This window comes from Corallococcus sp. 4LFB, assembly GCF_046520365.1.
Lineage (GTDB): Bacteria > Myxococcota > Myxococcia > Myxococcales > Myxococcaceae > Corallococcus > Corallococcus caeni.
Genome location: NZ_JBKGHJ010000008.1, coordinates 1 through 46602, shown reverse-complemented (window position 1 = coordinate 46602; position 46602 = coordinate 1). Strand labels below are relative to the sequence as shown.

The 46602-nt window shown below is 70.0% G+C and carries 26 protein-coding genes, 2 tRNA genes and 8 pseudogenes; 24 read left to right on the top strand and 12 right to left on the bottom strand.

Features of this window, described 5'->3' with window-relative positions:
• A partial coding sequence (locus ACLEQD_RS01995) for a DHH family phosphoesterase (protein WP_410381272.1) occupies positions 1 to 670 on the bottom strand: 670 nt, incomplete at its 3' end.
• Positions 671 to 786: 116 nt separating this feature from the next.
• Here ACLEQD_RS01995 and uvsE point away from each other — a divergent pair.
• From uvsE to ACLEQD_RS01960, 7 genes and pseudogenes are all read left to right on the top strand, one after another.
• On the top strand, positions 787 to 1722 hold the full coding sequence (uvsE, locus tag ACLEQD_RS01990) for a UV DNA damage repair endonuclease UvsE (RefSeq protein WP_410381270.1): 936 nt from the start codon (positions 787 to 789) through the stop codon (positions 1720 to 1722).
• A 45-nt stretch (positions 1723 to 1767) separates the two neighbouring features.
• Positions 1768 to 3627 (top strand): M2 family metallopeptidase, encoded by a 1860-nt coding sequence (locus ACLEQD_RS01985; protein WP_410381268.1) that lies wholly within the window; start codon positions 1768 to 1770, stop codon positions 3625 to 3627.
• A 133-nt stretch (positions 3628 to 3760) separates the two neighbouring features.
• A complete protein-coding gene (locus ACLEQD_RS01980) occupies positions 3761 to 3964 on the top strand; it encodes a cold-shock protein (RefSeq protein ID WP_014397260.1) in 204 nt (67 codons plus the stop codon).
• A 75-nt stretch (positions 3965 to 4039) separates the two neighbouring features.
• Positions 4040 to 4168 carry a hypothetical protein gene (locus ACLEQD_RS01975; protein WP_410381265.1) on the top strand — a complete coding sequence of 43 codons (129 nt, stop codon included), beginning with the start codon at positions 4040 to 4042 and terminating at the stop codon, positions 4166 to 4168.
• A 14-nt stretch (positions 4169 to 4182) separates the two neighbouring features.
• A pseudogene (locus tag ACLEQD_RS01970) lies at positions 4183 to 6135 on the top strand (hypothetical protein); the annotation flags it as partial.
• 41 nt (positions 6136 to 6176) lie between these two features.
• A complete protein-coding gene (locus ACLEQD_RS01965; RefSeq protein ID WP_410381263.1) occupies positions 6177 to 6824 on the top strand; it encodes a hypothetical protein in 648 nt (215 codons plus the stop codon).
• Complete coding sequence (locus ACLEQD_RS01960) at positions 6821 to 7066, top strand: hypothetical protein (RefSeq protein ID WP_410381261.1); 246 nt, start codon at positions 6821 to 6823, stop codon at positions 7064 to 7066. The genes ACLEQD_RS01965 and ACLEQD_RS01960 overlap by 4 nt, the downstream gene beginning before the upstream one ends.
• A gap of 46 nt (positions 7067 to 7112) precedes the next feature.
• On the opposite strand, the gene ACLEQD_RS01955 is transcribed toward ACLEQD_RS01960, so the two are convergent.
• Positions 7113 to 7856, bottom strand: a complete 744-nt coding sequence (locus ACLEQD_RS01955) for an FKBP-type peptidyl-prolyl cis-trans isomerase (RefSeq protein ID WP_410381259.1) — start codon at positions 7854 to 7856, stop codon at positions 7113 to 7115.
• Between the two features lie 236 nt (positions 7857 to 8092).
• Here ACLEQD_RS01955 and ACLEQD_RS01950 point away from each other — a divergent pair, with 236 nt between their 5' ends.
• From ACLEQD_RS01950 to ACLEQD_RS01875, 16 genes and pseudogenes are all read left to right on the top strand, one after another.
• Complete coding sequence (locus tag ACLEQD_RS01950) at positions 8093 to 8425, top strand: PilZ domain-containing protein (protein WP_410381257.1); 333 nt, start codon at positions 8093 to 8095, stop codon at positions 8423 to 8425.
• A gap of 201 nt (positions 8426 to 8626) precedes the next feature.
• On the top strand, positions 8627 to 9313 hold the full coding sequence (locus ACLEQD_RS01945; RefSeq protein WP_410381255.1) for an LPP20 family lipoprotein: 687 nt from the start codon (positions 8627 to 8629) through the stop codon (positions 9311 to 9313).
• Complete coding sequence (locus ACLEQD_RS01940) at positions 9289 to 9429, top strand: hypothetical protein (protein ID WP_410381253.1); 141 nt, start codon at positions 9289 to 9291, stop codon at positions 9427 to 9429. Before ACLEQD_RS01945 ends, ACLEQD_RS01940 begins: the two co-directional genes overlap by 25 nt.
• A gap of 5 nt (positions 9430 to 9434) precedes the next feature.
• Entirely contained in the window at positions 9435 to 9824 is a 390-nt protein-coding gene (locus ACLEQD_RS01935) for a hypothetical protein (protein ID WP_410381251.1), read from the top strand.
• Between the two features lie 151 nt (positions 9825 to 9975).
• Entirely contained in the window at positions 9976 to 11160 is a 1185-nt protein-coding gene (locus ACLEQD_RS01930) for an AI-2E family transporter (RefSeq protein ID WP_410381250.1), read from the top strand.
• Positions 11157 to 11837, top strand: a complete 681-nt coding sequence (locus ACLEQD_RS01925; protein WP_410381248.1) for a uracil-DNA glycosylase — start codon at positions 11157 to 11159, stop codon at positions 11835 to 11837. Before ACLEQD_RS01930 ends, ACLEQD_RS01925 begins: the two co-directional genes overlap by 4 nt.
• Before the next feature lie 83 nt (positions 11838 to 11920).
• A tRNA-Val gene (locus tag ACLEQD_RS01920) sits at positions 11921 to 11992 on the top strand.
• A gap of 88 nt (positions 11993 to 12080) precedes the next feature.
• Positions 12081 to 14007, top strand: a pseudogene (thrS, locus tag ACLEQD_RS01915) (threonine--tRNA ligase).
• A gap of 104 nt (positions 14008 to 14111) precedes the next feature.
• Positions 14112 to 14621 (top strand): annotated as a pseudogene (gene infC / locus ACLEQD_RS01910) (translation initiation factor IF-3); the annotation flags it as partial.
• Between the two features lie 238 nt (positions 14622 to 14859).
• Entirely contained in the window at positions 14860 to 15066 is a 207-nt protein-coding gene (rpmI, locus tag ACLEQD_RS01905) for a 50S ribosomal protein L35 (RefSeq protein WP_014397248.1), read from the top strand.
• A gap of 92 nt (positions 15067 to 15158) precedes the next feature.
• Entirely contained in the window at positions 15159 to 15506 is a 348-nt protein-coding gene (rplT, locus tag ACLEQD_RS01900) for a 50S ribosomal protein L20 (RefSeq protein ID WP_120524871.1), read from the top strand.
• A gap of 123 nt (positions 15507 to 15629) precedes the next feature.
• Positions 15630 to 16679, top strand: a complete 1050-nt coding sequence (gene pheS / locus ACLEQD_RS01895) for a phenylalanine--tRNA ligase subunit alpha (protein ID WP_410381246.1) — start codon at positions 15630 to 15632, stop codon at positions 16677 to 16679.
• Positions 16680 to 16709: 30 nt separating this feature from the next.
• Positions 16710 to 19123 (top strand): annotated as a pseudogene (pheT, locus tag ACLEQD_RS01890) (phenylalanine--tRNA ligase subunit beta).
• Between the two features lie 94 nt (positions 19124 to 19217).
• Positions 19218 to 19496 (top strand): annotated as a pseudogene (locus ACLEQD_RS01885) (integration host factor subunit alpha); the annotation flags it as partial.
• 195 nt (positions 19497 to 19691) lie between these two features.
• Positions 19692 to 19768: transfer RNA gene (locus ACLEQD_RS01880), tRNA-Pro, on the top strand.
• A gap of 207 nt (positions 19769 to 19975) precedes the next feature.
• Positions 19976 to 21640, top strand: a complete 1665-nt coding sequence (locus ACLEQD_RS01875; protein WP_410381244.1) for a cyclic peptide export ABC transporter — start codon at positions 19976 to 19978, stop codon at positions 21638 to 21640.
• Here ACLEQD_RS01875 and ACLEQD_RS01870 read toward each other — a convergent pair.
• The 4 genes and pseudogenes from ACLEQD_RS01870 to ACLEQD_RS01855 form a co-directional block, all read right to left on the bottom strand.
• Positions 21622 to 22956 carry a glycosyltransferase gene (locus ACLEQD_RS01870; protein ID WP_410381242.1) on the bottom strand — a complete coding sequence of 445 codons (1335 nt, stop codon included), beginning with the start codon at positions 22954 to 22956 and terminating at the stop codon, positions 21622 to 21624. The genes ACLEQD_RS01875 and ACLEQD_RS01870 overlap by 19 nt on opposite strands.
• Before the next feature lie 11 nt (positions 22957 to 22967).
• Entirely contained in the window at positions 22968 to 23528 is a 561-nt protein-coding gene (locus ACLEQD_RS01865) for a hypothetical protein (protein WP_410381273.1), read from the bottom strand.
• A gap of 23 nt (positions 23529 to 23551) precedes the next feature.
• Positions 23552 to 23767 (bottom strand): annotated as a pseudogene (locus ACLEQD_RS01860) (glycosyltransferase family 2 protein); the annotation flags it as partial.
• 49 nt (positions 23768 to 23816) lie between these two features.
• Positions 23817 to 24575, bottom strand: a complete 759-nt coding sequence (locus ACLEQD_RS01855) for a galactosyltransferase-related protein (RefSeq protein WP_410381240.1) — start codon at positions 24573 to 24575, stop codon at positions 23817 to 23819.
• Between the two features lie 217 nt (positions 24576 to 24792).
• Between ACLEQD_RS01855 and ACLEQD_RS01850 the strand changes: the two genes are divergently transcribed.
• On the top strand, positions 24793 to 26031 hold the full coding sequence (locus ACLEQD_RS01850; protein WP_410381238.1) for a UDP-N-acetylmuramoyl-tripeptide--D-alanyl-D-alanine ligase: 1239 nt from the start codon (positions 24793 to 24795) through the stop codon (positions 26029 to 26031).
• A gap of 51 nt (positions 26032 to 26082) precedes the next feature.
• Here the strand turns inward: ACLEQD_RS01850 and ACLEQD_RS01845 are convergent, their stop codons facing one another.
• The 6 genes and pseudogenes from ACLEQD_RS01845 to ACLEQD_RS01820 all read right to left on the bottom strand — a co-directional run.
• The gene (locus tag ACLEQD_RS01845; RefSeq protein ID WP_410381236.1) at positions 26083 to 35484 is read right to left on the bottom strand and encodes an amino acid adenylation domain-containing protein; all 9402 of its coding nucleotides are present in this window, start codon (positions 35482 to 35484) and stop codon (positions 26083 to 26085) included.
• Positions 35485 to 35500: 16 nt separating this feature from the next.
• Positions 35501 to 38083: pseudogene (locus tag ACLEQD_RS01840) on the bottom strand (condensation domain-containing protein); the annotation flags it as partial.
• Positions 38084 to 38151: 68 nt separating this feature from the next.
• A pseudogene (locus tag ACLEQD_RS01835) lies at positions 38152 to 40152 on the bottom strand (amino acid adenylation domain-containing protein); the annotation flags it as partial.
• Between the two features lie 137 nt (positions 40153 to 40289).
• The gene (locus tag ACLEQD_RS01830; protein ID WP_410381234.1) at positions 40290 to 41699 is read right to left on the bottom strand and encodes a condensation domain-containing protein; all 1410 of its coding nucleotides are present in this window, start codon (positions 41697 to 41699) and stop codon (positions 40290 to 40292) included.
• Between the two features lie 50 nt (positions 41700 to 41749).
• Positions 41750 to 43123, bottom strand: a complete 1374-nt coding sequence (locus ACLEQD_RS01825) for a cytochrome P450 (protein WP_410381232.1) — start codon at positions 43121 to 43123, stop codon at positions 41750 to 41752.
• A gap of 48 nt (positions 43124 to 43171) precedes the next feature.
• Positions 43172 to 46602 (bottom strand): amino acid adenylation domain-containing protein (locus ACLEQD_RS01820; RefSeq protein WP_410381230.1); only part of this gene is annotated, 3431 nt, incomplete at its 5' end.

Sequence of the window (46602 nt, the reverse complement as noted above, 5' to 3'; positions counted from 1 at the left end):
CGCGCCCTCCGCGATGTCGCCGCGCTGCCGCGCGCAGCAGCACCTGCATGGCCAGCGGCGCCGCGAACCGGCTGGAGCGGCGCGCCGCGTTGAGCAGCGCCACCGCCTCCGTGACGGACGAACGCTTCGCCCGCCGCAGCGCGTCCTTGAGGAACGGCATCGGCGCGTCCACGCCCAGGTCCGCCACCGTCCCCAGCACCGCCAGCCACTCCAGCGGACCGGGCACGACGAACGACGACGTCAGCACGTACGTGAGCAGGCTGGTGCTCGCCACGGGCTCATGGCCGTGGGCGGTGAGCACCTGCGCGCCGGGTGGAAAGGACTCCGACACATGGTGGTCCACCACCAGCGTGGGCACCCCGGGCAGCAGCGGCTCCGCGCGGCTGCCCATGTCCAGCACCACCAGCGCCTCCGTGGACGAGGCGCCCAGCCGCTCCAGGAACCCCGGATGGTGCACGTCCTCTCCCTTGCCCGGCAGGCGCGCCGTCGGCCGGGCGCCCAGGGACTGGAGGGCCCGGACCATCAGCACCCCGGACGTGAGCCCGTCCACGTCCGTGTGCGGCGCGACGAGCACGTGCCTGTCCCGGCAGGCCTCCAGGAACTCGCGCGCCTGGTCCATCGCCGCCTCTGGCGCGGGCCAGTGCGCATCCTTCGTGTGTCCCAGGAGCATGAGGCAAAGCTGTCACTGCCTGTAGCGGCACGGCAGGGCGCGCCCGTCACGGCTGGCTGCCCTCCGGACGACCCCGGGGCCAGTCACGCGGCGCGAGCGTGCCGACCTTTCCAGGCATGGAAGGCCTCTCGACCTACCGGCTGGGCTACGTGGCCCAATCCCTGACGCTGGGCGTGAGCGCCAGCCACACGTGCCGGCTCGCCACCGCGACGCCGCAGCGCCTGGAGGCGCTCGCCGCGCGGAACCTGGAGGAGCTGGAGCAGTTGCTGCGCTTCAACGAGGCGCACGGCATCCAGGTGTTCCGCATCGGCTCGTCGCTCATCCCGTTCGGTTCGCACCCGGTGAACACGCTGCCGTGGTGGAAGACCTTCGCGCGCGAGTTCGCCTCGCTGGCCCGCATCGCGCGCCACTCCCAGCAGCGGCTGTCCCTGCATCCGTCCCCGGCCGGCGCGTCGCTGTCCTCCCGCCACGAGCGCGTGCGCGACGCCGCCCTCGCGGAGCTGCGCTACAGCGCGCGCGTGCTGGACCTGCTGGAGGCGGGCCCCGAGTGCCGCGTCGTCATCCACGTGGGAGGCGCCGCCCCCAGCCGCCCCGAGGCGCTGGAGGCCGCGCACCGGATGCTGGACACGATGCCGGAGGAGCTGCGCCAGCGGCTCACCCTCGAGCACGACGACAAGGTCTGGAGCGCACGCGAGGTGCTGCCGCTGGCCCGCGAGCACGGCGTGCCCATGGTGGGCGACAACCTGCACAACGCGGTGCTTCCCTCGGATCCGCCCATGTCCGTGGAGGAGCTGGTGCGCGAGGCCTCCTCCTCCTGGCGTGCGTTGGACCTGCGGCCCAAATTCCACCTGGCGTCACAGAAGGCGGACGGGCGGCCCGGCGCGCACTCGGACCTCATCGTCCCGGCGGACTTCCAGGCCCTGGTGTCCGCGCTCGACGGCCCGGCGGACTTCATGCTGGAGGCGAAGGAGAAGGACCGCGCGGTTTTCGCACTGCGTCGGGAGGCGGGGGCGCGACGTTCACCTCGTGGACAGGGCGCGCGGGCCCCGTGACTTCGCGGGTGCGAGGGCAGGGCACTTCCCATAGTGTCCGCGCCCATGACCCGCTCCCCCCAGTCCTTGATTCGCGCGGCCCTGGCCGCCCTGTCGCTCGCGACGCCAATCGCCTGCGCGCAGAAGACGCCCGCTCCGGCCGAGAAGGCCACGCCCGTGGAGGCCGAGAAGGCCACGCCCGCGGAGGCGAAGCAGTTCGTCGAGAAGCTCAACGCGGACCTGAAGCAGCTCTGGACCCGCCAGGCCACCGCAGAGTGGATCAAGAGCACGTACATCACCGACGACACGGAGCGGAACGCCGCGTCCGTCAACGAAGAGGTGATGGCCTACGTCAACAACGCCATCAAGGACTCGCGCCGCTTCGACGGGCTGGAGCTGGACGCGGACACCGCGCGCATGCTGCACCTCTTGCGCGTGTCCCAGACGCTGCCCGCCCCGGCGAACCCCACGCAGCGCGCGGAGCTGGCCGCCACCGCCGCGAAGCTGGAGGGCCTCTACGGCAAGGGCAAGTACTGCGGCAAGGACGGCAAGGGGAAGTGCCGCGACCTGGAGGAGCTGTCCGACGTGATGGCGGAGAGCCGCAACGCGGACGAGCTGCTGGACGCGTGGACCGGCTGGCACGCCATCAGCCGCCCCATGCGCCCGCTCTACACGCAGCTGGTGGACCTCTCCAACGCGGGCGCGAAGGACATCGGCTTCAACGACCTGGGCACGCTGTGGCGGTCGTCCTACGACATGCCGCCCGAGGACTTCGAGAAGGAGGCGCAGCGGCTCTGGGGCCAGGTGAAGCCCATGTACGACGAGCTGCACTGCTACGTGCGCGGCCGGCTGGCGAAGCAGTACGGCGAGGCGAAGGTCCCCGCCGGCAAGCCCATCCCCGCGCACCTGCTGGGCAACATGTGGGCGCAGGAGTGGAACAACATCTACCCGCTGGTGGAGCCGTTCCCCGGCCAGGCCAGCCTGGATGTCAGCAGCGCCCTGGTGAAGCAGGGCTACGACGCGCGGAAGATGGTGAAGCTGGGTGAGAAGTTCTTCACCTCGCTGGGCTTGAAGCAGCTGCCGGAGACCTTCTGGGAGCGCTCGCAGTTCACCAAGCCCCAGGACCGCGACGTCGTCTGCCACGCGTCCGCGTGGGACGTGACGTACGACAACGACCTGCGCATCAAGATGTGCATCAAGCCCACCGAGGAGGACCTGGTCACCATCCACCACGAGCTGGGCCACGACTACTACTACACGTACTACTACAAGCTCCCCGTCCTCTTTCAGGCGGGCGCCAACGACGGCTTCCACGAGGCCATTGGCGACGCGCTCACGCTCTCCATCACCCCGGCCTACCTCCAGCAGGCGGGCCTGCTCCCGGCGGTGGAGAAGAACGACAAGAACGTCATCAACCTCCAGCTGAAGGACGCGCTGGAGAAGGTGGCCTTCCTGCCCTTCGGCCTGCTGGTGGACCAGTGGCGCTGGGACGTGTTCAGCGGGAAGGTGACGCCGGCGGACTACAACAAGAGCTGGTGGGCGCTGCGCACGAAGTACCAGGGCGTGGCCGCGCCGGTGGCGCGCACGGAGCAGGACTTCGACGCGGGCGCCAAGTACCACGTGCCGGCCAACGTGCCGTACACGCGCTACTTCCTCGCGCGGATCCTCCAGTTCCAGTTCCACAAGGCGCTGTGCGAGGCCGCGGGCCACAAGGGCGCGCTCAACGAGTGCTCCATCTACGGCAACAAGGCCGCGGGCCAGCGCCTGCAGGCCATGCTGGAGATGGGCGCGAGCAAGCCGTGGCCGGACGCGCTCGCCGCGATGACGGGCTCCCGCCAGATGGATGCCACGCCGATGCTGGAGTACTTCGCCCCGCTGCGTCGCTGGCTCCAGGAGCAGAACAAGGGCCAGCAGTGCGGCTGGTGACGTTTCTCGGCTGACGTATCCAGGGAGTGGACTTCCCCCGGGACGGCGCTTAGGCTTGCGCCCGTCTTGTAGGGTTGAACTCTGTAGGACCGGACGGCGACTCTTCCTGTCCGCGATGAAAGAAGAACAGCAAATGGCGACTGGTACCGTGAAGTGGTTCAACGACGCGAAGGGCTTCGGCTTCATCACGCAGGACGGCGGTGGTGAGGACGTGTTCTGCCACCACACCGCCATCAACATGGATGGCTTCCGCACCCTGGCCGAGGGCCAGAAGGTGGAGTTCGAAGTGACCAAGGGCCCCAAGGGCCTGCAGGCGCAGAACGTTCGCGCCGCCTGAGCCTGACCGTTTCCTGATTCACCCAAGAAGGTCCGGCTCTCACGGGTCGGGCCTTCTGTATTTTCCGGAGCCCGCATGTCCGCCCCCACCTTCCGCCTGCGCTTCCTCCCCCTCGTCGCCGCCCTCGGCTGCGCCACGTCCTCCCCCTCCACGGTCCCCACGCCGCCCGCCGCCGCGTCCACCTCCACGCCGCCGCCCCCATGACGAAGGAGGCGCTGAGCGCGCTCAAGCAGGAGCTGGTGAAGCTGCACGGCGAGGCCCAGCGCGCGCGCATCGAGCGCGGCGTGGAGCAGGTGGCCACGCTGTGGCGGCCGGAGGACGGGGACCTGGCGGCCTTCGCGCGCGAGCAGTTCCTGCCCACGGGCCCCCAGCTGGACGCGACGTTCACGCGCTTTGAAGGGCTGTTCGAACAGTTCGACGGCCACATGAACGAGCTGGGGCGGGAGCTCCAGTGGTTCACGGACCTGGACCTGGGGCCGCTGTTGCCGGTGGAGCCGCTGCTGGCGGCGTATGACCCGTCCTCCAACGTCACGTCGGATCTGTTCCAGGCGAAGCCGGGCTTCGTCGTGCTGCTCAACTTCCCGCTCACCACGCTGGCCGAGCGCGTGAAGCAGGGGCCGTCCTGGACGCGCCGGCAGTGGGCGGAGGCGAAGCTCGCGTCGCGCTTCAACCGGCGCGTGCCCGCGGCGGTGGAGCAGAAGGTGTCGCAGGCCATCGCGGACGCGAACCTCTACATCGCCGAGTACAACGTCTGGATGCACCACCTGGTGGACGCGAAGGGGCAGCGCCTCTTCCCCCAGGGCCTGCGGCTCATCAGCCACTGGAACCTGCGCGACGAGCTGAAGGCGGACTACACGGACCCGAAGGGACTGGCGAAGCAGCGGATGATCGTCCAGGTGATGGAGCGCATCGTCACGCAGACCATCCCCGCCGCCGTCATCGACAACCCGCGCGTGGACTGGGACCCCTTCACCAACAAGGTCACCGTGGCGCCGCCGGAGTCGGTGGAGGCGAACGCGCCCCAGCGCGCCGCGAAGGCGGACCCCGCGCCGGAGCCGGACACGCGCTACGCGCGGCTGCTGGCCACGTTCCAGGCGTCGCGGAGGGTGGATCCGTACTCGCCGGTGGCGCCCACGCGCATCGCGCGCGCCTTCGAGCTGGACCGCGGCCTGCCGGAGGAGCGCGTGCGCGCGCTGCTCACGCAGCTCTTGGAGTCGCCGCTGGTGCCGCGCGTGGCGAAGCTGATCCAGACCCGCCTGGGCCGCCCGCTGGAGCCGCAGGACCTCTGGTATCCGGGCTTCCGTCCGGGCTCGAAGGTGCCGGAGGCGCAGCTGGACGCGCTGACGCGCCAGCGCTACCCCACGGCGGACGCCTTCGCGCGCGACATCCCGCGCATCCTCCAGGGGCTGGGCTTCACGCGGGAGAAGGCGGACGTGCTCGCGTCGTACATCCGCGTGGACGCGTCCCGCGGCGCGGGCCATGCCCAGCAGGCGCTGCGCCGGGGCGACTTCCCCCGCCTGCGCACGCGCGTGGAGAAGGGGGGCATGGACTACAAGGGCTACAACATCGCGGTGCACGAGCTGGGGCACAACGTGGAGCAGGTCTTCAGCCTGTACCAGGTGGACCACACGCTCCTGTCCGGCGTCCCCAACAACGCCTTCACGGAGGCCCTGGCCTTCGTCTTCCAGGCGCGCGACCTGGAGCTCCTGGGCCTGGGCCAGCCGGACGCGGCCAGCGAGCGCGAGCGCGTGCTCAACGACTTCTGGCAGGCGTGGGAGATCGCCGGCGTGGCGCTGGTGGACATGGCCACGTGGCACTGGATGTACGAACACCCGGACGCCACGCCCGCCCAGCTGCGCGACGCGGTGGCCGGCCTGTCGCGCGACGTGTGGAACCGCTACTACGCGCCGGTGCTGGGGCGGAAGGACAGCCCGGTGCTGGGCATCTACAGCCACATGATCAGCTACCCGCTCTACCTGCCGGACTACCCGCTGGGGCACCTCATCGCCTTCCAGATTGAAGAGCACCTCAAGCAGCACGGCCCGCTGGGCGCGGAGTTCGAGCGCATGGCCACCTTCGGCTCCGTCACCCCCGACGAATGGATGCGGCACGCCACCGGCGCCCCCGTCAGCGCGGAGGCGTTGTTGCGGGCCACCGAAGCGGCGCTGTGATATCCGGCCATTCCCCATTTAAATCATCTGGAGGATTGACCTTGAATTTCATCTCTCGTGCGCTGGTGCTGGGCTCCCTGTCGACCGTGGTGGGCTGTGCGTCGATGAAGGGCGGCACCAAGCCCCCGGAGACGACGCCTCCGCCCGCGACGGCGTCGCTGGTGGACAACTGCGACGACACGCAGAAGGCCATCTCCAAGGAAGCGGACGCGATGGCGGCGCCCTACGGGATTGATCAGCACATCGACAAGAACTTCCCGGACCGCAAGGTGTCGTGGCTGATGACGGACAGCGCGTACCAGAAGTTCGTGGTGCAGACGGGCGCGAAGAACTTCGGCCGCTGCAACGACGTGGGCTGCTACCTGTTCGCGGCGCCGTCGGCGGCCATCCATGGCGCGGTGGAGAAGGCGAAGACGGCGGACGGCAAGCACGACCCCGCGGTGCTGGGCCAGGCGCTGGGCCTGCCGGCGAAGAACTTCGAGGGGCCCCTGCGGATGATGACGCTGGACCTGGCGGCGCAGAAGGTCTGCACGCGGCTGCCGGTGGAGGCGGATCCCGGCGTGTGGAAGTGCCAGACGCCCGAGGACACCGACTGCTTCAAGTTCGGCGGCTACACGTCCGGCGGCGCGCCGGAGGTGATGGTCATCAACGCGCCGGTGGCGGACACGCAGGTGGCGGAGATCCCGTGAGCGACGAGGAGGTGCTCCTCCAGAGCCCGCTCCTGTACCGCGTGCTGCGCGGGAGGGACGGGGCGCTGTCCATCGAGGTCGTGGTGGGCGGCATCGTCCAGTTCGAGGTGCGCGTGCGCCTGAACGCGGAGGAGACCGAGTCCTTCCAGCGGGAGGGACGCGCCTTCGCGGACCGGCTGGCCCAGGCCATCATGGCCAACCCGCCCTTCGGCGGCAGGTCCGTGAAGTCGCCCGTGCAGTGAGGCCTTCGCGGGGGCCCGGTCGCAGGCGGGCCCCCGATGGAGCGGACTACGGCCTGGCGGCGGTGTTGCCCGGGATGTCCACCAGCTCCACCTCGAAGGTGAGCACGGCGTTGGGCGGGATGCGCGAGCCCGTGGGCGGGCGCTCTCCGTAGGCGGTGCTCCCGGGGCAGGTGAGCTTCGCCTTGCCGCCGACCTTCATCTTCTGCACGCCCTGGGTCCAGCAGGGGATGACGCCGTTGAGCGGGAACTCCACCGCCATGCCGCGCTTGTAGGAGCTGTCGAACTCCGTGCCGTCCACCAGCGTGCCCTGGTAGTGCACCTTCACGGTGTCGATGGCGCGGGGCGACTTGCCGGTGCCGGCCTTGAGCTCCCGGTAGATGACGCCGGAGGGCAGCCGCGTGGCCCCGGGCTCCTTGGAGGCGCGGTCCAGCGTGGCGATGTTGACCTGCGACTGCCGCGCCTTGGCGAGCGACTGGATCTTCGGGGTGAACTCCTTCGGATCCACGGCGGGCGCGGTGCCGCTGAGCGAGTCCTGGAGGCCGCGCTGGAGCACCTGCACCTCCTCCGGGGTGAGCGCGAGCGCCGTCACGCTCTGGCCCAGCGAGATGCCGAGCGCATAGATGGTCTTCTGCTCCTCCGTCTTGAGCTCCAGGGGCGCCTGGGCAGGGGCGGCCTTCGTGGCGGCCTCCGGCGCGGCGGCCGGCTTGGAGGTCTTCGTCGGGGCCTGGGCCAGGGCGAGGCCCGGAGCACCGAGCATCACGACCAGGGCCGCCTTCCACTGCATACGCATGCTTCCGCCTTTCACGAGAACAGGGGGGACTATAGGGCCGCGCATGCGCCGCCGGTCATCCGCGCGCACAGGCCAATGCGAAGAATCCAGCGAGCGGAAAAACACGGCGCACGGTGGCCCGCCTGGCGTGCTGGAAGGGGGCCGTTTTCTTGCGCGCATGACGGCTGAACGTACTGTGCCTCCAGGTCGCTGCACCCCCGCAGCAGCCTGTTGCACCAGCCGGAGGTCGTGAGCCAATGAGCGAGAAGCGGAAGGCCAATCGGGCGCCCCTGGACATCTACCTCAACAAGTACATGGGTGGCGTGCCGTACATGACCCGCGCCGCGGACATCAGCCAGGAAGGCGTCAGCCTCTCGCGTCTCATCGAGCCCCAGCACGACGCGCGCCGCGTGGGCCTCCAGTTCCAGCTCCCCGGCTCCGAGGAGATCATCTACGCCGAGGGTGAAGTCGTACGCGAGTGGAAGGAATTGGGCCGCAAGGAGCAGTCCGGCGTGCGCTTCACGCTGCTCACCGAGCGGCACCGCAAGATGATCGACGCCTACGTCGACCGTCACGCCCAGGGCAACTGACGCAAGGCATTACCCTCCAGGTGTGCCACCGCGATTGCGCGGTGCCACCGGCGGTTCGCGGTACGAAGCGCGGAGGTCGTCAGGTGGATCCGCCCGTCCTCCGGGTCGCCTTGACTTCGCGCGAAGTGACCCCCTTGAATGACCGGAGAGGTTCCCTGTGCGCTCGCCGACCTTTCGCGGCGACAACGGGAGGAGTGCTCCGTGAGGCGTTCGCTGTGGGGATTGTTGCTGGTCGTGCCGCTGGCGGCGCTGGGCCAGGGCAAGGACGCGAAGGTCGCCGCACCCGCCGCTGGAGCCGTGCGCGGCGTGGGCACTCCGGGCATCAACTGGGAGGGCCAGGTCCTGCGCGCCACGGGCGCCGGGGCCCCGGACCTCAAGGCCGCCAACCCCGGGCAGGCACGGCTGGGCGCCGAGCGCGCCGCGAAGCAGGACGCGTTCCGCAACCTGATGGAGCAGGCCAGGGGCATCCAGGTGAGCGCGGGCCGCACCGTGGGCGACGAGCTGGCGCGCGACGAGGTGAAGGGCCGCGTCGAGGGCGCCATCCGCGGCTACAAGGTCCTGGCCACGCGCTACTTCTCCGACAGCGGCGTGGAGATGGACGTGGAGGTCCCGCTCGCGGCGCTCGCCGCGGCGCTGACGCCCGCACAGGAGCCGGCCATCGTGCTCAACGACGGCGCCGCGAAGTACACGGGCCTCGTGGTGGACGCGCGCGGGCTGGGCGTGACGCCGGTGCTCGCGCCCGGTTGGTGGACGCGACGGGCAAGGCGCTCTACGGCGCGACGGTGCTCACGGAAGCGGCGCGCGGCACGGCGGGCGTCGCGGCCTGGTTCGACAGCCTGGACGCCGCCCGGAAGGCCTCGCGCGTGGGCGACAAGCCCCTGGTGGTGAAGGCCGCGCAGCTCCAGGGCTCCGACCTGGTGCTGAGCGCGGAGGGCGCCCGCGCGCTCGCCGAGGCGAACACGCGCTTCCTGGCCGAGGGCCGGGTCGCCATCGTCACGCAGTAGCGCTCATGGCTCGCGTGTGGAACGGCGCGGTGTTCGCGGTGCTCGCGGTGGCGCTGACGGGCGGCTGCGCGACCCCTTCGGAGCAGCCCGCGACGGTGGCCCGCGCGGAGGCGCTGATGGCCTCCAACGCGGCCAAGCGCGGCGACCTGGTGCTCCGCTGTGAGCCCGCGGACGCCCAGGTGCTGCTGGACGGCGTGGAGCAGGGCACGTGCACCGACTTCGCCGGGGTGTCCCGGAGCCTGCGGCTGGGGGACCCGGGCTTCCACCAGGTGGAGGTCAAGAAGCGCGGGTTCTACCCGTACACGACCTACTACGAGCCCAGCGGGGCGCGGGTGACGTTGAAGGTCAAGCTCCGGCCCCTGGCGCCCGAGGGCGGCAGCGGCTCCCCCCGCTGAGCGCCGCGCCGGGGCTGGCGCCCTGGAGCGCAAGGTGGCGGGCAAGGCCTCTGGCCGGTTCGTGGACCGCAATCCGGGGGCGAAGACGCCGTAGGATGGGCGGGGACAGGAGGCGGTCATCGGACGTCGCAAGAGAGGCAGTGAGCGCGCGGTGAAGGTTCCCCGGCCCGCGGCGGCCCTGGAGGTCTCCCCGGTGCTGCACGTCGTGCACCCGGAGCCCGTGCCCCCGGCCGGCGACCCCTCGGCCCTGGACGAGGCGGAGGCCCGCCGGGTCGACTTCGTCTGGTCCGGCGTGATGGTGGGCTCGCTGGCGCTGGTGTTCGCGCTGCTGTCCGTGTTCGGCGGGGTGGCGGTGCCGGTGCTGCTGGCGGTGACGGGCGCGTACGCGTTCAACCCGCTCGTCACCCTCCTGGAGAAGCGCGGCGTGGACCGCACCTGGGGCACGTCCATCCTCTTCTTCGCGGGCACGCTCCTGATGGTGGGCGCGGGCCTGTACCTGGTGCCGGTGTTCCGCGACGAGGCGGCGAAGCTGCCCGGCTTCTTCCAGCGCGCCAGCACCCAGGTGGTGCCGCAGGTGGAGTCGCTCCTGGGCGTGTCGCTGCCGGACCTGGTGAGCCAGCGCACCGCGGAGCTGGGGGCGCAGGCCTCCGAGCTGATTCAAAGCGCGGGCCCCACGGCGGCGCGGCTGGTGGCGAGCTTCGCCGGCAACACCGCGCGCTTCGCGGCCACGCTGCTGGGCCTGTCGGTGGTGCCGGTGCTGGCGTTCTTCTTCCTCCAGGACTACCCGCGCCTCATGGGGCGCATCCAGGACCTGCTGCCGCGCCGCTCCGTGACGCTGGTGAGCCAGCGCTTCCGCGAGGTGGACGAGGTGCTGTCCGCCTTCGTGCAGGGCCAGCTCACCGTGGGCGCCATCCTGTCGGTGCTCTACGCGGTGGGGCTGTCCGCGGCGCGCATCGACCTGGCCATCGCCATTGGCCTCATCGCGGGCTTCGGCAACATGGTGCCCTACCTGGGCACGGGCATCGGCGTGGTGCTGGCCCTGCTGGGCGTGCTCCTGTCGTGGCAGGGGCCGTGGCAGCTGGCCGTGGTGGCCGCGACCTTCATCGTCGGACAGTTGGCCGAGGGCTTCGTCATCACCCCGCGCGTCGTGGGGGAGAAGGTGGGCCTGGCCCCCGTGGCGGTCATCATCGCCGTGCTCGCCTTCGGGGAGCTGTTCGGCTTCGTGGGCATCCTCCTGGCCGTGCCCGCCAGCGCCATCCTCAAGGTCGTCCTCAGCGTCGTCATCCAGCGCTACCGCCGCACGCAGCTCTACAAGGGGAGCGTGCAGGGGCCGTGACGAAGCTGGAGAAGCTGCACCAGGAGATGGTCGCGTGCCGGGCCTGCCCCCGGCTGGTGGCCTGGCGCGAAGAGGTGGCCCGCGTGAAGCGGCGCGCCTACCGCGACTGGGACTACTGGGGGAAGCCCGTCCCCGGCTTCGGAGACCCCAGGGCCCGGCTGATCATCGTGGGGCTGGCGCCCGCCGCGCACGGGGCCAACCGGACGGGGCGGATGTTCACCGGGGACCGCTCCGGCGACTTCCTCTTCGCGGGCCTGCACCGGGCGGGCTTCGCGAACCAGTCCCACAGCGAGCGCCGGGACGACGGGCTGAAGCTGACGGACGCCTTCATCGTCGCCGCCGGCCGGTGCGCGCCGCCGGACAACAAGCCCCTGCCGGAGGAGCTGGCCCGGTGCGCGCCGTTCCTGGACCGGGAGATGGCGCTGTTGCCCGGCCGGGTGCTGCTCGCCCTGGGGGCCATCGGGTGGAACGCCGCGCTGGCCTCGGTGGCCCGCACCGGTGGGGCGTTGCCCACGCCCCGGCCCGCCTTCGGCCATGGCGCCGAGTTCCGGCTGCCGGACGGCCGGTGGCTCGTGGGCAGCTACCACGTCAGCCAGCAGAACACCCAGACGGGGAGGCTCACCCCCGCCATGTTCGACGCGGTGATGAAACGCATCCGCGCGTTGTTGGAGACGTGAACGCGGGGAAGAGATGGCCCCGCGCTCATGTTCCTTGACAGGTGCGGGAGCCCGCTGTTATTCCCCGCGCCCATCCGCACGACGGGTCGTTAGCTCAGCGGTAGAGCACTACCTTGACACGGTAGGGGTCAGTGGTTCGATCCCACTACGACCCATCATCAGTAAGTGTTCCATCTCGCGGGCGGCCGGCTTTCTCAAAAGCCTGCCGCCCGTACTTTTTTCCAGCGCAGGGGTTTTTCCGCCATGTCCGAATCCATCACGGTGACGCTCCCCGACGGCAGCCAGAAGCAGACCGCCCGGGGCACGACCATCGCGGACTTCGTGAAGGGCAGCATCGGTGTGGGGCTCGCGAAGGCGGCCCTGTTCGCCCGGGTCAACGGTCAGGACATGGACCTGGCCCGCACGCTCGACGAGGACGCGAAGCTGCAGATCTTCACGTCCAAGAGCCCGGAAGGCCTGGACCTCATCCGCCACGACGCCGCGCACGTGGTGGCCAGCGCCGTGCAGCGCCTGTTCCCCGGCACGCAGGTGACCATCGGTCCCGCGACGGAGGAGGGCTTCTACTACGACTTCTTCCGCGAGAAGCCCTTCACGCCGGAGGAGCTGGAGAAGATTGAAGCGGCCGCCAACGCGGAGCTCAAGCAGGACATGCCGTTCGTCCGCACGGAGATCTCCATGGAGGACGCCATCAAGCTCTTCGAGGAGAAGGGCGAGAAGTTCAAGGTGGAGATCGTCAAGGACATCGCCGCCAAGGGCGCCAAGACGCTCACGCTCTACACCCACGGCGACTGGGTGGACTTCTGCCTGGGGCCCACGCGCCCAGCACCGGGAAGATCGGCGTCATCAAGATCCTCTCCTCCAGCGGCGCGTACTGGCGCGGCGACCACCGCAACCCGATGCTCCAGCGCGTCTACGGCACGGCCTTCTTCGACAAGAAGGCGCTGGACGCGTACCTCACGCGCATCGAGGAGGCGAGGAAGCGCGACCACCGCAAGCTGGGCAAGGAGCTGGACCTCTTCCACTTCCACCCGTACTCGCCGGGCGCCGCCTTCTGGACGCCCAAGGGCACCACGCTCTACCAGACGCTCTCCAACTGGATGCGCTCGCTCACGGCCGGTGACGGCTACGTGGAGATCAAGACGCCCCTGATGTTCAACAAGGGCCTCTGGGAGACGAGCGGCCACTGGGGCAAGTACAAGGAGAACATGTTCCTGGTGCTCGACAGCGAGTCCGGCGAGCACGACTTCTCCCTCAAGCCGATGAACTGCCCGTCGCACCACCTGTTCTACGGCTTCAAGAAGCACAGCTACCGCGACCTGCCCCTGCGCCTGCACACCCAGGACGTGCTCCACCGCAACGAGGCCGCGGGCTCGCTGGGCGGCCTCACCCGCGTGCGCCAGTTCGCGCAGGACGACGCGCACATCTACTGCATGGAGAGCCAGATCACCGACGAGGTGCGGCGCTTCGTGCAGCTCCTGGACCGCGTCTACAAGGCGGTGGGCCTCACCTACGCGGTAAAGCTGTCCACGCGCCCCGAGCAGCGCCTGGGCGACGACTCGCTCTGGGACCGCGCGGAAGGCGGCCTCAAGGCGGCGCTGGAGTCGCTGGGCCTCCCGTACGAGCTGGCCCCCGGCGACGGCGCCTTCTACGGCCCGAAGATCGACTTCGCCGTCTCCGACAGCATCGGCCGCAGGTGGCAGCTGGGCACCATGCAGCTGGACTACCTGGCCCCGGAGCGCTTCGACCTCACCTACGTGGGCGAGGACAACGCCGAGCACCGCCCGGTGGTCCTCCACCGCGCCATCTTCGGCTCCTTCGAGCGCTTCACCGCCATCCTCATCGAGCACTTCGCCGGCGCGTTCCCCGCGTGGCTCGCCCCGGTGCAGGCCACCCTCGTCACCGTGGCGACCGGCAGCTGGACTACGCCCGCAAGGTGCGCGACGACCTGCGCGCCAGGGGCTTCCGGGTGGAGCTGGACGAGCGCGGCATGACGCTCAACGCGAAGATCCGCGAAGCCCAGATGCAGAAGGTCCCCTTCACCCTGGTGGTGGGCGACAACGAGGTGGAGGCTGGCGCCGTGGCCCCGCGCCGCTACGGCGGCGAGGACCTGAAGACGATGAAGTACGCCGACTTCGAGGCCCTCCTGGCCAAGGAAGCCGCGCTGCCCTGAACGGCAGTGTGGGGGACTTGACTCCCCGTCTGGGCTGGACTACTTGCGCGACTTCCGGGGATTGAGGCACGCCCTCAGTCCCCGAGCCGTCGGAGGGTCCTCCCATCGTCCGCGATCAGAGAACCAATCGCCGTATCCGAGCCCGGGAGGTCCGCGTCGTCGGACCGAACGCCGAGCAGCTCGGGGTCATGTCCCTGGAAGCAGCCCTGACGCGCGCCCAGGCGGACGGTCTCGACCTCGTCGAGATCTCCCCCATGGCGAAGCCGCCGGTCTGTAAGATCATGGACTACGGCAAGTTCAAGTACGAGGAGAAGAAGAAGGCCTCGGACGCGAAGCGCACGCAGGTGGTCATCCAGCTCAAGGAAGTGAAGCTCCGTCCCAAGACGGAGGAGCACGACTACGAGTTCAAGGTCCGCAACGTCCGCCGGTTCCTGGAGGAGGGGAACAAGGCGAAGATCACCATCCAGTTCCGGGGTCGTGAAATCACCCACAAGGAGCTGGGGAGCGCGATCCTGGACGACGTGACGAAGGACCTGAAGGAAATCGCGGTGGTGGAGCAGCACCCCCGGATGGAGGGGCGCCAGATGTTCATGATCCTGGCTCCCAACCCGAAGGTGGCCCAGCGCGCCCGGGAGCTCGCCCGCCAGGCGGTGGAGGCGGCCGCCCGGAAGCAGGAAGGCAGGCCGGCGGTCGCCGCGGCGGTCGTTTCCGCGTCGGCTGTAGGAAATCCTGCCCCCGTCGCGGCAAAAGAGTGATAGAGGCTTGCGCCCAAAGCGTCCGGGGACCGTGTGCCCCGGTCCGCCGTCAGTCACGAAGACTGCCGGCCGACAGGCAGAAGGAAGGTTTGGGATCATGCCCAAGTTGAAGACCCGCAGCGCCGCGAAGAAGCGCTTCCACGTGAAGAAGAGCGGCCAGGTGAAGTTCGGCAAGGCGTTCAGCAAGCACCTGTTCACCTTCTCCAAGACGCCCAAGCAGAAGCGCGGCAACCGTGGCACGGGCCACCTGCGCGACATGGACGCCAAGAAGGTCATCAAGGAGCTGTTCCCCTACGGCGCCTGAGTCGTTCCTCGGGTTTGAACCAATCGTGAGTCCTGGCGGAGCGGCGTGAAGCCAGCGCCCCGGGGCCCCCTTCCAGAAGTCAGGAGTGTGTCATGCGCGTCAAAAAGGGATTCAAGGCTCGTCGTCGTCGTAATCGCATTCTCAAGCTTGCCAAGGGCTTCCGCGGCCGCCGCAAGAACTGCTACCGCCGTGCGAACCAGGCCGTCGAGCGCGCCCTGGACTACGCCACCCGCGACCGCGCGGTGCGCAAGCGCAACTTCCGCTCGCTGTGGATCGTCCGCATCAACGCGGCCGCCCGCACCGTGGGCCTGTCCTACTCGAAGCTGATCGCCGGCCTGGCGAAGGCGAAGATCAACCTGGACCGCAAGGTCCTGTCCGATCTGGCCATCGCGGACCCCGCGGGCTTTGCCGCCATCGCCAACATCGCGAAGGCAGCCTGAGACACGGCCGGCGGTGACGCCGGCCCCCGAAGCTGAAACGGGCTGCCTCCACCAGGGGGCGGCCCTTTTTTTTGCCCGGCGCTTGAGGCGTCCGGGGCGTGAATGGAAGGCGGGAAGAGGACCATGCGAGACCGGTTGCAGGCGTTGGCGGACGCGGCGCGCCAGGAGATCTCCGGCGTGTCGGAGCCCTCGCAGGTGGAGGCCCTGCGCATCCGCTACCTGGGCAAGAAGGGCGAGCTGTCCGCGGTGCTGGGGGGCATGGGCAAGCTGCCCCCGGACGAGCGGAGAGCGCTGGGAGAGGTTGCCAACACCGTCAAGGCGGAGCTGGAGCAGCTCCTGGCGGACGCCACGCGGCGCGCGGAGGAGGCCGCGCTGGAGGCCCAGCTGAAGGGCCCGAAGCTGGACGTGACGCTGCCCGGGCGCGCGGTGCCGCCGGGTGGACGGCACCCGGTGTCGCGCACGCTGGAGGACATCGTCCGCACGTTCGCGCGGCTCGGGTTCGAGGTCGCGGTCGGGCCGGAGATCGAGCTCGACTACTTCAACTTCGAGGCGCTGAACCTGCCCAAGGACCACCCCGCGCGGGACATGCAGGACACGTTCTACGTGGACGAGCCCAGCCTGGGCCACGCGAAGAAGGCGGACAGCCCGTCGCTGCTGCGCACGCACACGTCGCCGGTGCAGGTGCGGCACATGCTGTCGCGCAAGCCGCCCATCCGCGCGGTGATGCCGGGCCGGGTGTACCGGCGCGACTCGGACATCACGCACACGCCCATGTTCCACCAGGTGGAGGGCCTGCTGGTGGACAAGGACGTGAGCTTCGCGGAGCTGAAGGGGACGCTGGACGCGTTCGTGAAGGCGTTCTTCGGCTCGGAGACGCGCACGCGCTTCCGCCCGTCGTTCTTCCCCTTCACGGAGCCCTCCGCGGAGGTGGACGTCACCTGTGCGTCGTGCGGCGGCAAGGGCTGCCGCGTGTGCAAGCAGACCGGGTGGCTGGAGGTGCTGGGCAGCGGCATGGTGCACCCGAACGTCTTCACCGCCGCGGGCTACGACCCGAAGGAGGTGACGGGCTACGCGTTCGGCATGGGCGTGGAGCGCCTGGCCATGCTGCGCTACGGCATCGACGACCTGCGGATGATGTTCGAGAACGACGCGCGCTTCCTCGCGCAGTTCTGATTCCGGCCCACCACTCGAGAGGACAACCCTGTGAAGATTTCAGTGAAGTGGCTGGGTGATTACGTGGCGCTGCCGCCGTCCGTGGACGAGCTGGCGCGCAAGCTGACCGCGGCGGGCCTGGAGATTGAAGGGGTGGAGCGCCCCGGCGAGGGCCTGCGCGGCGTGGTGGTGGCGCAGATCCGCGAGTCGGTGCAGCACCCCAACGCGGACAAGCTGTCCGTCACGCAGGTGGACATCGGCGGCTCCGCGCTGTTCCAGGTGGTGTGCGGCGCGAAGAACTTCAAGGTCGGCGACAAGGTGCCGCTGGCCACCGTGGGCGCGAAGCTGCCCAACGGCATGGAGATCAAGCAGGCCGCGCTGAGGGGCGTGGACAGCTTCGGCATGCTCTGCTCCGCGAAGGAGCTGGGCATCACCGAGGACTCGTCCGGCCTGCTCATCCTGTCCCCGGACACGAAGCTGGGCGTCCCGGTGGCGGAGGCCATCGGGCTGGATGACTCCGTGCTGGAGGTGAACGTCACGCCGAACCGGCCGGACGCGCTCAGCCACCTGGGCATCGCGCGCGAGGTGGGCGTGGTGACGGGCGCGCAGCTGAAGGTGCCGCAGCCGAAGCCCGCCGAGTCCGGCAAGCCGGTGGCGGAGCTGGTGAAGGTGCGCATCGACGCGAAGGAGCGCTGCTCGCGCTACGCGGCGCGCGTGGTGGAGGGCGTCACCATCCAGCCGTCGCCGCAGTGGATGCAGGACCGGCTGAAGGCGTGCGGCGTGCGCGCCATCAACAACGTGGTGGACGTCACCAACTACGTCCTCCTGGAGTACGGCCAGCCGCTGCACGCGTTCGACCTGGACAAGGTGGCGGGCCAGGAGATCGTCGTCCGCACCGCGAAGCCAGGCGAGAAGCTGCGCACGCTGGACGACAAGGAGCGCACGCTGGACGCGGACGACCTGGTCATCGCGGACCGGGACCGGGCGCAGGCGCTGGCGGGCGTGATGGGCGGCGGCGACAGTGAGGTCACGCAGGGCACGAAGCGCATCGTCATCGAGTCCGCGCACTTCCACGGCTCCGGCGTGCGCCGGTCCGCCAAGCGCTACGCGCTGCACACGGAGGCGTCGCACCGCTTCGAGCGCGGGGCGGACCTGGACGCGGTGCTGCCGGCGCTGGACCGGGCCGCGCAGCTCATCGCGGAGCTGTCGGGTGGCACGGTGGTGCCGGGCCGGGTGGACGTGCAGCCGGAGCCCCTGGCGCCGCGCCGGGCGATGCTGCGCTACGCGCGGGTGGAGAAGGTGCTGGGCGTGGCGGTGCCGGAGGCGGAGGTCCGGCGCATCCTGACGGCGCTGGGCTTCAAGTCCGTGGAGGAGGCGCAGGGCCAGACGACGTTCGAGGTGCCGCGGGCGCGCGTGGACGTGGAGCGCGAGGAGGACCTGATGGAGGAGGTCGCCCGCGTGTACGGCTACGACAACATCCCGGCCCGGCTGCCGCGAGGCCTGGAGACGCTGGCGCCGGAGCCCTGTCCATGGAGGCCGAGCGCCGGCTGCGCCACGCGCTGGGCGGCGTGGGGCTGTCCGAGGTGGTGAACTACTCGTTCGTGGCGCCGAAGTCGCTGGAGGTGCTGGGTGGGAAGGAAGCGCCCATCGCGCTGATGAACCCGCTGAGCGTCGAGCAGTCGGTGATGCGCACGAGCCTGCTGCCGGGCCTGCTGGAGAACCTGTCGCGCAGCGTGCGCCACCAGGTGGAGTCGGTGGGCCTCTACGAGACGGGCCGGGCGTACTTCCGGGACGCGCAGGGCGGGCAGGGGATGCGCCCGGCCGCGCGCGAGGTGCCCCGCGTGGCGGGCCTGGTGTGGGGCCTGCGCGGCGGCGGCCGGAGCTGGACGCAGAAGGACTCGCGCGTGGACTTCTACGACGCGAAGGGCGCGGTGGAGGCGCTGCTGCACGCGCTGCACGTGGAGGGCGTGGCGTTCACCCCGGCGGAGGCCCCCGCGTACCACCCGCGCAGCTGCGCCCAGGTGGCGCTGAAGGACGGGACGGTGCTGGGCCTGGTGGGCGAGGTGCACCCGCGCGTGACGAAGGCGCTGGGCCTGCCGGAGGGCGTGTTCGTGTTCGAGCTGGACACGGAGCCGCTGTACGCGGCGGCGCGGCTGGTGCCGCAGGCGGCGGGGCTGCCCAAGTACCCGGCGGTGCTGCGCGACCTGGCGGTGGTGGTGCCGCTGGAGCTGCGCAACGAGGAGGTGCGCCGGGTCATCCTGGAGGTGGGAGCCCCCCTGGTGGAGGACGCGCTGGTGTTCGACGTCTACACGGGCAAGCCCATCCCCGAGGGGAAGAAGAACCTGGCGTACGCCCTGAGGTACCGCTCGCCCGAGCGGACGCTGACCGACGCGGAGGTCACGGCGGCCCACCAGCGCATCATCACGGAGGTGAACCAGCGCCTGGGGGCGGCCCTGCGCGCCTGAATTCCTGAATGAAGTCAGGACGTTGACACGGTTCGGGGAAGGCTGACACCATGCCCCGCGTTCACCGGCCATTCACGGGTGCCAGAGGACTCGCATGACGAAAGCGGACATCATCGAGGGGGTCTACGAGAAGGTCGGCTTCTCCAAGAAGGAGTCGGCGGAGATCGTCGAGCTCGTCTTCGACACCGTGAAGGAGACGTTGGAGCGCGGGGACAAGATCAAGATCTCCGGGTTCGGAAACTTCCAGGTGCGCCAGAAGAAGGCGCGCGTGGGGCGCAACCCGCAGACGGGCAAGGAGATTGAAATCAGCGCCCGCCGGGTCCTGACCTTCCGGCCGAGCCAGGTGTTGAAGAGCGCCCTGAACGGCGAGGCGCCGCCGGAGAATCACGCCGAAATCGACGCGCAGGAAGAGGCGGCGGCGGACGCGGCGGAGGCCCGGGGCGAGGACTTCGACGAGGGAATGGAAGAGGGCGACGAGTAGGTTTTTTTCACCAGCGCCCGTCACCTCGCGCTTGACCCAGGAAAGCGGCGGGGGCATAAGGGCGCACCGTTTCACGACGGCGGTTCACGGGGCGTAGCGCAGCCTGGTAGCGCACTTGCTTGGGGTGCAAGTGGTCGCAGGTTCAAATCCTGTCGCCCCGACCAAATAGAGGCCCTGGAGTTCCCGGTGCAAGCCGGTGACTCCAGGGCCTTTGTTTTTTCCGGGCCCGGACGCGACGGGGGCCCTCGGATGTTCGGAAGTCGAATTTCCTTCTTTCCGCGAACTCTCCGAGAACAAGCTCCTACGCTGGGACGGCACCGGCTCGAAGTCCTGAGCCCGCCGTAGCCCCCGCGCTCTCGGAAGACTCGTCCATGAAACTCATCGCCTTCCTGCTGAGCCGCTCGCGAGGTCTCCTGCTGCTGGCGACGTTCGTTGGGATCGTCAGCGGCGCGAGCAGCAGCGCGCTCGTGTCCGTCATCAACACTGCGCTGAGCCAAGACACCTTCCGGGCCGGGAAGACCCTCGCCACGTTCAGCGGGCTCCTGCTGCTCTGCGTGCTGTCGCGCCTGGCCTCGCAGTACATCCTCAACCACCTCAACCAGGGAGCGCTCCTCGAGCTGCGGATGCGTCTGAGCCGCCGGGTCCTCACTTCCACGCTGCGCCAGCTGGAGGAGACGGGCATGCACCGCCTCCAGACCCTGCTCTCGGAAGACATCCCCACCGTCAGCAACAGCCTGTCGCTGCTGCCCTCCATCGCCATCAGCGCAGCCACGTTGCTCGGCTGCCTCGCCTACCTAGCCACGCTCTCGCCCACCATCTGCTTGTTCATGCTCGTCTTCGTCATCCTGGGCGGGCTCATCTACCGGCTGCCGGTGCGGCTGAGCCTGAAATACTTCCAGCAGTCCCGCGCCAAGAGCGACGTCCTCAACAAGGCGTTCCGCTCCCTGATGGAGGGCATCAAGGAGCTGAAGCTGCACGCTCCCCGGCGCGCGGCGTTCCTCTCCCGCGGAGTGGAGGCTCCCGCGCAGGAGCTGCGCCGACTGATGCGCGTCAGCTCCAACATCCTCAGCACCAACGCGAGCTGGACCACGTTCCTCTTCTTCGCCTTCCTCGGGCTGTTGCTCTTCAGCATGCCGCGCATCACGGACGTGAGCGCAGCCACGCTGACCAGCTGTACGTTGATCATCCTCTACCTCCAGCAGCCGTTGGACATCCTGCTGGGCAGTCTCAACGTCCTGGGACGCGGCAACGTCGCGCTGGAGAGGCTCCAGCAGCTGGATCCCCAGGGCTGGAATGCGAAGGAAGACGACAGCCCGCCCTATGCAGGGTCACCTCCCTCCTTCGAGCGGCTGGAGCTCAGGGGGGTCACCCACACCTATTTCCGGGAAAATGACGACACCCGCTTCGTGCTGGGCCCCCTCAACCTGACCTTTGAGCGAGGGGAGCTGGTGTTCCTCGTCGGAGGCAACGGCAGCGGAAAGACGACCTTCGGCAAGCTGCTTACCGGCCTCTACGTGCCGGATGCCGGCGAGGTCTGGCTCAACGGCGAGCGCGTGACGGACGCCAACCGCGAGCAGTACCGCCAGCTCTTCACTGCGGTGTTCTCGGACTTCCACCTCTTCGACAACCTCTTTGGACTGGACCCCTCCGACCGGGGCGTCCGGGCGCGGGAGTACCTCTCCCGGCTCCAGCTCGACCACAAGGTCCGCATCAGTGAGGAGGGCAGCCTGTCCACCACGAGCCTGTCCCAGGGACAGCGCAAGCGGCTGGCGCTGCTGACGGCCTACCTGGAGGAGCGGCCCTTCTACCTCTTCGACGAGTGGGCCGCGGACCAGGACCCCGCCTTCAAGGACATCTTCTACAACCAGCTCCTGCCGGACCTGAGGGCGCAGGGAAAGACGGTGCTGGTCATCAGTCACGACAACCGTTACTTCCACGTGGCGGACCGGCTGCTCGTGCTCGAGTCCGGGCGGCTGGTGGACACGCCCCCGCAGGCCAGACTCGAATTGCCGGAGCGTCAGCGGCCCGCGTCGTGAGCGCGGACACGCCTCGCCTCCACGAGGATCCGCTCGATTGTGCGCGCCACCTCCAGGGGTGACTCCGCCTCGCGGAATCGCGCGCTCAGGGCCTGGACCGCCTGCCGGTACTCGGGCTTTGTAATGACCTCGTCCAGCAGGGCCACCAGGCTCTTGGCTGTCACGTCGAACGGAGAGCCCTGCACGCCAAGGCCATGATGCGTCACGAGCCGGGCCACCCGGGGCTGATCGTGCTGGAAGGGTAACGCCACCATGGGAACGCCGAAGTAGATGGCTTCCTTGGTGCTGTTGAAGCCGCAGTGGGTGACCATGGCGGTCGCACGCTGCAACAGCTTGAGTTGTGGAACCTCGCTGGCGGCGATGATGTTGGGCGCCCCGCGCTCGAGCCTTTCCAGGTCGGTCAGCGGCCCCGCTGAGACGACGAACTGCCAGTCCGGCCGCATGGCGGCCGTGTCACCCAGGATGCGCAGGAAGTCCTGTTGCCGTTTCAAGAGGAAGGGCACGGAGCCCAGCGCGACGAAGACGAGCGGCCGGCCCTCCTGGAGCCGCGACCAGTCGAAGTCCGGCTCCTGGCGGTCCAGCGCGATGCATGGACCCAGGAAATGGAGGGTCTCTGGGTGCGGCGTGGTCCCGGTCTCGACGAACTCACCGGGGCAGAGCACCACCGTGGGCGTGGGCGGATGAGAGAACCGCCCGGGCCCGTCTCCTTTTTCCAGGGGGTAGCCGTACTTGCGCGCCAACTGCGTCAGGAACCACGCCGAGGGACGCATGAAGCCAAGCACCACACCTGCCTGCTCCATCGTCCGCCGCAGGCCCGCGCGAACCGCGCCCCAGGCCCGGTCCACCGGGGCTCGCCAGGAAGGCTTGGGCCGGCGCGGCGGCGGCGCCACCGGCACCGTGGTGTTCACGAGGACAGTGGGCACCCCGTTGCCATGGGCAACGGGATGCAGGGACCGCTCAATCACGTCGCACAGGAAGAGGTCGGGACGCAGCCGCTGGAAGAGCCCATCGAGCTCTCCCGCGAGCATCGCATCCATCATGCGTCTGACCCTGCTTACGTGCCTGCGGAGGTGGCGCAGCTGCCCCCAGCGGTCGCGGCGGGCGCTCAGTGCGGCGACTTCCCGCAGGCCGCCCGCAGGAAAGATCTCCGGGAAGAGCGGCACGAAGTCAAAGCCCTCCGCGCGGATGCGCTCCTGGGCATCCAGAAAGCCACAGAAGTGGATGTGGTGTCCCTGCGACTGCAGGGCCTGGGCGAGCTTCAGCGCTGGGTTGATGTGTCCAGGGGTCAAGCCCGCGGCGATGAGGATGGTGGCCATGTCCAGTGCCCCTATGAGAACCAGCCGCGGAGAAGCCGGCGCAGGCCTCCCGTGCTGCCCGAGCCGTGGGCTTCCACGGGGTAGCGCGCGCGAAGGTCGGCCGGAAGTGTGTCAAAGGCATACTCTTCGCCCCCGGCGAGGGACGTGAGCTTCAAGCCCCTCGCGTCGGTGAGGTAGTCGTAGCCGAGGCGCTGGTACTGCGAGCCGGGATCGAGCTGCTCGTAGCGCTCCCGCCGCGCCTGGCGGTCCTCCGGCTTCACCATTCGCAGGTGATAGAGATTGTGCGGCAGCAGCAGGTGCCTGGCCCCCTCGAGCTGCTGGGGGTACCACACGCCGTGGAACTTCGTGTGGCGCCTGCCCTGGAAGGTCATCGTGTCCGGCAGGGGGAAGGCGCAGCAACGCGTCTTCTTTCCCCAGAGGCCATCGGACCGGTACTGCGCCACGCCGTCCCACAGCTCGCGGTAGCGCACCGTGACCAGGGGCCGGTCGCGCTTCTCCGCCTTGCGCAGGAGGTCCGGCAGTCGGACGAGGAAATCCTGCTCGAAGCGCTCGTCGGCGTCGCAGCACAGCACCCAGCGGGCGCCCAGCGCCTTGGCGCGCTCCAGCAGGCGGCTGCGGTTGCCCAGTTCGTCCCAGCCTCCATCTCCGCGCGGGGCGGGTTGGTGAGGACGTCCGCCACCTTCGGCTCGGCGGCGAGCACGGCGCGCGTGCCGTCGGTGGACCCGTCATCCAGCGCGACGATGGCGTCCACGTGGTCGCGCAGGTGCGCCAGGCAGCCCGCCAGGTGGTACTCCTCGTTTCGAAGCTGCATCACGGCGACGAGCACGGGCGGGTGTCCTTTGCGCGAAGGGCTTCGGGGCTCAAGGCCGGCGCCAGTCGAAGGCCACCCGCTGGAAGCTCTGGCCCCAGCCGTCGGGGTTGGCCTGGGGGGAGGCGGGGTTGAAGATGCGCTCCGCGTACTCGGGCGTGGGGGGCTCCGCCGCCTGACGCACCTTTCGCGCCTCGAAGGACAGGTGGACGATGCGCATGTCGTCCAGCGAGTGCTGGTAGGTCTCCGTCTGCATCAGCCGGATGCGGAGGTTGTCGTCGTCCCCGCCCCAGCGATCAAAGCCCTCGTCGTACCCGTGGATGAGGACCAGGCGCTCCCGTGGCACGCAGATGGAGCCGTAGAAGTGCCAGGGCGGCGCGCTGGCCTTCTCCAGCGAGCCTTCGTGGGCCTCCAGGGAGTCGAACGTCGCGAAGCACACGCGGCCCAGTGCGGCGGTCCCAGGGTTCGCCGCGATGTGTTCAAGCCCCAGCGCCGGCACGTCCGTGATGAAGGCGGACTCGGGCGAGACGACGAGCACGTTCTCACCCAGCGCGTGCCGCACGCCCACGTTGATGGCTCGGCACGGCGGGCGCCACGGATGGTCGAAGTCGTTCACCAGCACGCGCCACCGGATGGAGGGGAAGTCCCGGATGACGCGCAGCAACTCTGCCTCTTCACTCGGCTCATCCAGCGAGAGGACGACTTCATACTCCGGCCGGCTGAAGTAGCGCGCGTTCAGCGGTAGCACCCGTTGGAACTCCCGGATGCGCTTGTAGTAGGGCATGACGACGCTGAGCTTGATCTCGTTCACCCGGGGGGCCTCTTCGTTCCGGGGGACTCCCGGCTTCGTGAAATCTATGCTTTTCGGACCTCTCTTGGCTAGCATGCCAAGCACGGAAGGCCGTTGGATCCGGTGTTTGTTACCAAGGTCTGAAGGCCTGTGCACGGGCCATGAAGGCATACAGATGATACGCATTGTGTGGAATGGTGCATCGCGCATCGTTGGCTGGGTCTTGAAGATCCAGCTCATGCGCTACCTGAAGAAGAATCCCCAGGTGATGATCGTGGGAGTCACCGGGAGCGTGGGCAAGACAACCACGAAGCTTGCCATCGCGAAAGTCCTGGAGCAGCGGTTCAAGGTGCTGGCCCATCCAGGGAACTACAACAGCGAGACGGGCGTTCCGCTGGCCATCTTCGAGCTGGAGTCGCCCGGTAGTTTCTTCAATCTGAAGGGCTGGATGGGTGTGGTGCGGGAGATGAATCGCCGTCTCAAGAAACCGCTTCGGTATGACGTGATCGTCCAGGAGCTGGGGGCGGGCCGCAGAGGGGATATCGGCTATTTTTCATTTCTCAAGCCCAGGATTGGCGTGGTCACCGCCGCCAAGCCCGCGCACCTCAAGGGCTTTGGGAGCATCGAGGCAATCGTAGACGAGAAGTTTTCGTTGGGGGAGCTCAGCCAGATCGCGCTGGTGAACGCCGAGGAGGAGCGGTTTGCCTCCAAGTTGGCCACGATGGCTGCGAGCAAGCTGCACACCTATGGCACCTCGAAAGGAGACTATCGCTACAGCATCCGGAGTTACTCCGCCGCGGACGGCTTTGAAGGGACCCTGGTCCTGGGAAAAAGGGAGGTGGACGCGTCCGTTCGAATGTTGGGAAGACACTTGGCTGAAGCGGTCGCCGCGGCCGCCGCCGTTGGCGAGCTGCTGGGCATGACGCCAGACGAGATCAAGGCCGGCGTCGAGCGAATCCAGCCAGTGCCTGGCCGGATGAATTCGCTGGAAGGCCAGAACGGCAGCCTGATTCTCGATGATTCGTACAATGCGAGCCCGGAGGCCATGATCGCGGCCCTCGACACCCTTCATGAGCTGCCCGGTCGGAAGATCGCCATTCTGGGCGGGATGAATGAATTGGGCTCGGACGGGGAGAAATACTACAGGCAGCTCGGTGGCCACTGCGCTCGGCTTGATCTGCTGGTCACGGTCGCGAAGCTGGCCAGGCAGTACGTGGAACCCGCCAGGGCAGCAGGCCTTGGCGATGATAAAATCAAATGTTTCGACACTCCCTATGAGGCTGGCGAGTTCGTCGCGGGGCTCCTGAAGAATGGAGACACGGTGCTCGTGAAGGGGTCCCAGGAGGGAATCTTCTGCGAGGAGGCCACCGCGAAGTTGCTGGCGAACCCGGCGGACACGGTTCGCCTGGTCCGCCAGTCTCCAGAGTGGAAGAGCCGCAAGGCCCATGCATTCAACACCCGACGGCAAGGCACATAGGTTGGACATCGCCTCCGCGAGGCGATGTCCAGCCCGTCATCCCCGGACAGGTCAGGGGAGCAGCGCGGAGAGTCGCCGGTTCGGATCCGCGCAGCCCGCCGCCAACAGTCTCTGGAAGTCCTCGACGATGCGGTCCACCGTCCGCGCGTCATAGAGGTCGCCGTTTGCCTGGGCCATCAACGAGACGCGCTGGTCCTCCGATTCGGAGACGAAGAAGAACATGTTGACCATGAGGCTTCCTCCCTGGGGAACGTTCACGCGGTCGAGCTGAAGCCCATCGGCCGAGGGTCGGGGCCCCCCGGACTTCTGGAAGTTCTGCATGTTCAGTCCAGGGAAGGTGCGCGCGCTCTTGCTGTCCGGATTCATCCCAATCATGTCCAGCACCCGCTGATAGGGCAGGGCGGAGTGGGCGAGTGCGCCGAGCACCGCGTCACGCACGCGCGTGAGCAGCTCCTGGAAGGTGGGATCTCCTTCCAGGTTGGTGCGGATCAGGATGACGTTGGTGAAGCACCCGACGAGGTTCTCGACCTCGAGGTGGTCGCGGCTCCCGATGTTGCTGAACACGGTGACATCCCGAGCGCCGCTGCGCAGCGCGAGCAGGGCCTGGTAGGCGGCCATCGCCATCATGTACAGCGTGACGCCTTCACGGTGGCAGAGCACCTTGATGGCGGCGGACAGGTCCACCGGGAAGGAGGCGGTCGTTGTCAGCGCGTTGTACGTGCGAGTGGTCGGGCGAGGTCTGTCCAAGGGGAAGTCGACCATCGTGACCCCCTCGGCCAGGTGCCTGCGCCAGTAGGACTCAAGCGACTCGAGGTGCTCGCCCTGCATCTGCTCGTGCTGCCACCACGCGAAGTCTGAGTATTGGATGCGCAGCTCGGGCAGCCGGAGGGGCTCGCCCCGGACGTAGGCTTGGTAGGCCCGGGTGACTTCCTGGAGGACGATGGCCTCGGACCAGCCGTCCCAGGCGATGTGGTGCGTCAGCACCAGGAGCATGTGCTCCTCCGGGCCCAACTGGTAGAGCCACGCCCGGAACATGGGCGGGGCCATGAGGTCGAACGGCGTCTGCGCGTCCTGGTACACGCGCTGGCGCACCGCTTCCTCGCACTGCTCCAGAGGCAGCCCCGTGAAGTCCAGCTGCTCCAGCCGAACCGGAGCCAGCGGGGGCACCTGGAAGGCAAACCCGTCATCGCTCCGGGCGTAATGGGTCCGCAGGATTTCGTGGCGCTCGACGAGCGTGGTCAGAGCCCGCTCCAGCGCCTCGACGTCGAGCCTCCCCTTGATGCGGACGCACCGCGGGACGTTGCCGGCGCTCTTCGGCCGGTTCGGGTTCGAACCTGCGTAGCTGAGCCATCGTCTCTGTGCCATGGAGGCCGGGCCCGTGACGCGACCGACCGGGGTGGGACGCCGCGGGACGGACCTTGCGGGCGCCTCCTCCCGGGTGTCCTCGCTGCGCGAAACGCCCGCGAGGGCGTCTGCTCCAAGCTGCTCCAGGGCCCGAGCGAGTGCCTCGACGTTGGGGTGCTCGAAGAGGGCGCGCAGGGGCAGGTCGACGCCGAAGGTGACGCGGATGCGCGACATGACCTGGACGGCGAGCAGCGAGTGTCCACCCAGCTCGAAGAAGCTGTCGGTCACGCCCACGCGCTCCACTCCCAGCACGTCCCTCCAGAGCTCCGCCAGCCGTTGCTCGACGGGCGTGCGTGGGGCTTCGTACCTGGAGGCCGGAGTGGCGGACGCATCCGGTGCCGGCAGGGCCTTGCGGTCCACCTTTCCGTTGGACGTCAAAGGCAGGGCCTCCAGTGTGACGAAGGCCGAGGGCACCATGTATTCGGGCAGCTTCGCCTTGAGCTCCTGTCGCAGCGTGGCGGTGTCCACCCCGTGTCCCGCCGCCGGTACCACGTACGCCACCAGGCGCTTGTCTCCCGCGCGGTCCTCGCGCGCGAGCACCAGCGCCTGCCGGAGGCCGGGCTGCTGCTCGAGCACGGCCTCGATTTCGCCCAGCTCGATGCGGAAGCCGCGCAGCTTCACCTGGAAGTCGGTGCGGCCCAGGTAGTCAATCTGCCCGTCCGCGCGGAAGCGCGCCCTGTCGCCTGTCTTGTAGAGGCGAGCTCCCGGCATGGTGCTGAAGGGATGGGGGATGAAGCGTTCGGCCGTCAGGCCCGGACGGCCGAGGTAGCCGCGGGCCAGGCCCCGGCCTCCGATGTAGAGCTCCCCGGGAATTCCCACGGGCACCGGTTCCAGCGAGGGGTCGAGGATGAAGGCTTGCAGGTCCGGAATGGGCACGCCCACCACGCTGGCGGTGCCGCTGGCATCCTCCTGGCTCAGCGGGCGGTAGGTGACATGGACGGTGGTCTCGGTGATGCCGTACATGTTGATCAGCCGCGGCTGGCTGTCGCCATGCAGGGCGAACCAGGGTTGCAGGCCGCGGAAGTCCAGCGCCTCGCCTCCGAGGATGACGTAGCGGAGCGCCAGGGGCGGGGGCCTCTCCAGGGACTGCTCATGCTGGATGAGCTGTCGGAAGGCGGAGGGTGTCTGGTTGAGGACGGTGATCGCTTCGCGTCGAAGCAGCGCATGGAAGTCCGCGGGCGAGCGGCTCACCCAGTAGGGCACGACGACGAGCCGGCCGCCGTATAGCAGCGCGCCCCACAGCTCCCAGACGGAGAAGTCGAAGGCGCTGGAGTGGAAGAGGGTCCAGACATCCCGCTCGCCAAAGTCGTACCAGGGCCGCGTCGCGGAGAAGAGGCGCAGGACGTTGGCGTGCGTGACGAGCGAGCCCTTGGGCCACCCCGTGGATCCGGACGTGTAGATGACGTAGGCGAGGTGCTCCTCGTGCGTCCCCGCGTCCACGTTCCGCGCTGGGAGGGTGGCGAGGGTGGGCCCTTCCGCGTCCAGGCACAGGACGTGCGCGCCGTGGGGCGGCAGGTTGGGGACGAGCGACGTCTGCGTGAGCAGCAGCGGAACGCCCGCGTCCCCCAGCATGAAGGCCAGCCGGTCGCGCGGGGACGCCGGATCCATGGGCACGTAGGCCGCGCCCGCCTTGAGGATGGCCAGCAGCCCCACCACCAGCTCCGCGGAGCGCTCCAGGTAGAGGCCGATGCGCGACTCGGGCCCCGCGCCCCGCGCCCGCAGCCACGCGGCGAGCTGGTTCGCGCGCGCATTGAGCTCGCCGTACGTGAGGTGGGTGTCCTCGAAGGAGAGGGCGCGCGCATGCGGCGTGCGGGCCGCCTGGTCCTCGAAGAGGCCGTGCAGCGTGCCCTGCTGGGCGAAGTGCGTCTGGAGGGTGTTCCACTCCTTGAGGAGCTGGTGGCGTTCGGGGGCGGTGAGCAGCGCGAGCCTTCCCACGCGCGTGTCCGGCGTCTGGAGCGCGGCCTCAAGCAACACCTGGAAGTGCTCCGCGAGGCGCCCCGCGGTGGAGGCGTCGAAGAGGTCGGTGTTGTACTCCAGCGACCCGATGAAGCCGTCCGCTCCTTCCGCGAACTGGAGGGTGAGGTCGAACCGGGCGGTGGCGCTGTCCACCTCCAGGGGGCGCAGGCGCAGCTCGGGCAGGCGCAGCGCGGACACCGGGGCGTTCTGCACCACCAGCATGACCTGGAAGAGCGGCGGGACGCTCATGTCGCGCTCGGGGTGTACCACCTCCACCAACTGCTCGAAGGGCAGGTCCTGGTGGGCGTAGTCCTCCAGCGTGCTGTCACGCACCTGTCGCAGCAGCTCTTGGAAGGTGACCTCCGCGTTCACGCGGGTGCGCAGCACCAGGGTGTTGACGAAGAAGCCGATGAGCCCCTCCAGCTCCGCCAGCCGGCGGCCAGCGATGGGAGAGCCCACGCTGATGTCATCCTGCCCCGAGTAGCGCGCGAGCAGCACCTGGAAGGCCGTCAGCAGCAGCATGAACGGCGTGGCGCCTTCGCGCTGGGCCAGCGCGTGCAGGCGCTGGGCGGTCGCGGGGGCGAGCGTGAAGCCGTGGCGGGCGCCCCGGAAAGACTGCTGGGGCGGCCGGGGCCGGTCCGTGGGCAGCTCCAGCACCGCCGGGGCTCCGGCGAGCCGCCGGCCCCACCAGTCGAGTTGCTCGCGCAGCGCATCGTCCCGCAGCCACTGGCGCTGCCAGACGGTGTAGTCGGCGTACTGCACCGGCAGCTCCGGCAGGGGCGAGGGCTCTCCCCTCACGAAGGCGTCGTAGAGCGCGGCGAGCTCGCGCACCAGCACGCCCATGGACCAGCCGTCGGAGATGATGTGGTGCATCGTCAGCAGCAGCACGTGCTCGGACGGAGTCAGCGTCAGGACAGCCACGCGCAGGAGCGGGCCCGTGGAGAGGTCGAAGGGACGCAGGGCCTCCTCGCGGATGCGCCGCTCGCACTCCTCGCGCCGTTCGGACCCGGGCCAGGAAGAGAGGTCCACCTCCTCGAAGGTCAGGGCGCCGGGCGCGTGGATGACCTGCCGCGCCTCTCCCGCTTCGGAGCGGAAGGTGGTGCGGAGGGACTCGTGGCGCGCCACGAGCGCGTCGAAGGCTCGCCGCAGCACGGCCCGATCCAGCGCGCCGTCGATCCGCAGGGCCGTGGGCAGGTGGTAGACAGAGCCGCCGGGGTCCAGTTGATCCAGGAACCACAGCCGCTGCTGCGCGAAGGACAGGGGCAGGGCGCCGTCCCTCGGGACGCGCTGGAGTGCGGGCACCCGCGAGGCGTGTCCTCCCTGGAGCAAGGCCTCGGTCCGCGCGGCGAAGGCCGCCAACGTCGGTGCCTCGAAGAGCGTGCGCAAGGGCACCTCCACGCCAAACGCCGAGCGCAGGCGGGAGACGAGCTGCGTGGCCAGCAGCGAGTGGCCGCCCCGGTCGAAGAAGGAGTCCTTGAGGCCCACGCGCTCCACGCCGAGCAGCTCCGCCCAGACGCTGGCCAGGGTCCGCTCCAGGTCGGTGCGGGGCTCCAGGTAGCGAGCGCCCTGCACCGTGTCCTCGCCGCCCGGACGGGGCAGGGCCTTGCGGTCGACCTTGGCGTTAGCGGTGAGGGGCAGGGCGTCCAGGCCGACGAAGGCGGAGGGTACCATGTACTCGGGCAGCCGCTGCTGGAGGAAGGCGCGCAGGGCGGCGATGTCCACCGTCTGGCCCTCCTGGGGCACGACGTAGGCGACGAGCCGCTGATCTCCCGGCGCGTCCTCGCGCACCACCGCCACGGCCTCGCGGAGGTTGGGGTGCTGGACCATCACGGCCTCCACCTCGCCCAGCTCGATGCGGTAGCCGCGCAGCTTCACCTGCGAGTCGATGCGGCCCAGGAACTCCAGCACGCCATCCGGACGGCGCCGGACGCGATCTCCCGTGCGATAGAGGCGCGCGCCGGGCACGTCGCTGAAGGGGTGCGGAACGAAGCGCTCCGCGGTCAGCTCCGGCCTGTTCCCGTAACCGCGCGCCAGCGGCACGCCGCCGATGTAAAGCTCACCGGGCACGCCCACCGGCACCAGCCCCAGGTGCGCGTCCAGCACGTGCGATTCCACGTTGGCGATGGGACGCCCGATGGGGACCGGCCCCGTCGCGAGCGCGGGGGGCGCGTCCTTGCCGTCCACCTCGTACACGCAGCAGCCCACCACCGTCTCGGTGGGGCCGTACTCGTTGAAGAGGCGCGTGGCCGGCGCGTGTGTCCGCCAGAAGGCGAGCAGCTCGTGGGTGAGTGCCTCACCGCCGATGACGAAGGCGCCCGTCGCGCCGGCCGCCTCCCCTGGCGACAGCAGCCGCGACAGCAGCAGCAGGTGCGACGGCGTCAGCTTGACGAGCGCGTAGCCCCGGTGCTCGCGAAGCGCCGCCGCCAGCCCCTCCACGTCGTCCTGTTCGGACACCAGTCGGACGCCCTGGCCCCGTGCCAGGGGCAGCAGCAGGCTGGTCACGGTCAGGTCGAACGCCAGCGGCGAGTGCACCGGCGCCCCAAGCCCGCCCTCGCCGGGATAGGTGCGCGCGCACCACGCGAGGTAGTTGACCACGCCCCGGTGGTCGATGAGCGCGCCCTTGGGCCGGCCGGTGGAGCCAGAGGTGTAGAGCACATAGGCCAGGTGCTCCGGTCCTGCCGACGGCACTGGCGCGGCGGAGTCCTGGCGGGCGATGAGGTCCCAGTCGCTGTCGAGGCACAGGGTGTTCGCCGCGTGCGGGGGCAGCCGCTCCACCAGCGCCCGCCGGGTGAGGACCACGGCGACCCCGGAGTCGGCGAGCATGAACGCCACCCGCTCCTCCGGATGGGTGGTGTCGAACGGCACGTAGGCGCCGCCCGCCTTCAGCACGCCGAGCAGCGCGACGACCATCTCCGCCGTGCGCTCCAGGAAGAGGCCCACGCGGACCTCGGGGCCCACGCCCAGGGTGCGCAGGTGGTTCGCGAGCTGGTTGGCGCGCGCGTCCAGTTGCGCGTACGTCAGGCGCGCGTCATCCGCCTCCACCGCGACGGCGTCAGGCACCCGGGCGGCCTGGAGGGCGATGAGTTCATTCACCGTGCGCTCGCGCGGGAAGTCCGCACGGGTGTCATTCCAGCCCACGAGCAACTGCCGGCGCTCCACGGCGGTGAGAAGCGCCAGTTCTCCCAGCCGGGTGGTGGGCGCCGACAGCGCGTGCTCCAGCAGCGACCCGAAGTGGCCCACCATGCGTTCGGCGGTCGCTGGCTCGAACAGGTCCGTGGCGTACTCCAGCGTTCCGACTAGCCCCTCGGGCCCGTCCACCAGCAGCAGCGTGAGGTCGAACTTGGAGAGGTGGCTCTCCACCTCCAGCGGCCGCAGGTGCAGGCCGGGCAGCCGCAAGGCCTCCATGGGGGCGTTCTGGAGCACCAGCATGGCCTGGAAGAGCGGCGAGGTGCTCAGGTCGCGCTGGGGGTTGAGGTCCTCCACCAGCTTCTCGAAAGGCACGTCCTGGTGGGCATAGGCCCCGAGCGCGTTGGCGCGGACCTGCTCCAGCAGCTGGAGGAAGGTGGGGTTGCCGCGCAAGTCCGCGCGCAGCACCAGGGTGTTGATGAAGACGCCGATGAGTCCTTCGAGCTCGGTCTGCCCGCGACCCGCGATGGGGGTGCCCACGCGGATGTCGTCCTGACCCGAGTAGCGGTGCAGGAGCGTGTGGAACACCGCCAACAACACCATGAACGGCGTGGCGCCCTGCTGTTGACTGAAGTCCTTCAGCCGCGCCGACAGGGCGGGCATGCGGAAGGACCGGTGGGCGCCGCGGAAGGAGCGTGTGGCGGGCCGGGGCTTGTCAGTCGGCAGCTCCAGCGCGACCGGGACGTCGGAGAGCTGTTCGCGCCACCAGGCGCGCTGCCGGTCCAGGGCTTCACCCTGGAGCCAGAGGCGCTGCCATGCGCTGTAGTCCGCGTACTGAAGGGCCAGCGGCGGAAGGGGCGAGGGTTGGCCCCGGGTGAAGGCGTCGTAGAGCGCGGCCAGCTCACGCACCAGCACGCCCATCGACCAGCCGTCGGAGACGATGTGGTGCATCGTCAGGAGCAGCACGTGCCGCGCCTCCTCCAGATCCAGCAGCGTGGCGCGCAGCAGCGGGCCCCGGGCGAGGTCGAAGGGGCGACGGGCCTCCCCGGTGGCCAGGCGCAGCGCTTCGCGCTGTTGCTCCGAACCGGGCAGCGCGGTGGACACGCTTCCACGCTCCAGGGGCACGGAGACCCGGGGCAGGATGCGCTGCTCGGCTCCCTCCGGGCCGGCGCGGAAGACGGTGCGCAGGGACTCGTGGCGTTCCACCAGGGCGTCCAGGGCGCGCTGGAGTGCGTCCGCGTTCACATGTCCTTCCAACTGGAGGGCGGTGGGGATGTTGTAGCTGGCGTTTCCGGGCTCCAGCTGATCCAGGAACCACAGCCGCTGCTGCGCGAAGGACAGGGGCAGCGGGCCCGAGCGGCTCGTGGGGCGGAGGGCCGGCACGTCCGAGGCCGCGAAGGCGCCCAGCCGGGCCGCCAGCTCCAGGAGCGTGGGCGCCTCGAAGAGGGCCCGCAGGGGTAGCTCGACGTTGAACGCCGTGCGGATGCGCGACAGGGCCTGGGTGGCCAGCAGGGAGTGGCCGCCCAGCAGGAAGAAGTTGTCGTGGAGGCCCACGCGCTCCACGCGCAGCACCTCCCGCCAGATGGCCGCGAGCCGCTGCTCCGTCTCGCCACGCGGGGCGACATACTCGACCTCCGGGGCACGCAGGGACTCGGGGGGCGGCAGCGCCTTGCGGTCGACCTTGGCGTTCGCGGTGAGGGGCAAGGCGTCCAGGCCGACGAAGGCAGAGGGCACCATGTACTCGGGCAGGCGCTGCTGGAGGTGGGAGCGCAGGAGGGGGATCTCCACCGTCTGGCCGTCGCGGGGGACGACGTAGGCGACGAGCCGCTGGTCGCCAGGCACGTCCTCGCGCATCACCGCGACGGCGCTGGCCACCGGTGAATGGGTGAGCAGGGCGGCCTCCACCTCCCCCAACTCGATGCGGTAGCCGCGCAGCTTCACCTGGGCGTCGGCGCGGCCGAGGAACTCCAGCACGCCGTCCTCGCGCCAACGGGCCAGGTCCCCCGTGCGGTAGAGGCGCGCGCCGGGCACGCCGGAGAATGGATCCGGCACGAAGCGCTCGGCGGTGAGCGCCGGCTGTCCCACGTAGCCGCGCGCCACGCCGTCGCCTCCCGCGAACAACTCGCCGATGAGGCCCGGGGGCACGGGCTGTCCGTTCGCGTCCAGCACGTACACCCGGGTGTTGCCGATGGGGCGGCCAATGGGAACTGCAGTCCCCACGTCCCCGGGCGTCGTCATGCGGTGGCAGGAGGTGAAGAGGGTGCCCTCGGTGGGGCCGTAGCAGGCCGTCACCGGGATGCGCAGGGTCTCCAGCACGCGCTGGACGTGCGGCGCGGACACCACGTCACCGCCCGTCAGCAGTTGCTTCACCGTGCGCAGCGCGCGCGGGTGGCTGTCCACCACCTGGGTGAAGAGGCCCGCGGTGAGGTGCAGCGTGGTGACCCCGTGCTTCACCAGCACCGTCTCCAGCTCGTACACGTCAGAGGGGGAGTGGGGCGGGAAGACGACCAGCCGGCCCCCGTGCAGCAGCGGCGCCCACAGCTCCAGGGTGGAGGCGTCGAAGGAGACCGGGGCGATGAGCAGGAACGTCTCGTCCGGCCCCAGGTGGGCGTAGTCGACGCCGAAGACGGTGCGCAGCACGGCCGACTGCTGCGTGCCCACGCCCTTGGGGCGGCCCGTGCTCCCGGACGTGAAGTCGATGTACGCGAGACTCTCCGGATGCGCAGCGCACGGCGGCGTGGACGTGGGCTGGGCGGAGAGGTCCAGCTCCTCCAGCACCACGGTGTGCACGCCGTCCGAGGGCAGCTTCGCGAGCGCCGCGCGCTGGGTGAGGAGCACGCGGGGCCGGGCATCCTCGAGCATCGCGGCCAGCCGCTCGCGCGGGTAGGACGGATCCAGCGGGACGTAGGCGCCGCCGGCCTTGAGGATGGCCACGAGCGAGATGATCAGCTCCAGCGAGCGCTCCACGGCGGAGCGCCACGCGGGAGTCCGTGCCCACGCCCAGGCCGCGCAGGTGGTTCGCGAGCCGGTTGGCGCGCGCGTCGAGCTGCGCGTACGTAAGCGCCGTGTCCCCGAACTCGACGGCCACCGCGTCCGGCGCGCGGGTGACCACCTGCGAGAAGACCTCGGACAGGGTGCTGGAGCGCGGGTACTGGGTGGTGGTGGCGTTCCAGTCCAGCAGTACCTGGCGGCGCTCCACCGGGGTGAGCAGCGCGAGGTCATCCAGGCGGCCGCTCGCGGGTAGCGACTCCAGCACCTGGATCCAGTGCCGCAGCACGCGCCGCAGGGACCCCGCGGCGAAGCGCGGCGTCGCGAAGACGGCGCGCAGGCGCAGCACGGCGCCGGGCAGCACGGAGACGGTGAGCGGGTAGTTGCTCCGCTCGAAGCCGTGGATGTCGCTGACCCGCATGGACGGGCTTTCGAGGAGCGTCTCGTCGAGCGGGTAGTTCTCGAAGACGAGCAGCGAGTCGAACAGCGGCGTGCCCCGGGGCACGCCGCTCAGCGCCTGGACCTGGACGAGCGGGGAGTGCTCGTACTGGCGCTGCTCCAGCTGCCGCGCCTGGATCGACTGGAGCCAGGGCCCCAGGGGGGCGTCGCCGTCGGGCAGCGGGATGCGCACCGGCAGCGAGTTGATGAAGAGGCCCACCATGCCGTCGGAGCCGGCGAGCTCCGGGGGGCGGCCCGCCACGGTGTTGCCAAAGACGACGTCGGAGACGCGGGCATAGCGCGCGAGGACCACCGCCCAGGACGCGAGCGCCAGGGTGTGAAGGGTGAGCTGGTGCTGGCGCGCGAAGGCCTGCAGCGCGGTGGTGGCCTGTTCGGAGAGGGCGCCCTCCACGGTGTCCTGGCTGGTGGCGGGCTGGTGCGTGTCGGCGGGCAGCGGGGTGGTGGCGTTGAAGTCCTGGAGCGACGCGCGCCAGAAAGACTCGGCCGCGGAGGCGTCCCGACGCTGGAGCCAGGCGATGTAGTCCCGGAACGGCGGCCGGGACACGGTCGGGGGCGTGCCCCCCGCGCGCAGCGTGTCGTAGAGGGAGAAGACGTCCCGCATCAGCAGGCCCAGGCTCCAGCCGTCCACCAGCAAGTGGTGGTGGCTCCAGAGGAAGCGCGTGCGCTGGGCGCCCAGGAGGATGACGGTCAGCCGCAGGAGCGGCGCGTGGCGCAGGTCCACGCCGGCCTTCTGGTCGTCAGCGAGCAGTTGCTCCATGCGGGCGCGCTGCTCGGTCTTCGGCAGCTCGCGCCAGTCGAGCGTGTGGACGGGGAGGACGGGACACGCGTGGACGACCTGGAGGGGCGTGTCCAGGCACTCCCAGTGGAACGACGAGCGCAGGATGGGGTGCAGCCGGAGGCATTCGCGCCAGGCAGCGAGGAACGCCTCCTGGTCCAGAGGCGAGTCCACGGTCCACGCGAGCTGCTGGAAGTAGACGGACGAGGACGGCGACAGCAAGGCGTGGAAGAGGATGCCCTGCTGCATGGGGGACAGCGGGTAGATGTCCTCCACCCCCGATGGAGCCTGCGCCACCAGCGCGTCGAGCGCGGGGCGGTCGAGGGCGGCGAGGGGGAAGTCGCCCGGTGACAGTCGGTGCGCGTCGTCGGAGTGCCGCTCGGCGATGAGCGCGCGCAGGTGCCGCGCGAAGCCCTGGCCCAGCGCCTCGATGGTGGCCGCGTGGTGCAGCGCGGTGCTATAGCTCAGGGCGAACTGAAGCCGGCCCTGGGTGACGGAGCCGTTGACCTCCAGGACATGCAGCCGCTCCCCCGAGGGCGCGGACGACGGCCCGATGGCCTCCGTGGCGCGAGCGAAGCGCTCACTCGCCGCGGCGGTGGCATCCAGCTGGCCCAGGTAGTTGAAGGCCACCTGGGGAAGCGGTTGGGACTTGAGGGCACGGGACACGGCTTCGGGCCCCATCCACTTGAGCAGACCGCCGCCGAGCCCGTGGTTCGGCATGCGGCGGAGCGAATCGCGCACGGCGCGCAGGCATTCGCCCGTGGTGGCCTGCGCTGGCACTGGCAGGAGCACGGGGACCATGGAGGTGAACCACCCCACGGTGCGTGACGTGTCCACGCCCGCGAAGAGGTCCTCGCGGCCATGGCCTTCCAGGTGCACCAGCGCGCGGGGCTGCCCCGTCCACTCCGCCAGCGCGCGTCCCAGCGCGGTGAGCAGGACTTCGTTGATTCGCGCGCGCCAGGCCCCGGGAACCTCCTGGAGCAGCACCCGTGTCTCCTCGGCGTCCATCGCGACGCGGACGCTCTGCTCGCTGTCACGCACGTTGGCGCCCGCGCCGTCGGTGGGCAGCGGCGCCACGTCGTTCCGGGCCGCGTCCAGCCAGAGAGGGGCCTCGGCGGCGAGCGCCTCGGACTGGGCGTGGGCGTGCAGGCGGCGCGTCCAGGCCTGGAACGAGGTGCTCTTGGCGGGAAGGCGGACCGGCTCGCCTCGCTCGTGCTGGGCGCACGCGGACTCCAGGTCCTCCAGCAGCACGCGCCAGGAGACGACGTCCACCACCAGGTGGTGGGCCACGAGCAGCAGTCGCTGCCCCCGGACGCCCAGGTCGAAGAGGGCGGCGCGGAACAAGGGTGGGGTACCCAGCGCGAAGGTGGACTGCAGCCGGGCGCCTCGGCCTCCAGCGCCGCGGACTGCTCGGCGGCGGGCAGCGCGCCCAGATCCACCGAGAGCAGGCGGAAGGGCGCTTCCTGCACGGAAACGTTCTCCTGGAGCCAGGAGTCCTCGTGCTGGAAGAAGCGCAGGCGCAGGGCGTCGTGGTGCTCGACCAGGTGCCGCAGGGCCGTCTCCAGCCGCGAGGCCTCCTGGCGCACGCGGCACTCCAGGAGCAGCGACTGGTTGAAGTGGTGCGCGTGCGTGGCGTCGTGCGCGAAGAGGTGCTGCTGCAAAGGGGTCAGTGGCACCGGGCCGGTGACCATTCCCTGCTCATCCGTGGACTCGGAGGCGGCCTGGACGTGCTTCGCCAGCAGGGCCACTGTCTGGTGCTGAAAGAGGTCGCGCGTGGAGAGGACCAGTCCCGCCTGCCGGGCCCGCGCTACCACCTGGAGGCTGATGATGGAATCGCCGCCTAGCTCGAAGAAGTTGTCGTGGATGCCCACCCGCTCCAGGCCCAGCACCCGGGCCCAGATGTCCGCCAGCTGCTCCTCCACCGGGGTGACCGGAGCAGCGTATTCCGCCTTGGCCTGCGCGGCGCGGGTCCCGTCCGGCGCGGGCAGGGCCTTGCGGTCCACCTTGCCGCTGCTGTTCGTGGGCAGCGCCTCCAGGCACACGAAGGCCGCGGGCAGCATGTAGTCCGGCAGCCGCTCCTGCAGCGCCAAGCGCAGGACCGCCGGGTCCGGGGCCTCCTCCCCGGCGGGCGGCGCCACATAGGCCACCAGCCGCTTGAGGGCTGGCGGATCCTCGCGCAACACCACCACTGCCTCGCGCACGCCGGGCTGCTGGAGCAGCACGGCTTCAATCTCCCCCAGCTCGATGCGAAAGCCGCGCAGCTTCACCTGGAAGTCGACGCGGCCCAGGTACTCCAGCTCGCCGTCGGGCAGCCAGCGGGCGCGGTCGCCGGTGCGGTAGAGCCGCAGTCCTGGCTCCGTGGCGAAGGGGTCCGGCACGAAGCGCTCGGCGGTGAGCTCCGGACGGCCCAGGTAGCCGCGCGCCAGGCCCATGCCCCCCAGGTACAGCTCTCCGGGCACTCCTGGGGGCACCGGCGCCAGGTGGGCGTCGAGCACGCAGGCGCGCGCGTTGGCGAAGGGCCGCCCCAGGGTGACGCGCCGCGGATCCACCCGCGTGTTGACCGTGGCGCACACGGTGGCCTCGGTGGGACCGTAGGCGTTGACGAAGCGGCGGCCCGGAGCGAAGCGCTGGGCCAGCTCCGGCGCGCATGCCTCGCCCGCGACGATGAGCGTGCGCACGCCCTGGAGTCCTTCGGGCTCCAGCTGCGCCAGCACCGTGGGGGTGAGCTTCAGCGTGGTGATGGCGTGGTCCGCGACGGTCTTGAGCAGGGGCGCGCCCGGCAGCAGCTCCTCGCGCGGGGCAAGCACCAGCGTCGCGCCGGACAGCAGCGCGGGGAAGATCTCGGAGATGGAGGCGTCGAACGCGCTGGAGAAGAACTGGAGCAGTCGGCTTCCCGGCCCCAGGTCCATGAACTCCACGGTGCGCAGCGCCGTGTTGCACAGGCCCTGGTGCCGCAGCAGGGTGCCTTTGGGCCGGCCGGTGGAGCCCGACGTGTAGATGACGTATGCCAGCTGGTCGCCGTCCACCGGGGTGTCCAGGTCGTCCTCGGACTCGCGTTCGACGCGGCCCCAGTCCGCGTCCAGGCGCAGCACGTAGCCCCGCCGGTCCATCAGGTGCTCGAGCGACGAGTCGGTGAGGAGCACCGGCGCCATCGCGTCCGACGCGATGTAGTCGAGCCGCTCGGAGGGCAGGCCCGGGTCGAGCGGGAGGAAGGCGCCGCCCGCCTTGAGGACGGCGAGCTGGGCGACCACGAGCCCGGCAGAGCGTTCCAGGCAGAGCGCGACGCGGATTTCCGGCCCCACGCCCACGCGGCGCAGGTGGCGCGCGAGCTGGTTGGCCCGCGCGTTGAGCTCACCGTAGGTGAGGGTCTCCTCACCGAAGCGCAGGGCGGGCGCGTCGGGCGCGCGGCGCACCTGCGCTTCGAAGAGCCGGTGCGCCAGGGCGGGCTCGGGCAGCGCGCGGGTGGCGCCGTTCCAGTCCTCCAACACCTGCTGGCGTTCAGCGGCGGTGAGCAGCGACAGCTGGGACAGGCGCGCCCCGGGCGCGTCCTTCACCTGGTGCAACAGCGTCTCCAGGTGCCGGCCAGCCGCTTGATGGTGGCTGCGTCGAAGAGGTCGCGGTTGTAGACGAAGTTACCCAGGAGGCAGCCCTGCTGCTCCATGAAGGCCAGCTCCAGGTCGAACTTGGCGACGACCGTGTCCAGCACCACCGGGCGCATGGACAGGCCCGGCAGGCTCAGCTCGACGGGGGGCGCGTTGAGGAAGGCGAAGACCACCTGGAAGAGCGGGCTGTGGCCCAGGTTGCGCTCCGGCTTGAGCTCCTCGACCAGCTTCTCGAAGGGGACGTCCTGGTGTCCGTAGGCGCCCAGGGTCGTCTGCCGAACGCGCTGGAGCAGCTCGCGGAAGGTGGGGTCGCCGCCCAGGTCCGTGCGCAGCACCAGCATGTTGGCGAAGAAGCCGATGAGACCCTCCAACTCGCCCAGGCGGCGGCCGGCGATGGAAGAGCCGACGCTCACGTCGTCCTGGCCCGCGTAGCGGCCGAGCACGAGCTGGAAGGCCGTGAGCAGCAGCATGAAGGGGGTCACGCCCTCGCGCGCGGCCAGGGCCTTGAGGGCCTCCGACAGCTCGCGGGAGTAGCGCACCGGCAGGGCCGCGCCGTGGAAGGTCTGCGCCGTGGGCCGTGGACGGTCGGTGGGCAGCTCCAGCCGCGCCGGCGCACCCTCAAGCTGCTGACGCCAGTAGGACAGCTGGCGCTCCAGCTCCTCCCCGCGCAGCCACTGGCGCTGCCAGTGCGCATAGTCCGCGTAACGCACCGGCAGCACCGGCAGCGGCGAGGGCTGGCCCTGGCTGAAGGCAGCGTAGAGCTGGCCCACCTCACGCACCAGCACGCTGGTGGACCACGCATCGGAGACGATGTGGTGGACGTTGAGCACCAGCAGGTGCTCCCGCTCTCCCAGCCGCAAGAGCGTGGTGATGAACAGCGGGCCGCGTTGCAGGTCGAAGGGGCGCTGCGCGGTGGCGTTGGCCTGCCGGAGCACCTCGGCTTGTCGCTCCGCCCCGGCCAGGGACGTCAGGTCCACGACCCGCAGGGCCTGCCGCTGGGGCGGGAGGATGACCTGCTCGGCGGAGTCGGCGTCCTGGCGGAAGAGGGTGCGCAGGCTCTCGTGGCGCCGCGTCAACTCCGCGAAGGCCTGCTCCAGCACCGCGACGTCCAGCGCGCCCTCCAGCCGCACCGCGGCGGGCACGCTGTAGCGTGAGGTGCCCGGCTCCAGTTGCTCCAGGAACCACAACCGCTGCTGCGCGAAGGACAGGGGCAACCGCGCCCCCTCGGGCAGCCGCTCGAGGGGGGGCAGGGACGTGACGCTCGTGGCCGTGGAGGGCGTCCCCGCGCGCAGCTTCTTGAGCAGTAGAGCCTGCTTTTCGGGGGACAGGTTGGCCAGACGCTTGAGGAGGTCACTCATATCGCGGAGATCCGGAACGGCGGCAGGGGACGGAAGAAATGGGGCTGGTGTCAGGCCACCGGGTGCAGCGTGGCATTGAGCCCGTTGCGCGGCCGGTAGGTGGAGCCAGACATGGTGACCACGGGCCCGTGGGACGTCGGGCGCGCCTGGAAGCGCGGCAGCAACGTGGCGAAGACCGTGGTCATCAGCAGGAGCGTGAAGTGGTTGCCGATGCACAGCCGTTGCCCGGCGCCGAACGGCATGTACGCGATGCGCTGCAACTTCTGCTCGCGCGGCTCTGACAGGAAGCGCTCGGGCATGAAGCGCTCGGGGTCCTCCCACGCGCTGGGGTGACGGTGGAGGATGTACGGGGAGATCATCACGCGCATGCCGGGGTGGACCTTCCAGCCGCCGATCGTGTCTTCCTCGCGTGCCTGTCGCGCGAACTGCCAGGCGGGTGGGTGCAGGCGCAGGGTCTCCTGTACCACCGCGCGCAGGTAGGCCAGGCCCTGCACGGAGGTGGCGGTGGGCGGCTGCCCCAGGCACACGTCCTTCACCTCCTGGCGGATGCGCTGCTCCACCTCCGGGTGGCGCATGAGCATGTGCCAGACCCAGGTGAGCGCGACCGCGGTGGCTTCCTGTCCTCCGACGAAGAGCGAGACCAGTTCGTCGCGAACCTCCCGGTCCGTCATCCCCTCGCCCTGCGCGTCACGCGCGGACATCAAGACGCCCAGCACGTCGTCCCCCAGTGACGCCGACTGCCTTCGCTCGGTGATGAGGGGATAGAGCACTCCGTTCAATTTCTCGATGGCGGCCATGAACTTCGCGTGGTGGCCGGGGCGCAGCCGCAGGAGCTGGCTGACGACCTTCACCACGGAGTCGCGGGGGCCGTGGCTGTCGCGCGTGAAGAAATCGAGCGCCTCGCGCAGCGCCGGGCTGTCCTCGTACACGTCGCGGGAGAAGATGGACCGCCCCAGCAGGGAGATGGAGAGGTGCCGCATCTCATCCAGCAGCTCCAGGGGTTGGCCGGAGGCGACATGGGGCTCCCAGCGACGGGCCATTGCCTCGGTGCCCGCCACCAGACCGTCCACCATGGGGGGCAGGCGGGGGCGGTGGAAGGCGGGCTGCACCATGCGCCGCTGGCGCATCCAGAAGTCGCCGCGGCTAGCGAACAGGCCCCGGCCCATCAGCGGCCCGTTGAAGCCCTGCTCTGGGCCCGGATGGCGGTAGTTGCGGGCGTTGTCCACCATCACCCGCTGTGCGTACTCGGGGTGGGACAGCAGGAGGGTGGGACCGTCGAACATGCGGAAGTAGACGACGTCGCCGTGGCGGCGCTGCTCGCGCACCAGCATGCCCAGCGCGTCCTTGATCTGATTCACGCCCGTGCCCATCAACCAGTGCCGCCGCCGGCCCGGAGGGAGGGGGGAGAGTGGTGTGCTTGCCATCACGTCACCTTGTTTCCATCAGCGAAAGGGGAACACCACCGGCGCGTCTCAGGTGCCGGTGGGCGGTTCGTCTTCAGCGTCCAGGAGCGCTTGCAGCTCCGACTCGCTCATCGTTTCGAATTGATCCAGCATCCCCGCCAGGTCCTCCTGGGATTGCTGGGCCGTGAGCCGCAGGACGTGGAGGGACAGCCCCGCCACGGTGGGTGCCTCGAAGAGGTCGCGCAGGGGCAGCTCCACGCCGAGGCCCGAACGGACGCGCGCCACGAGCTGGGTGGCCAGCAGGGAGTGTCCGCCCAGCTCGAAGAAGCTGTCGTGCACGCCCACGCGCTCCACGCGCAGCAGCTCCGCGCAGTAGCTGGCGATCTGCTGCTCCAGCTCCGTGCGCGGCGCTTCGTACGCGCGCCGGGGCGTCAGGGCCTGCTCCGGCGCGGGCAGGGCCTTGCGGTCCACTTTTTCGTTCGCGGTGAGCGGCAGGACGTCCAGGGGGACGAAGCTTGACGGCACCATGAAGTCGGGCAGGCGTTCCAGGAGGAACGCCCGCAGCGCGGCCGGGTCCAGCCGCTGGTCAGGCTGGGCCACGGCATAGGCGACGAGCCGCTTGTCCCCGGGCGCGTCCTCTCGCACCAGCGCCACGGCCTGGCGCACATGCGGGTGCGCGAGCAGGGCTCTCTCCACCTCCGGCAGCTCGATGCGGTAGCCCCGCACCTTCACTTGGGTGTCGGCGCGGCCGAGGAACTCGAGCACGCCGTCCTCCGTCCACCGGGCCAGGTCGCCCGTGCGGTAGACGCGTTGGCCGGGCCGGGTGGCGAACGGGTGGGGCAGGAACCGCTCCGCGGTGAGGTCCGGCCGGGACAGGTAGCCCCGGGCGAGTCCGTCCCCGCCAATGAAGAGCTCCCCGGGCATGCCCACCGGAACAGGCCGGAGGGCATCGTCCAGCAGGTACACCTGGGTGGCGTGGATGGGGCGGCCGATAGGAACGGCGCCGCCCACGTCCTCGGGGCGGGTCATGCGGTGGCACGAGGTGAAGAGGGTGCCTTCGGTGGGGCCGTAGCAGGCGGTGACCGGGAGACCCAGGGTGCGCAGCACGCGCTCGACGTGCGGCGCGGACACGACATCGCCGCCCGTGAGCAGTTGGCGCACGCCGCGCAGTGCGTCCGGCTCCAGGTCCACCACCTGGGTGAAGAGGCCCGCGGTGAGGTGGAGCGTGGTGACGCGGTGCTGCTCCAGCACCGTGCGCAGCAGCCGCAGGTCGCCCGGCGATCGCGGCGGGAAGACGACCAGGCGTCCGCCGTGGAGCAGCGGGCCCCAGACCTCCAGCGTGGAGGCGTCGAACGAGATGGGGGCGATGAGCAGGAAGCTCTCCTCCGGGCCGAAGTTCGCGTAGGCGCTGCCGTGGAAGAGGCGCGGCACGGAGCCGTGTTCGACGGCGACGCCCTTGGGCCGGCCGGTGGATCCGGAGGTGAAGTCGACGTAGGCGAGGTTGCGCGGGGAGAGCGGCACGTGCGGCGACGTGGTGGGCTGCTCCTCCAGGCGCAGGTCCTCAATGAGCAGGCTGGGTAGCGCCACGGGCACGGAGAGCCGTGAGCGCAGCGCCCGCGAGCTGATCAGCAGCCTGGGCGGAGCGTCTTCCAGCATGAGGGCCAGGCGCTGGGCCGGGTAGGCGGCGTCCAGCGGCAGGTACGCGCCACCGGCCTTGAGGATGGCGAGCAGCGAGAGGATCAGCTCCACCGACCGCTCCAGACACAGGGCCACGAGCGAGTCAGGCCCCACGCCCTGGGCGCGAAGCACCCACGCGAGCTGGTTGGCGCGCGCGTCGAGCTCGCGGTAGGTGAGCCGCTGCTCACCGAACTCGACGGCGATGGCGTCCGGGCGCAGCAGGGCCTGCTGTTCGAACAGGTGGTGGATGCAGGCCTCGGGGGCGCGCTCCGCCGTGTCCGCGTTGAAGTCCACGAGCACCTGCCGACGCTCCTGCTCAGACAGGAGCGACACCTCGTCCAGCCGCGCGTGGGTGGTCAACGAAACCAGCGCCTGGCTCCAGTGGGACATGAGCCGCTGGAGGTCCGCGTCCTCGAAGCGGGCCACGTCGTAGACGGCCCGTAGGCGCGTGGAGCCTCCGGGCATGACGGACAGCGTGAGCGGATAGTGGGTGGCCTCCACGGCGTGGATGTCGCGCAGGACCACCGAGGCGTCCGGCCCCAGCAGCGAGGCGTCCAGGGGGTAGTTCTCGAAGACGAGCAGGGACTCGAAGAGCGGGGTGCCCCGGGGGACGTCGCTCCAGGTCTGCACCTGGACGAGGGCGGCGTGTTCGTGCTGGCGCAAGTCCAGGTGCTGCGCCTGGAGCTCCCGGAGCCAGGGCAGCACCTGCGAGGTGGAGGACGGCAGCCGCACGCGGACCGGCAACGTGTTGATGAAGACGCCCACCATGGATTCGGCGCCGGGCAGCTCCGGAGGCCGGCCCGCGACGGTGTTGCCGAAGACGACGTCGCGCGAGCCGCTGGCGCGCGCGAGCACGAGCGCCCACGCTGCGAAGGCGAGCGTGGGCAGGGTGAGCTGGTGCTCACGCGCGAATGACTGAAGCGAGGTGGAGACCTCCGCGGGCAGGGACTGCTCCCAGGTGTGCTGGCGGGCTGTTGCCTGGGGGCGGGAGGCCCGCGTGTCCAGGGGCAGGGGCGTGGGCGACGTGAAACCCTTCAGGTACGTGCGCCACCAGGCTTCGTCCGTGGAGTCGTCGCGCTGGGAGAGCCAGTCGATGTACTCGCGGAAGGCGGGACGCGAGGCGTGCTCCGGCTTCGCGCCGGAGCGGAGCAGGTCGTAGAGGGAGAAGACCTCTTTGATCAACAGTCCCAGGCTCCAGCCGTCCACCAGCAAGTGGTGGTGGCTCCAGAGGAAGCGGACGGACGCCTCGCCCAGTTGGACGGCGGTGAGGCGGATGAGCGGCGCGCGGCGCAGGTCCAGGCCTCGGCGCTTGTCCTCGCGGAGGAGCTGTTCGAAGCGGGCCTGCTGCTCGGCGGTGGAGAGGCCGCGCCAGTCCAGCTCCTCGAAGGGAAGCGCCACGTCGGCGTGGACGACCTGGAGAGGGGACTCCAGACCTTCCCAGTGGAACGACGAGCGGAGGATGGGATGCAGCCGGATGCAGGCGCGCCACGCCTCCAGGAAGGCCGTCAGGTCCAGGGGCGAGGCGACGGTCCAGGACAGCTGCTCGAAGTACACGGCGGAGTCGGGCGACAGCCGCGCGTGGAAGAGCATGCCCTGCTGGGTGGGCGACAACGGGTAGACGTCCTCGATGTCCTGGCCGGTGCTCCGCAGCAGGGCGTCCAGGGCCGGCTGGGAGAGCGAGGCGAGGGGGAAGTCACCGGGGGAGAAGCGGCGGGCGTCGCTGGAGTGGCGCTGGTCGACGAGGGCACGCAGGTGGTGCTGGAACCGTGAGGCCAGCGTCGCGATGGTGGACTCGTGGTGACGGTGCGCGCTGTAGCCGAAGG

Coding starts and splice junctions, on each gene's coding strand:
- uvsE (WP_410381270.1), top strand. CDS start 787: ATGGAAGGCCTCTCGACCTACCGGCTGGGCTACGTGGCCCAATCCCTG.
- ACLEQD_RS01985 (WP_410381268.1), top strand. CDS start 1,768: ATGACCCGCTCCCCCCAGTCCTTGATTCGCGCGGCCCTGGCCGCCCTG.
- ACLEQD_RS01980 (WP_014397260.1), top strand. CDS start 3,761: ATGGCGACTGGTACCGTGAAGTGGTTCAACGACGCGAAGGGCTTCGGC.
- ACLEQD_RS01975 (WP_410381265.1), top strand. CDS start 4,040: ATGTCCGCCCCCACCTTCCGCCTGCGCTTCCTCCCCCTCGTCGCCGCC.
- ACLEQD_RS01955 (WP_410381259.1), bottom strand. CDS start 7,856: ATGCGTATGCAGTGGAAGGCGGCCCTGGTCGTGATGCTCGGTGCTCCG.
- ACLEQD_RS01950 (WP_410381257.1), top strand. CDS start 8,093: ATGAGCGAGAAGCGGAAGGCCAATCGGGCGCCCCTGGACATCTACCTC.
- ACLEQD_RS01935 (WP_410381251.1), top strand. CDS start 9,435: ATGGCTCGCGTGTGGAACGGCGCGGTGTTCGCGGTGCTCGCGGTGGCG.
- rpmI (WP_014397248.1), top strand. CDS start 14,860: ATGCCCAAGTTGAAGACCCGCAGCGCCGCGAAGAAGCGCTTCCACGTG.
- rplT (WP_120524871.1), top strand. CDS start 15,159: ATGCGCGTCAAAAAGGGATTCAAGGCTCGTCGTCGTCGTAATCGCATT.
- pheS (WP_410381246.1), top strand. CDS start 15,630: ATGCGAGACCGGTTGCAGGCGTTGGCGGACGCGGCGCGCCAGGAGATC.
- ACLEQD_RS01875 (WP_410381244.1), top strand. CDS start 19,976: ATGAAACTCATCGCCTTCCTGCTGAGCCGCTCGCGAGGTCTCCTGCTG.
- ACLEQD_RS01870 (WP_410381242.1), bottom strand. CDS start 22,956: ATGGCCACCATCCTCATCGCCGCGGGCTTGACCCCTGGACACATCAAC.
- ACLEQD_RS01850 (WP_410381238.1), top strand. CDS start 24,793: ATGCGCTACCTGAAGAAGAATCCCCAGGTGATGATCGTGGGAGTCACC.
- ACLEQD_RS01830 (WP_410381234.1), bottom strand. CDS start 41,699: ATGAGTGACCTCCTCAAGCGTCTGGCCAACCTGTCCCCCGAAAAGCAG.
- ACLEQD_RS01825 (WP_410381232.1), bottom strand. CDS start 43,123: ATGGCAAGCACACCACTCTCCCCCCTCCCTCCGGGCCGGCGGCGGCAC.